Here is a 53,622-nt window from a genome sequence, read left to right on the forward strand (position 1 = left end):
TCTCGCAATCCGAAGATCGACGAGGAATAAATTGGCATTTGACAAGTGCACGCTGTTGAGTTCTCAAGGAACGGACGCACCCACAGAAACAGTCATCTCGACCTACCCGTGAGGCAGTTCACTACCTTCACCGACCCTCGCACCCGGAACCGCAGTGGGACCTCACGAAGAGATCGACATCGGGCACCGGCACGTTGGCCAGAACCAAAACCTTACACCATTCAGTGGGGTTTCGGGGATGCTCACCACTTGAGAGGACGCGGGGCCTTTCGGCCGCTCCGCTCTCCCCTGTGGGGCGAACAAGTAATAAGTTACGCCGGAACGAACGTGCCGTCGAATCGGTAGGGCCACCCGGGCGTGTCGCTCCTCCGTTTTCGCCGATTCATCAGGAGAAACCACGAAACCCGCCTTGCGTGCGGGCGCGACGGTTCTGGAAGCTCCCCGCGGTCAGGCGGCGAGGAGGAATGCGATCGGGGCGGCCGCGGCATCCATCGACCCACCGGTGAACTCGATGCCGCCGAAGAACATCGCGCCGATGACGAGGGCGAACACGAAGAGGATCGCGAGGAAGAGCACGGCGACGCCGGCGAGGGTGATGAGAAGCGGGAGTCGAGAAGCCATGACGCAATCCTGCCGCCCTTCTCCCCATCGCGACCGGGGCTTGCGGTCGGCGCCTGAAGCTCCCTCCGCAACGACCGAAGGCCGGCACCCCGAGGGGTACCGGCCTTCGATGCGGGACGGATCAGCGACCGGAGAGCTTCTCGCGAAGCGCAGCCAGCGACTCGTCGTCGGCGAGGGTGCCCTGGGCGGGCGACTCCGACGAGAAGGATCCACCGAACGAACCGGAGTCCGTCGGGTTGGCCGCCTCGGCCTCGAGAGCCTTGGCGACAGCAGCCTTGTGAGCCTCCCAGCGACCCTGGGCAGCGGCGTACTCCTGCTCCCACTGCTCGCGCTGAGCGTCGAAGCCCTCGAGCCAGGCACCCGACTCGGGGTCGAAGCCCTCGGGGTACTTGTACTCGCCACGCTCGTCGTACTCGGTGGCCATGCCGTACAGCGCCGGGTCGAACTCGGTGCCGTTGGGGTCGACCGACTCGTTGGCCTGCTTGAGCGACAGCGAGATGCGGCGACGCTCGAGGTCGATGTCGATGATCTTGACGAAGACCTCTTCGCCGACCGACACGACCTGCTCGGCGAGCTCGACGTGCTTGCCCGACAGCTCGGAGATGTGCACGAGGCCCTCGATGCCATCCGCCACGCGGACGAACGCACCGAACGGAACGAGCTTGGTGACCTTGCCCGGAGCGATCTGGCCGATCGCGTGGGTACGGGCGAACACCTGCCACGGGTCTTCCTGCGTCGCCTTGAGCGAGAGCGACACGCGCTCACGGTCGAGGTCGACCTCGAGGATCTCGACGGTGACCTCCTGGCCCACCTCGACGACCTCGGAGGCGTGCTCGATGTGCTTCCACGAGAGCTCGGAGACGTGGACGAGACCGTCGACGCCGCCCAGGTCGACGAACGCACCGAAGTTGACGATCGACGAGACCGTGCCCTTGCGGACCTGGCCCTTGTGGAGGTTGTTGAGGAACGTGGTGCGCGACTCGGACTGCGTCTGCTCGAGCAGGGCGCGGCGCGAGAGCACGACGTTGTTGCGGTTCTTGTCGAGCTCGAGGATCTTGGCCTCGATCTCCTGGCCGAGGTACGGCGTCAGGTCGCGGACGCGACGCAGCTCGATGAGCGACGCCGGGAGGAAGCCGCGGAGGCCGATGTCGACGATGAGGCCACCCTTGACGACCTCGATCACGGAACCGGTGACAACACCGTCGTTCTCCTTGATCTTCTCGACGTCGCCCCACGCACGCTCGTACTGCGCGCGCTTCTTGGACAGGATGAGGCGGCCTTCCTTGTCCTCCTTCTGGAGAACGAGGGCCTCGACGTGGTCGCCGACGTTGACGACCTCGTTGGGGTCGACGTCGTGCTTGATCGAGAGCTCGCGGGAGGGGATGACGCCCTCGGTCTTGTAACCGACGTCGAGGAGGACCTCGTCGCGGTCGATCTTGACCACGGTGCCCTCGATGAGGTCGCCGTCGTTGAAGAACTTGAGCGTCTTCTCGACTGCGGCCAGGAAGTCTTCGGCGGAGCCGATGTCGTTGATCGCGACCTGCTTGGTAGCGGGAGCGGTCGTTGCGGTAGTCATGTAGTGGGTTGTCCTAGTTGGGTGGGTGTCGGGCTCCGGCTCCTGCGCCCGTCGGTCCGGCGGACCGGGGCCGTCGGCATCCGGACGCCCGAGGGCGAACGCATGCCACGAGTCGAAGCGAAGCGGATGTGTTCGTGCGATGTCACGGGCCCGACCGAAGAACGGACAGAGCCCCACGAGTGACACTCCAGTCTAGCGCACGCCATCGCCACAGCGCAGACGGCCGGGGCGGCCATCCCTGAACGACGACGCCCCCGGGTCGTCTGCCGACCACGCGAGACGCGCGCCCGAGCGGCCGGGACCGCCGACGATTCGCCTCGGATCGGCGCTTTTCGCGCGAGCCCGGAACGGTCTGCGCCCAGGTCCCGTCCAGATTGGCGTGCCAGGCTCCGGGTTTCGTGCCCGCCGAACGCGGGTCGGACGGTGACACCCGCACCGCCCTCCCTCACGTGAAACCGGTTCTATGCGCTCTGATTCGACGTCCCTGAACAACCGTCGCTCCCGTCGCCAAGCCGCCCGCCGCTCCCGCCGTCGTCCCGTGACGACCGCGAGCGCCCTGGTGCTCGGCGTCGTCGCGGCAGCGGCCCTCACCGGCACGGTGCCGGCCGCCACGGCCTCTCCGGCCGACCTGTCGACCGCGACGTTCTCGCTCGCGTCGGCGACCACCCCGACCGCCCTCTCCGCCGCGCGCGGCCCCGAAGTCCAGGAGGCACGCGCCGCGACCACCGCCGCATCCACCTCGATGCAGGCCGTGGCCTCGGTGCAGAACGACATCGCCTCCTCGGGCCTCGACATCGGCCAGCCCGCCGACGTCGACACCTCGGCGCTGGAGAAGGCCACCGAGCGTCTCGAGGCGGCATCCGCTCTCCCCGACACCTTTCTTCCGAACCTCGCCGATGACGTGACCGCGGCCACCGCTGCGGTCGACCAGCGCGTCGCCGAGCTGCGCGGGGGTCTCGACGCCGCCGTGGCGAAGAAGGCCGAGGAGGAGGCCGCCGAGAAGGCGCGCCAGGAGGCGGAGGCAGCCGCTGCGGCGAAGGCCGCCGCGGAGAAGGCCGCCGCCGAAGAGGCCGCATCCAGCAGCAGCTCCAGCAGTTCCAGCAGCTCCGGCAGCAGCGGCAGCGGCGGCTCCACCTGGACTCCCCCGGCGTCGGGCGGCGGTTCGGGCGACAACAGCCCCGGCGGGGCTCAGGCGACCGCGCGCGGCATGCTCGCCGGCTACGGCTGGGGCGATGACCAGTTCTCGTGCCTCGTCTCGCTCTGGAACAAGGAGTCGGGCTGGAACTACCAGGCCTACAACTCCGGCAGCGGCGCCTTCGGCATCCCCCAGGCCCTCCCCGGAAGCAAGATGTCGTCGGCCGGCGCCGACTGGGCGTCCAACGCCGGCACGCAGATCGCCTGGGGTCTCGGGTACATCTCGGGCCGCTACGGCAGCCCCTGCGGCGCCTGGGGCCACTCGCAGTCGGTCGGCTGGTACTGAGCCGACCGGTGACCGGCTCGCGAGCCGGTCACCGCCAGTGCACCATCGAGCGCGTCGCGCCGGAGAGTCCTCCGGCGCGGCGCGCTTCGCTCATCAGGGCGAGGGACTCCGGCCCCGACACCTCGTGAAGGACGGCCGGGCCGACGTGCGCCTGCCACGCCCCGTGGAACCGGACGGCGTCGTCGCGGCGGCGCCCGATCGCCTCGGGGACCGCGAGGAACTGGCGCGGTCGTCCCCGGCCGGCCCGCTCCAGGACCCGCCGGACCCACCACGGGCCTCCCCCGCCACCGACGTCCAACACGAAGCGCGGCGAGCGGATCGGTCCGCACAGCTGCTCGATCGCGGTGGCGAAGGTCTGCTGGTCGACCGGTGCGGCACGGGGCATCCGGATGTCGATGCGGATGCCGTCGGCGTCCGGCGGAGCAACCTCCACCGTCGGTGACGCGGGGCGCGGGGCGACCCGCCCACTCTCGGACAGGGCGTTCCAGACCACCTTCGCGATGCGCGTGAACGTGGCGGGGGCGTCGCGACGCTGCCGTCTGCTCCGCGACCACGCGGCGGCGAACGACACGGACAGGAGCGTCCCGGCCACGGCGCCGACCAGCCCGAGGGGCGCGCCCACCGCCGTGGGCAGGAAGAACGCCAGCACCACCGCCGCGCCGGGGACCGCGATGGATGCGCCCATCCACCGCCCCAACGCCCGGGAGGCGACGACGGAGGTCGAGAAGACCGGGGCGCGGCGAGGGCGTTCGACACGCGCGGAGACCTCTTCGCTGTCGACGTACGCGGTGCCGATCCGCCAGGCGGCGCGGATGTCGGCGCGCGATGGCATGTCGACGAGCGAGCCGATCGCGGTCACGGACGCGGCGGGGTCCTTCGCGAGCACCGCGTCGAGCGCCGCCCGCTGGTCACGGCCGAGAGCCGCGTCGAGACCGCGCACGATCTGTCCGGAGCCGTCGGCGTCGAGACCCCACAACCGGTCGTGCTTGCGGCGGAGGCGGGCGGCATCCGGTTGCGCCGCAAGAGGAGACGTCGGCGGCAGGAGCGCCGTCACGGTCCAGTTGTGCGCGACTTTCTCGGGCCAGCGCGGATCGAGACGCAGGGTGCGTCCGCGCACCTGCTGCGTGGCCGAGGCGGTTGCGACCGCCGTGAGGTCGACGAGCGTGTTGACGGAGGGGCAGTCCCAGCCCTCGCCGAACAGACCGCGTGTGCCCACGACCACCTCGATCAGGCCCGCGGTGAGCAGGCGCGATACCGCTCCCACGACGCCCGAACCGGCCGCTCCGCGCACCTCGACCGAGAACGGGTCGTCGGGGCAGGGGGCCGTGTCGAGCGGGACGCCGAGCTCGCGCTCGAGGGCGGGCAGGATCTCGGCGGCGTGCCCGGCGGCCAGGCGCACCGTGGAGGAGGTGACGAGGATGGACCGCAGCGCCGAGGTGCCGGCATCCGTCGCGACGATCGAGAACGTGCGAACGGCGCCCGCGGATCCGAGCAGACCCCCGTGGACGTTGCCGTGCGTCACGTAGTCGGTCACCACCAGCGCGCGCAGGCGATCGCCGAGCTGCGCCCGCTCGGCGGCGAGGATGTCGCACGCGCCCCGATCCTTGGCCAGAGAGGAGGCGAGCACCGTGTCGATCGGATCGCGCGTGCGCCGCACGCCGCGGTCGGTGAGGGCGTAGCCGAAATCGGCGAGGAGGCGGCGCAGGCGCCTCCAGTCAGCCGCGCGGTCGGGGTCGGGGAACACCCGGTCGAGGGCGTAACGGCCGAGCAGGCGCATGGTCTCGTCGGTGGTGGGGCTGCGGCGGGCGACCGCCGGGAGCCGCTCGACGAGGGGATCGTCGGGGCCGACGACCGAGAGCATCGCGGCGGCGGCCTCGGCTCGCGCGAAGTCCGCCGAGAACGCCGCGGCGAGACGCCGGTCGATCTCCGGGGAGATCGCGAGCGTGGAGGTCGGCGCGACGGGAGGGACGAGCGGGTCGTCGGGCGCCGCGGACGCCGGGACCGGCGCCGCGAAGGCGTCGGGAGGGACGAGCGGATCGTCGGAGGACGGGATCGGCGCAGGCGGCTGCAGCGCGTCGCGGAGGAACGCGCGTCCCTCGCCGACCGAGAAGGTCGTACGCAGCGCCTCGTCGAGGGCCGCGGCGTGCGACGAGAGGAACGCGCGCTCCTCGTCGGTCGGTTCGACCGCGTGCACGAGCTCGCGGTAGGGCGCCAGATCGCCCTCGCGCACCACCGCGGGGATGGGGACCTCGAGGTCGACCTCGCCGAGCAGCGAGACGTAGTTGTCGTACTCGTCCGCGTCGTCGGGCGAAGGGAGCGTGGCGGTGAGACCGATGACGAGGGGCTCCCGCCCCGCGGCGCGGATCCGGGCGACGAGCGCCGCCACGACGAGGGCCCAGTGATCGAGCAGATGGTGGCACTCGTCGAGCACGATCGTCTCGACGCCGGCCTCGACCAGGCGCTCCATGAGCTCGCGGGCGCGCGGGTGCAGCGCCGCCGTCAGGGCAGCGGCATCCTGACGGGCGAGGGAGCGCCGCACGGACCGCGACCGGGAACGGATGCCACGACGGTACGCCGCGGGATTGCTCTCGCGCAGATCGTCGAGCCACTCGTCCGCCTGCTGGGCCGTGCGGTCGTCGGCGACGAGCTCTTGCGCCCATCGTGCACGGGCCAGAGCCGCGAACGGCTGATCGGTGTCGAGGACGCTGAGCACCTGATACGTCAGCGCCGTGAGGGCGGCCGGCCGCGTCGGGTCGTCGGACACCGCCGTCTCGTCGTGCGCCAGGGCACGTGCGGCGGCGACCCACTGGGCGCGGATGGCCGTGGTGGGGGCGAACACGACCGTCCGACGGCCGCGGCGCGCGGCGAGGAGGAGTCCGAGCAGCGTCTTCCCGGACCCGGGAGGGGCCACGAGGTGCACCGGCCCGCCGGCGTCGACGTCGACGCGGTCGAGGGCATCGGCCTGGTAGGAGCGGAGCGTACCGTCGAAGCGCCACGCCGACAGAGGACGGCGCGGTTCGGTCGACACCGCGCCAGTCTAGGGAGAGGCCCGCCGCCAGGCGGCGCTCCGACACCCCCGGGGAGAGCTGCTCGTGGATCTGCGCCGGCTCGACGCGCCCGCCGCCGAGGTGGCCGCAGCGCTGGCCGCGTCGGGGCAGTCCGAGCGGTACGTCGACGGGCGGGTTGCCGACCAGGGCGCCGTCGAGCGGCTCGCACGCACACGCGACGCGAGGGGACGGCGTCCGCCGCGCCCCGCTCGTCGCCGCGGACGGCCGGCGCCTGGACGCCGCAGACCGGACTCGGTGCCGTGGTGGGTCGCCTCGCGTGGATCGCGTCCGCGGCGGTCTCTCCCTCGTGCCCCTCGTCTTCGCCTTCGCGGGCGTCAGTCGATCATCGACGGGCGGTGACCGCCCGGATCAGAGCCCGTTCCGGCGCGCGATGGCGCCCGCGAGCAGCGCGTGCGAGAGCGGGGCGATCGACGCGATCATCAGCAGCGTGCCGAACACGGCCTGCTCGGCCTGCAGCAGGATGCCGCCGATGAGGAGCCCCGTGAACAGCACCGCCGAGACCACCCGGCGCACCATGCGCTCGAGATCGCGCACGCGGCGCTCGATGCGGGGCGTCTGCACCGACACGGAGCCGTCCTCGAACCGCTCGATGAGGTTGTCGATGCGGCGCGGGAGACGCGCGGTGACTCCGGCGACCGCCCCCACCTCGCGCGCGAACGCCTGCACCGTGTTGCCGCTCTCCTCGCGGATCAGGCGCTGGGCGTAGGGCTCGACGGCATCCCAGATGTTGAAGGCGGGATCGAGGGCGCTGCACATGCCGCTCGTGAGCGACATGGCGCGCACGATCAGCAGGAAGTTCTCGGGCAGCTGGAAGGGCAGCGCGCGCACGACGTCGCCGAACTCGATCGCGAACGCGCGGAACTCGCGAGGGTCGACCTCCTGCAGCTCGGCGAAGCCCATGCCCCCGAAGCGCGAGAACAGCTGCGTCATCGCGCGCTCGAGCTGCATCGTATCGGCGGAGGGGAGCAGCACGCCCACGTCACGGATGCCGTCGACGAGCCCCTTGCCGTCGCGCGAGGCCGCGGCGATGAGCACGCGGCGGAGGCCGCGACGCAGTCCCGGCGGGACCTCGCCCATCATGCCGAAGTCGATGAAGGTGAAGCGCCAGGCCGGGGTGCCGTCCGACGCCGTACCGCCGGTCGGGGTGACGAAGACGTTGCCCGGGTGCGGGTCGGCGTGGAAGAAGCCGTCGTCGAAGAGCTGGTCGAACATCACCGCGGCGAAACGGGCGGCGACCTGGGACGGGTCGATCCCCGCGGCGCGCAGAGCGTCGACGTCGTTGATCTTGATCGCGGTGACGTCCTGCAGGGTGAGCACGCGGCGCGTCGTGCGCTCCCACACGACCTCGGGCACGGCGACCCCGTCTTCGCCACCGAAGTCCGCGGCGAATCGCTCGGAGTTGGCGGCCTCGTGGAGGTAGTCGATCTCCTCGAGGCTCGTCACGGCGAACTCCTCGACCAGCGAGGGCATGTCGACCCGGTCGCGCACGAGGGCGACCCTGCTGAGCCACACGCCGACCTTGCGCAGGGCCCGCAGATCGACGTCGACGATGCGGTCGATGCCCGGGCGCTGGATCTTCAGGACGACGGCGCTCAGCCCCGTCTCCTCAGCGAGCGACTCGGTCAGCACGGCGCGATGAGCTTGACCCAGCGACGCCGCCGCGAGAGGTCGTTCGTCGACGGACGCGAACGCCCGCTCGAGCGGCATCCCGAGCTCGCTCTCGGCGCGCACGCGCATCTGCGCGAACGGGACCGCGGGCACCTCGTCCTGCAGGCCCTCGAGCTCCTTCGTGATCTCGGGGGGAAGGACGTCCAGGCGCGACGACATGAACTGACCGACCTTGATCATGAGGCCGCCGAGGTCGACCGCGAGCACGTGGAAGCGCTGGGCGATGCGCTGCAGCCGACGGGTGCGGCCCCGGGCGGAGATCCACCCGAGGCCGAACCGCGGCAGGAACAGCTCGTACCACCACGCCTGCACGAGGTAGCGCGCGGCGAAGCGCGTGATGCGGCGATAGCGGGCCTTCATGAGGGCCTCGTCGGTCATCGATCCTCCTGGATGCCGACGTGCGCCCCGCACGCGTCGAGCTCGGGCAAGCCTCAGCCCTGGGCGAGGATGGAGTAGAGCTTACGGCGAGCCTCGTCGAGGATCTCGACCGCTTGCGCGACCTGCTCCTTGTCACCCGTGCGTGCGACCTGTGCCGCCGCCTGGGCGAGCTCCACGCCGGCCTTGGGCAGCGCGGTCATGCGTCCGCTGTCGCGGGACGTGGCCGACTCCCAGGGCGCCGTGCGCTCGGTCGTCTCGTCGCCGGCTGCCGCACGACCCTCGGGGGTGAGCGAGTAGGTCTTGCGCCCGTTCGACTCCTCGGACTGCACGAGTCCCTCGTCGGTGAGCAGCTGCAGGGTGGGGTACACCGAGCCGGGGCTCGGCTTCCACGACCCGCCGCTGCGGTCTTCGATCTCGCGGATGATCTGGTAGCCGTGCATCGGCTGCTCGAGCAGCAGCGACAGCACGGCGGAGCGCACGTCGCCCTTGTTCATGCGCGGCGACGAGCTGGTCTTCTGCTCGAACTGCGAGCGCAGCTGCTCGAGACCCTCGAGGATGTTGGACATCGGCCAGCCGGGGGCGTTGTTGCCGCCGCGTCCGCCGAACGCGTCTCCCAGGAATGAACCACTCATGACGACCTCCTTCGCGCGGACCCGATCTGAGTCAGCGATACATAACGATATATCGCTGAGGCGCTGTCGGGGCGGTCGCAGGGAGGATTCTCAGTACCAGTTGACGGCCTGCGAGTGGCTCCACGCGCTGCAGGGCGTGCCGTAGCCACGGGAGATGTAGTCGAGCCCCCAGGCGATCTGCGTCGCCGCGTTGGTCTGCCAGTCGGCGCCGAAGCTCGCCATCTTGCTTCCGGGCAGAGCCTGCGGGATGCCGGTGGCCCCGCCGTCATTGTTGTAGGCCTGGTAGTTCCAGCCTGACTCCTTGGTCCACAGCGACGACAAGCACGAGAACTGGTCACTCCCCCACCCGTACCTCTCCGCGGCGAGCTGCGCCGCGTAGGCCTTGGCGCCGTCGGGGGTGTTCACGCGGGCGAGGGCCTCGGCGGCCTCCTGCTGACGCTGCGCCTCCGCGGCGGCCGCGGCTTCGGCCTGACGCTGCGCCTCGGCAGCGGCCGCGGCCGCCGCATCGGCAGCGGCCTTCTCGGCCTTGGCCTGGTCGAGGCTCGTGCGCACCTCGGCGACCCGCGCGCTGACGCGGTCGGCCTCGGCCTGCGCGTTCTGGCTCAGCGCCGGCACGAGCAGCACGGGCAGGAGGTCGCGGGAGTCGAGCCGGTCGACGGCGTCGCTGAGCGCGGCGGTGTCGACCGTGGCGTCACCGATCGACAGCGGCAGACCGGTCGCGGCGACGTCGGCCTGCACAGCGTCGGCGCCGGCGAGGGCCGCCTGCGCCTCACCGAGAGCCGTGTCGGCGCCCGTGGTGACGGCGTCGAGCGTCGGCGCGGAGGACACCGGGAGCGCCGTGCCGGGCGACGCGAACGACGAGGCCGACGCATCCGGCAGCGACACGGGCGCGGCCGCCGCGAGCCCGGTCGTGGCGACCAGGCCGAGGGCGAGACCGGCGCACGTGGCGGCGGTGACGAGGGTGCGGCGGGCGCGGTTGACATGGACGAGCTTCAGATCGGAACGCAGCAAGGAGAGAACTTTCGTCGGGGGCACGCTCGTCGGGATCGAGCGCGATCTCGTGTCGTCGGGTCGACACAAGTCCCCGAGTGTGGGTGCCTGTTCTGAGCGTTATCTCTTCGTTACCTGAACGGTCCGTGGGAGCGCGGCTTTTCCTGGGCCACCCTGGACCCCTCCGGCACTCCCCCATCGACCGCGCCGCCGCCTGCGCGATCCAGTGAATCTCTTATACCGCCTGATCTGGCTTTTTCTCCTCGCCGCCGAGGCGTCCGGAACCGTGCCGATCGGATCGACGAGCGCGGTCGCCGGATACGCCGAGCGGGCCGCCCCGGAAAGTCGCGAGAAACTTCCTGAAACGGCCCGCTCGGAGGGTCGCCGGCGGTGTCAGCTCCGGTGGGCGCGGTAGTAGTCGAGCAGGGCGCGGGTCGAGGCGTCCTGCCCCGCGAGCGCCTCGTCGTCGCCCTCGATCGCCGGCGCGATCTGCAGCGCGAGCTGCTTGCCGAGCTCGACGCCCCACTGGTCGAAGGAGTTGATGCCCCAGATCGTGCCCTGCGTGAAGACGATGTGCTCGTACAGCGCGATGAGCTGCCCCAGCACCGAGGGAGTCAGCGACGGCGCGAAGATCGACGTCGTGGGCCGGTTGCCCGGGAACGTGCGCGCGGTGACGAGAGCACCCGTGGTGCCCTCGGCCTCGACCTCTTCGGCCGTCTTGCCGAACGCGAGCGCCTTGGTCTGCGCCAGGAAGTTCGCCAGGAACAATCCGTGCACGTCGCGGCCGTCGTCGGCGAGCGGATACGCAGGGTTGACGAAGGCGATGAAGTCGGCGGGGATCAGGCGCGTGCCCTGGTGGATGAGCTGGTAGAACGCGTGCTGACCGTTGGTGCCCGGCTCGCCCCAGAACACCTCGCCCGTGTCGGTCGTGACCGGCGAGCCGTCCCACCGCACCGACTTGCCGTTCGACTCCATCGTGAGCTGCTGCAGGTAGGCCGCGAAGCGGTGCAGCTGCTGGGCGTACGGCAGCACGGCGTGCGACTGCGCACCGAGGAAGTTCGTGTACCAGACGTTGAGCAGGCCCATGAGGACCGGGACGTTCTCGGCGAGAGGCGTGGATGCCACGTGCTCGTCGACGAGGTGGAACCCCGCGAGGAGCTCGCGGAAGGTGTCGGGACCCAGAGCGATCGCGAGGGACAGCCCGATCGCGGAGTCGACGGAGTAGCGTCCGCCCACCCAGTCCCAGAACCCGAAGGCGTTGGCGGGGTCGATCCCGAAGGCGGCGACCTTGTCGAGCGCCGTGGACACCGCGACGAAGTGGTGGGCGACGGCGTCGGTGCGGGCGGCATCCGTGTCGTCGATGGCGCCGGTCGCCGCGAGCTTCTCCCACAGCCAGTCGCGCGCGAGACGCGCGTTGGTGAGCGTCTCGAGGGTGGTGAACGTCTTGCTCGCCACGATGAACAGGGTCGTCTCGGGGTCGAGATCGGCGGTCTTCTGCGCGATGTCGGTGGGGTCGATGTTGGAGACGAACCGCGCGTGGATCCCCGCGTCGGCATAGGGAAGCAGGGCTTCGTAGACCATGACCGGGCCGAGGTCGCTGCCCCCGATACCGATGTTGACCACGTGGGTGACCTTCTTGCCCGTGACCCCGCGCCACTGTCCCGACCGCACGCGGTCGGCGAAGTCGCTGAGGCGGTCGAGCACCTCGTGCACGTCGTGGTCGACCTGCTGCCCGTCGACGACGAGGGCGGGCTCCGCCCCGGCGGGGCGGCGGAGGGCCGTGTGCAGCACGGCGCGGTCTTCGCTGGTGTTCAGGTGGGCCCCGCGCAGCATGTCGGCGAAGCGCTCGCGCACGCCGGTCTCGTCGGCCAGCGACAGCAGAGCGTCGAGCACGTCGGGGGTGACGAGGTTCTTCGACAGGTCGACGTGCAGATCGCCCATCGTGCGCGACAGGGTGCGGGCCCGATCGTCGTCGGCGGCGAACCAGCCGCGCAGATCGGGCTGGAACTCGTCGCGCAGAGCGGAGAGGCGGGACCAGGCGGCGGTGGTGGTGGGGTCGATAGGCGCAGTCACGGATCCCACGCTAGCGACCCGGGCGACGCCGCACACCGCGGATGACGAATGCGGGGGAAGGCGCTACGACGTGGGCGGGTGGGGAGAAGGGGTGGGCAGCGCGATCTCGCGCGCGGCATCCCAGGTCTCGGTCCACCCGAGGCGGTCGAACAGCCCGTCGAGCACCATCGCGGTGAAGCCCCACACGGTCTGCGGACCGCCGTCCGTCTCGAGGGCGAACGCGGGGCCGCGCCACTCCCGCCCGTCGCGACGGATCACGGTCGAGCCGCGGCGCGCCGGGTCGAGCAGATCGGCGACCGGGGCGCGGAACACCGCGGCCGATTCGGCCCGATCCACGGCGCGAACGGAGGTCGGCCTCGCCCACCAGCCCAGCACCGGCGTCACCTCGTGCCGGGAGAACGCCAGGGGCACGGCCGGGAGCGTCCCCAGCACCTCGACGCCCGAGGGATCGAGACCCGTCTCCTCGCGCGCTTCGCGCAGCGCCGCAGCCACGGCATCCTCGTCGCCCGGATCGACGCGGCCACCCGGGAACGCGACCTGGCCCGGGTGGGCGCGCAGGGTGCTCGCGCGGGCGAGCAGGAGCACGTCGAGGTCGCTCGGCACGTGGGCCGCGCGACGCCTGCTCGGGATGCCGTCGAGCACGCCGAACAGGATGAGCACGGCGGCGGCCCGGGCCTCGCCGTCGACGGGCAGCGCCCGCAGGGCCGGCGAGATGTCTCCCGGGCCCCGCGCGAGCAGGGCTTCGAGCTGGGCGCGGGGCGAGGGCATGCGTCGAGGCTATGTCGTGACGGGGACCCGCACGGTCTCGTCGCGCGCGGAAGGGCTCGCGCCGTCGCCCTCGGAGGGGTCGTCGACGGGGACCTCGATCCACCGCGGGTGGGCCGACGTCCCGACCCGGATGCGACGCATCGGCACGCTCGACCGCGCCGGGAGGGAGGGGCTGGCCGCGCCCGCGGCATCCGGTGCCGTCGACGCGATCGGATCGGTCTCGACCTCGGGGTCGTCGACCGGGGCGGATGCCGTGACGGCCGGCGCCGCGAGGGCCTCGGCGATGATGCGGCGCGGGTCGTACCGCCGGGGGTCGAGCGCCCGCCATTCGGTCGCGTCGACGGGGACGCCGAGCTCGATCGCGGCGCGCTCACGGGCGGTGTCGACCGTGCGTCGGAGCCCTCCGAGCAGCGACGCGAAACGCGCGACGACCCCGGGGAGCCGGTGCGGGCCGATGACGACGGCGGCGATGAGCCCGACGAGCAGGAGTTTCTCGAAGGTCAGACCGAACACGATGCCTCCTCGGCGATCGGGGTCGTCGCGGCCCGGGCGAGGGCGCGATCGTGCAGGGCGGCGATGGCGAGCGCGGTGGCGAAGAGAGCGGCCATGGGGACCGCCACCAGGAACATCGACATCACGTCGGCCGAGGGGGTGGCGAGAGCGCTGAAGACCACGATCGCGACGACCGCGTACCGCCAGCTGCGGGCGAGGGTGCGTGCGGGCAGCATCCCTGCCAGATTCAGCACGACGAGGACGACGGGCAGCACGAAGGCGACGCCGGTGGCCACGACGATCTTCAGGATGAAGTCGATGTAGGCGCCGGCGTCGAGGATCGTGGAATCCTCGCTCGAGGCGAACCCCGCGAGCACCGCAACCATGTGGGGGAAGAGCAGCAGGCCGGTCGCGCATCCCGCGGCGAACAGCGGAGCCGCGGCCCCCACCGAGCCCAGCACGTAGCGGCGCTCGCGCCGGGTGAGGCCGGGGAGCACGAAGGCGAACAGCTCATAGAGCCAGACCGGGCTCGACAGCACGAACCCCGCCACCAGGGCGACCCGGAGGTGGAGGTCGAAGGCTCCGGTGACGCTGTCGAAGTTGAGGCTCGCCTGGCGATCGGCCGCGATCTGCGCGATCGGGGCCCGGAGCAGGTCCATCACCGGTTCGTACAGGAACCAGCCGACGACGGCGCAGACGGCGACGGCCGCCGCCGCCCGCACCGCACGCCGGGTCGCCTCGGCGAGGTGCGCGGCGACGGGGGCGACGGCGGTGGTCATGTCGTGCTCGGCGGGGAGGCGACGGGCACGGCCGTCGTCAGCGGAGCACGGTCGTCGGAACGATCGAGCGGGGCCGCCGCCGTCTCGGCCCCGGAATCGCTGACCTCGGTCTTGAGGATGCGCACCGACTGCCCGAGGCTGCGGGCCAGGGCCGGCAGCTTGGCGGCGCCGAAGATGAGGACGATGACGGCGAGCACGATGAGGGCGTGCCAGCCGGTGAGGTTCTGCAGCATGGGAGGGGGGCCTTTCGGTTCGGGTCAGCGCCCGCCGGGGGCGGCGCCCGCGGTCGGGGTGGTGGTGGTGTCGACACGGACGCCGAGCGAGACGGTCCAGCCCGTCGCGTTGTCGCCCGAGGTCGTGGCGAGCTGGAGGGCTCCCCCGTCGTCGCCGAAGACGTTGTCGCTGTCGAGGGAGACGCGCGTGAGGTTCGACGCCGAGGACGGGTACAGGCTCGTGTCGGCGTAGACGACGCCGCACGTCTCCTCGGGGAGGGCGACCTGCGAGGTGGCGATCGCGTTGGAGGCGTCGGTGATGGCATCCACGCTCGGGTACACCTCGAAGTGGATGTGCGGCCACCGGCCGTCGTAGCACCCGGGGAAGATCGAGGTGAACGACACGACGCCGTCCGATCCGACGACCTGCACGCCGCGGAGGTACGTCTCGTTCTCGATGCCCGAGGAGTACATGGAGTAGTTGCCCTCGGTGTCGCAGTGCCAGACGTACACGGCCGCGCCGGTCATGGGCACGTCGCCGTTGGCGGTGTCGAAGACGGTGAGGTTCAGGGTCATCGGCGTCCCCGCCGCCGTCGCGCCACCGTCGAGGCTCGAGCGCAGATCGCTGCGGACGATCCCGGACTGCTCCAGGACGTCGGCGCCGTTGGACCCGTCGCCCGGGTAGGGGCCGGCGGTCTCGTCGGGGATCTCGCCCGAGGGCAGGGCTGCCGCCGCGCTCGACGCGGTCGCCGTGGGGCTGGCCGAGGCGGTCGCCGTGGGGGTTGCCGACGGGGTCGACGACGCGGTCGCGGTCGCCGTCGCGGTACCCGAGGCGGACGGGGCGCACGCGGCGAGCGTGGCGGTTCCCGCGCCGAGCACGACGAGGCCCAGGATGCCGCGGCGCGAGACGAGGGTACGGATGTCGAAGGGTGCACCCTGATCCACGACGGGCTCGTCGGCGCGGTCGAGGAGTCGGCCCTCGTAGGCGGGGCCGTCGGGGGTCATCTCGGTCTCGGGGATTCTGCTCATGGTGTCCTCCATCGGTCGGGGCGGGGGCGATGGATCGAGCATGGGCGGACGACCCTCTCGGGCCCCTCACCGATCCTGTGGACCGGCTATGAACGTGGGCGAGGAGGGCGACGGCGCCCGCCCCGCGGCGTCGGTCGACGTGTGAGGATGAGGGCGGGAGGATCGCGATGCCGGAAAAACTGCACGCCGTGACGCTCGTGGTGAACATGCCGATCACCAAGATCGACGCCCTCGATGCGATCGCCTTCGCCGCCGACGGGGGTGTGGACGGGGCCGGCACGATGAGCCCGCGCGTCTGGCTCGCCCCGCACGCGTGGGCCGAGGTCGAGATCCCCAAGTTCGCCGATCCGCCGCCGTTCGCGATCGACGTGTACTCCGACGTCTCGGGTGCGGTGGCCTGGGCGCAGGCCCGGCGCCTGTTCGACGCCCTCGAGCGCTTCGGGTGGAACGTGAGCCCCCCGCGCGCGGGGGTGCAGTGAGCGGGGCCGCCACGCCACGGCCGCGCCTGCTCTACGTCGAGGACGACGCCGAGATCGCCGCGATGACGATCGAGGTGCTCGGCGAGGTGTACGAGGTGGTGCACGAGAGCGACGGCACCGCGGGCCGCGATCGCGCCCTGCGCGACAGCTTCGCGGTGATCCTGCTCGATCGCCGCCTGCCCGGCCGCGACGGAGCCGAGATCGTGCGGGACCTCCGCACCGCACACATCACCACGCCCGTGCTCATGCTCACCGCCCTCGGCGCCGTCGCCGACCGCGTCGAGGGGCTCGACGCGGGAGCGAACGACTACCTCCTGAAGCCCTTCGACTTCGACGAGCTGCTGGCGCGCCTGCGGGCGCTGCGGCGCGGGTTCCGAGCGGAGGGGCGTCGCCGGGCGGTCGCCGACTGGACCCACCTCCCCGACACGGCCGTGGTCTACGGTCCCTCCGGTGAGCGCGTCGCCCTCACCTCGACTGAGAACGCCGTGCTCGAGCTGCTCACCCGCAGCCCCGACCACGTCTTCTCGCGCGAGGAGATCGCCCGTGCCGTGTTCTCCTCTCCGGATGCCGTGACCACCGTCGACACGTACGTGCATTACCTTCGCCGCAAGACCGCGACCGACCTCGTCGAGACGGTCCGCGGACGCGGTTATCGCGCGGGGGCCGAGCGGTGAGCGCCGACGAGGACCGCCGGATCGTGCGACGGGCGGCCGTGCGGGTCGGCACGCTCGTCGCGAGCGCGTCGGCGGTCGCGATCGCCGTCGGAGTCGGCATCCTGATCGCCGTCCTCGTCACGCAGGCCCGCACCGAGGGCGGGGGGCATCGCGGCGGCCCGGGCGGCGCGGGAACGGGCGGCGCGGGAATCGGCGACCGCTTCGTCGTCGATCTCGACGACGTGCTGCCCTGGGTCGTCGGCCTGGGCGTGCTCGGGGTCGTGGTGCTCGGGCTCGTCGGCTGGGCCGCGGCCCGCTGGTCGGTGCGCCCGCTCGACGAGGCTCTGCGTCGGCAGCGCGCGTTCGTCTCGGACGCGAGCCACGAGTTGCGCACCCCGCTGACGGCCCTGACCAGTCGCATCCAGATCGTGCAGCGTCGGCTGCACCGCGGAGAGCCGGCCGACGAGCCGCTCGACCAGCTGCGGCGCGACGCGCAGATCATGGACGACGTGCTGGCCGACATGCTGCTCACCGCCGAGGGCCAGGTGCACACGGGCACCGCGTGGGTCGACGACAGCGTGCGGACGGCGACCGATGCCCTCGCCTCCCTCGCGAGCGACGCGGGTGTGCGCCTGCGCCCCGGCGAGCTGACGAGCGCGCCCGTCGCGGTACCCGCGGTCACCGTCGTGCGCATGTGCACGGCCCTCATCGACAACGCGATCGGACACGCGCCCGCGGGCTCCGACGTGACGATCACCGCCGACGCCGACGACCATGACGTCGTCATCCGCGTGGCGGACGGCGGCACCGGCATCCGCGACGACGATCTGCCCCGCATCTTCGAACGCTTCGCGCGCGGGGCGGAGTCGGGCCGACGCCGGGGTTTCGGGCTGGGCTTGGCCCTCGTGCGCGAGGCGGCGACCCGCTACGGCGGGAGCATCGAGGTCGAGCGCACCTCACCCGCGGGCACGGTGTTCGCCCTGCGCCTCCCCCGCACCCGCTGACGGGGCTCAGCTCCGCTCGTCGCAGATCGCCGAAGCCCGCCGAAGCGCCCGGGCTCAGCCGATGACCGCGTCGCGGAACGCCGACACCTCGACGCGTCCCGCGAAGCGGCGGGTGCGTCCGTGCTCCCACACGATCCCGGATGCCACGGGGGCCACCGGCATCCATTCGAGGTCCCGGATACCGGCGACGGCCGCCACGGTCGCCCAGGCATCGGCGGTGGTGAGGTCGTCGGCGACGGCCGTCGCGCTCACGGGGCCAGGAAGGTGCGCGCCCGTGCGCGGATCGACGAGGTGCGCGCCGCGCTCCGACGTGCCGGAGGTGGCGACGGCACCGTTGACGACCTCGACGGTGGCCAGCAGCTCGCCCTCGTGGGTCGGATGCGCGATGCCGATGCGCCAGACGTGGTCGCTGGTCGCAGCGGTGCGCAGGCGCATGTCACCGCCCACGTTGACGCCGACCGCCCCGATCGCGCCGTCGGCGAGGAGGCCGTCGAAGGCCCGGGTCGCGGCATCCGTCGACCATCCCTTGACGAAGCCGGTCGGGTCGAACCATCCGCGCCAGTGGGCATCGAAGCGCCCGCCGCTGCGCTCGCGCAGATCGCGGCACCGCGCCGCGACCTCGGCCACTCGCGCGTCGACCTCGCCGAGTTCGAGGCCCTCGTCGCGCAACCGCGACACGTCGGAGTCGTCGCGGTAGGTCGAGAACACCCTCTCGTCGTCGCGCAGGCGCGCCACGCACGCGGCGATCGCCCTCTCGACCCGGTCGGTGCGCTCGCCGACGACGGTGATCGAGGCGACGGTGCCCATCACGGGCTCGACGACCGTGAACGCGCCGGTCATGCCCGCGCCTGATCGAGAGCGGACTGCAGCGACGTGCGGTATCCCGTGCTGGTGTAGGTGGCGCCCGAGACCATGTCGACCTGGGCGCTCTGCGCCTGCACCGTCTCTTTCACGAGGATCGGCAGTGCCCGCGCGTTGATCTGCTGGTCGCGTCCGTTCTCGGAGGGGTACTGCGGCACCTGCACGTCGGTGATCGTCCCGCCCGACACGGTGATCTGCACCTGCACCGGGCCGAAGCGCGTGTTCGCCGCCTGACCGGTGTAGGTGCCGTCGGTGAGGCCGCTCGACGAGGGCTGCGGAGCCGTGGCGGTCGTGCCCGACGACCCGCTCGAGGCGGGTCCGGATGCCGACGGGCTCGGTGTGTTCGTCGTGCTCTGCGGAGCCGCCGTCGCCCCGGAGACGGCGCCCGTCGAGGGGGCCTCCGCGAGCGCATCGGCGGATTCGGGTGCGACCGAGGTGCGGTAGCTGAACAACAGCACGAGCCCGGTCACGGTCGCCATGAAGGCGTAGACGATCTTCTTCATCGCGGGTCTCCTCAGACGGTGAAGGCTTCGAGGTGGACACGCTCGGCGGGGACGCCGGCGCGGCGGAGGTCGGTGCGCACGGCATCCATCCAGGGCTGCGGTCCGCACAGGAACACGTCGGTCTCGGCGGGCAGCGGCGAGACGTAGCGGATGAGGTCGGCCCCCGCCCACTGCGCGTGCGAGGCGGGCAGCCATGGCGAGGTCGTGCGGGCCCGGGGGCCGGGAAGCGGCGCGTGGCGCAGCCCGCGTTCGCGGACGAGGCGGTCGATGGCGCCGACGCGCAGGGCGTCGTCGGCGGTGTGGTCGCGCACGATCAGCGTCGCCTCCCCCGGCGTCCACTCGGCCTCCTCGAGGATGGCGACCAGGGGCGCGACGCCCGCACCGGCGCCGATCATGAGCAGGCGTCCGCCGCGGCGTTCGTCGGCGGTCATCGTGCCGTAGGGCCCCTCGATGAGCACCCGAGTACCGGGGCGCAGCGTCGCGAGGCGGTGAGTGCCGTCGCCGACGAAGCGGGCCGAGATCACGAGCTCGCCGTCGGCGGGATCGGTGGCGAGCGAGAAGGGGTGTCCGCGCGTCCAGCCCGCGCCGTCGAGGAAGCGCCAGACGAAGAACTGTCCGCCGCGGGCCCTCAGCGCGTCGATCCGGCGTCCGGTCATCCGCACCGAGACGCCGCTGCGGCCGTCGCGTTCGACGGCGCCGACGCGGATGCCGTGGCGCAACGACCTCGCCAGCGGAAGCCCGAGCCGGAAGACGACGACCGTCGCCACGGTGACGCCCCACATCGCCCACCAGTACGAGGTCGCGGCGGGCGAGACGGTGAAGTCGGCACCCGTCCACAGCATGTGCGGGATCGCGAGTCCGACGCCGAGGTAGCCGTACAGGTGCAGCAGGTGCCAGGACTCGTACCGCAGGCGCCGGCGGGCTTTGCGCACCGAGGTCACCACGACGAGCAGCAGCAGACCCGTACCCGCGGTCGCCAGCAGCATGCCCGGGTAGTCCCACACGAACTGCCACGCCTGTTCGAGCGGGTCGATGCCCGCCTGCACCGCGTAGCCGAGGATCTGCAGCCCGATGTGGGCCGAGAACAGCGCGAACGACCAGAAGCCGACGATCCGGTGCATGCGGGTGATGCCGTCGCGCCCGAAGCCGCGTTCGAACAGCGGCACGCGCGCCATCAGCAGCACCTGGTAGAAGAGCAGATTGGCGGATGCCAGACCCGCGGCGCGACCGAGGGCGTTGAGCGTGTCCGCTCCCCCGGCCGCCAGCGACTGCACCTCTCCGCCCGCGACCCACACGGCCACGACGACGAGGCTCGTCGCCCAGACGACGACGATCGCGGCGAGGTTCCACGCGGCTCGGCCCTGCGAGCGCTGCCGCTCCGTGCGGCGCGCGGGAACGGCGGCGGGCGGGGCGGCGAGGGCGGGGGCTGCGGTCATGCGCTCAGCGTGCTCGGGCGCTCCCCAGACGGCTCCAAGAATGGGGCACTCGGGGGTGATGCATAGCGAACGCGTAGCTTTCTGCGGCGCATGCCCGGGCGCCGAGCGCCGGGCGTCAGCTCTCCACGGGCGCGCTGAAGAGGTTCACGACGTTCCCGTCGGGGTCGCGCACGAGCGCCGATCGGTTGCCCCACGGCATCGTGGTCGGTTCGAGGACGACGTCCTGCCGGGGTGACTGCAGCGCTGCGAACGCGGCGTCGACGTCGGCGACCGCGAACTCGATGAAGACGGAGCGGTTCGCGGCGGGTTCGAGGGCTCCGTCGAGCATCGCGGTCGTGGCGGTGCTCGCGATCGCGAGGGTGGCGCCGGGGCCGCTGAATTGCGCGAAGACGGGGGCGGGCCGTTCGGCCTGCTGACCGGTGACCCGCTCGTAGAACGCGACGAGGGCGTCGAGGTCATCGGTGACGATACGGATGGAGGCGAACGACATGAGGTTCCTTCGGCGGAGTCGGTGGGATGAGAGCTCCAGCCTCACCGGTGAGCGCGACACCGTCCTGTCGGTGTTTCGCGAAGTCCCTCCCGTTCAGTCCTCGATCGCCGACCGCAACCGTCCGTAGGGGATCGCGAGGTCGGTGGCACGCAGTGCCCGCTGCGGGGGTCGCTCCTCGGTCACCTCGATCGTCAGCATCCGGTCTCCCCGGAAGGCTCGCACCCCGTCACGCAAGCGGCACCAGGCGATGAGGTACCACTGTCCCTCCTTGCCGATGGACCCGAGGGGCTCGACCTCGCGGACGGATTCCGTGCCGCCGGCATCCTGGTAGCGCAGGCGCACGACGCGATCGGCGCGCAGGGCCGCAGCGAACTCGGGCGGGGCGGCGACGTCGTCCTCACCCTCGAGGAAATGCACGCGGGACGCGAGGGCGCTGGCGCGCGCCGCTTCGCCGTCCGGCAGGACCGCCAGCATCTTGCGGGCAGCGGTGCGGGCGGAGTGCCGGAAGGGGCCTCGCCCGAGGGTGCCGAGCCCGATCAGCACCGCCAGCGCCTCGTCGAGCGTGAACCCCGCCGGCCCCAGCGTCGCGGACGCATCGATCACGTACCCACCTGTGCGGCCGGGCTCCGCCCAGATCGGCAGACCCGACTGCTGCAGCGCCACGAGGTCTCGCTCGATGGTGCGCACCGACACCTCGAACCGTTCTGCGAGACGCCGCGCACTCCGCGGACGCGGCGAGACGGCCCGCAGTTCTTCCACCAAGCCATAGAGACGATCCGTGCGGTTCACTCCCCCATCATCGGACGCCCCCTGACCTCGAGCACTCCGCGACGCCTGCACGAGACGGTCGCGCAGATCGGACTCGCGACCGGCTCTTCATGGGTGGAGGGACGCGGTCGCCTCTCCCGGTCGGCGGGGATGAGAGGTTCGGCATCGGCCCGACCAGATCCGCTTACGGCGTAAGCTGACGTCGTGGAACACGAGCGCATCGAGGACTCACCTCCGCGCCGTTCTCGCGTGCAGTTACGGGAGTGGGTGCAGGAATCCATCGGTCTGGGGCACCCGATCGCGAGCCGGGTCCGCGTCGCGGCGCAGGAGGACGCGGACGCACGCGACATCGGCCTCGTCGTCGTGCAGCTCGTTCACGGCGGCGGCTCGGTCTCCCTCGAACCTCGCGGATACGACGATCGCCTGCGGCAGGCGGCCCTCGCCGGTGGCGACGACGACGTCGTGCTGTCGCCGCACGCGCCGGCGGGGCTCGCGGCCGAACTCGTCGCCGCCGGCGATCTCTGCTCTTCTCTGCGGAGGACGTCACGGGAATGGGACCGCGCAAGCGCGCGCCGCACGGCGGGAGAATCCGCCTCGCCGAACTCGTCGAGCGGAAGGACGACAGATGCCTCGGAGTGACGCGCACGAACTCCTGTCGAACATCCTCGACCGCTGCGTCGCGATGGAACGCCCGTTCTGGAAGGTCAGTGCCGAGAAAAGGGCCGAGGTGGCGCGCCACTTCGGGTCTCCCGCGGTGATGCTGCAGGTCGGACACGCGTCCGATGAAGATCTGCGCATCGCCGGCGGGGCCGACCTCTTCCTGGGAACGGCGCTGTTGACCGAGATCGCGATCGAGCTCGCGGAGCAACCGCACTCGGGCCGCAGCCGGACGGAGGCGGTAGCCGTCATCCGCGCGCGTCTGAGCGCTCTTCTCGGGCCTGCCGCCCACCCGGAAGACGCACCTGATCCGCCCCGCGGGTGAGGGGCGGACCCGCCTCTATCGGGACAGCTGACGGTTCCGTCGGCCCGGGAGCGCCTCGAGCGATTCTTCGCACTCGCCCTCGGAGCGATCTCTGCGGAGAAGACCGCGCAGACGCCGCACGCGCTGATCAGTCGTCGAGGCCGACCAGCACTTCGCTGCGCTCCCACAACTGCCGCGCGACCAGGGGGTCATCGGCGATGCGGTTGGTCGCGGCGGGCTTGTTGTTCGAGTAGAAGCCTCCGGGGGTCAAGTCGACGCCGGGTTTGCCGAGCGCGAGCCACGTCAGGCGCGCGCCGCCCACCGAGGTCGAGGTCATCAGACGCTGGGCGATGGGCCCGCTGTACAGGAACTTCCACGGCCCGTTGCTGGAGGCACCGAAGTTCGACGCGATCACCCCCGGGTGGAAGGCCACCGCCGACAGACCCTGATCGCCGAAGCGACGGTTCAGTTCCTTCGTGAAGAGCACGTTCGCGAGCTTGGCGTTGCCGTACGCGCTCGTCGACGAATAGCGGCGAGCGCCCTGCAGGTCGTCGATGTCGAACCGGGGGAACAGCTTCGCCGCGGCGCTCGAGGTCTGGATCACCGAAGCATCGGAGGCGATCAGCCGCTCGAGCAGGAGGTTCGTCAGCAGGAACGGCGCGAGGTGGTTGACCTGGAAGGTCATCTCGTAGCCGTCCGCGGTGAGCGTGCGCTCGCCGAACACGCCCCCGGCGTTGTTGGCGAGCACGTCGATGCGCGGGTATTTCTCGAGGAGGGATGCCGCGAGCTCGCGCACCTGCCCCAGGTCGCTGAAGTCGGCCACGAACGAATCCGCTCCGAGCGTGCGCGCGACGCGAGCGGTCTTGTCGGGGTTGCGTCCCACCACGACCACCTCTTCGCCGAGCTGCGCGAGCTGCTTCGCCGAAGCGGCCCCGATGCCGTCGCTCGCTCCGGTGATGACGATCGTGCGGGTCATGGAAACCTCCTGGGTCGTGATGAAGCCACGCTAACCGCGGCCCCGGGCGCGGCGGCGGGGCTTGCCCTCGGCATCCGAGGTGGTCACGGAACTCACAGGCCGCTCCCAGCCCGGCGGGACCAAATCGGGCCCGGTCGGCGTTCTCTTCACTGACGGCCGGCACCGGTCGTCATGACGAAGGGACACGAACCGTGAGCACGGAGTACCGGAAGACGTCGGAGGCGCTCAGCCGCCTCACCGACCGCCAGTTCGCCGTCACGCAGGACGACGCCACCGAACCGCCGTTCCGCAACGAGTACTGGGACAACCATGAGGACGGCATCTACGTCGACGTCGTGTCGGGGCAGCCCCTGTTCTCCTCGACCGACAAGTTCGAGAGCGGCTCGGGCTGGCCGAGCTTCACCAAGCCGATCGACGACGCCGCCGTCGTGAACAAGACCGACCGCTCGCTCTGGATGACGCGCACCGAGGTGCGCTCCGCGGGAGCCGACAGCCACCTCGGGCACCTCTTCGACGACGGCCCGCGCGAGGCCGGCGGGCTGAGATACTGCATGAACTCGGCCGCGATGCGCTTCGTCCCCGTGAACGAGCTCGAAGAGCAGGGCTACGGGGCCTACCTCCCGCTGTTCCGCGAAAGCCGCGCCTCGTGAACCTCTTCCCCTTCCGCAACCGCAAAAGGAGCACCAGCATGACCAGCGGACCTTCCGACTCCGGCGAGATCACCCGCCGCCCCGGCACCGAGACCGCCGTCCTCGCGGGCGGCTGCTTCTGGGGCGTCGAAGACCTCATCCGCCGCCAGCCCGGCGTCCTCGACACCCGCGTCGGGTACACCGGCGGGCAGAACGACCACGCGACCTACCGCAACCACCCCGGCCACGCCGAGGCGGTCGAGATCGTGTTCGATCCCTCGAAGACGACGTATCGCGACATCCTGGCGTTCTTCTTCCAGATCCACGACCCGTCGACCCTGAACCGTCAGGGCAACGACATCGGCACGAGCTACCGCTCGGCGATCTTCCCGCTCTCCCCCGAGCAGGAGAAGGTCGCGCGCGACACGATCGCCGACGTCGACGCGTCGGGCATCTGGCCCGCGAAGGTCGTCACGACCATCGAGCCCGAGGCGCCCTTCTGGGAGGCCGAGCCCGAGCACCAGGACTACCTGATCCGCATCCCCAACGGGTACACGTGCCACTTCGTGCGCCCCGGTTGGGTGCTGCCCAAGCGCGAGGAAGCCTCCGCGTAGATCGACGACGAGGGCCCGGATCGCCGCACGGCATCCGGGCCCTCTGCCGTTCCCGCACGTCGTGGCCCGCCGCCGGGCGTCCGGAACACACCGCCGGGCGCCGGTCCGATGGGGCGTGTCGCGGACACTCGACGCAGCGGCCCCGCGCCCGCAACCCCGGGGGCCGGGGCCGAGGCCCTTCGTAGGCTCGCAGCATGAGCGAGTACGACGTGATCGTGGTCGGTGCGGGCCTGGCGGGGCTGCGTGCCGCGACCCGGCTCGCCGAGGCCGGGCGCGACGTCGTCGTGCTCGAGGCGGGCGACGCCGTGGGCGGGCGGGAGCGCACCGACGTCGTCGACGGCTTCCGCCTCGACCGCGGGTTCCACGTGCTCAACCCGGCCTACCCCGCGATCCGGCGCTGGGTCGATGTGCCCGCGCTCGCCCTGCGGCGCTTCCCCGTGGCGGTCGGCGTGCGGGTGGACGACCGGGTCGTTCGCCTCGCACATCCGCTGCGGCACCCCTCCTCGGTGCCCGCCACGCTCGCGAGCGGTCTCGTGCGTCCCGCGGATGCCGTCGCCCTCCTGCGATGGGCGGGTCCTGTCGTCGTGTCGGCGCGGGCGGCGAAGCGGGGGCCCGACCGGACGCTCGACGAGGCCTGGGACCGCGCGGGCCTGCGCGGTCCGCTCCGCGACGCCGTGCTGGAGCCCTTCCTCGCGGGGGTGCTCGCCGATGACCGGCAGAAGACGTCCGACGCGTTCGTGCGACTGCTGATCCGCAGCTTCGCCCTGGGCGCGCCCGGGGTTCCGGCCGCCGGCATCGGGGCCCTCCCCGCGCAGCTCGCCGACACCGCCCGACGGGCGGGAGCCGGCATCCGCCTGTCGCACCGGGTGGTCTCGACCCGCCGGCGCGCGCACGGCTGGCACGTGGGCATCGAGGGCCGGGATGCCGTGACCGCGCGCTCCGTGATCGTCGCCACCGGGTTGGACCCCTCGCTCGACGTGCCGCTGCCGCGTCCCCGCGGCCTGCAGACGTGGTGGTTCGCCGCCGATGAGGCCCCGACGACCGACGGGGCCCTGCGCGTCGACGGTCGCCGCCGTGGACCCGTCGTCAACACCGCCGTGATGACGAACACGGCTCCGACCTACGCCCCGCGGGGCCGGCACCTGATCGAGGCGACCTGCCTCCTGGCCGCGGGCGCGACCGAAGCCGCCGTGCGGCAGCAGCTCGCGGAGGTGTGGGAGACCGACACCCGCTCCTGGCGCCTGATCCGGCGCGACGACATCGCCGGGGCCCTTCCGGCGCAGGATCCGCCGCTGCGCCTTCGACGCCCGGCGCGGGTCGGCGACGGCCGTTACGTCGCGGGCGACCATCGCGACACCGCGTCGATCCAGGGCGCGCTCGTCTCCGGGCAGCGCGCCGCGGAGGCGGTGCTGCGAGATCTCTCGCGCTGAGCGGTAGCCGCCGCCGGGCTCGACGCGATGCCGTTCGGGGCGGGTTTCGTCGTTCGGGGCGTGAATCTCCCGCCCCGACGAGCAGATCACGCCCCGAACCCGACCCCCGTCGCCGAAACAACGGGGCGGCGAGAACCCCCGGGCTACCCCCGCTGAGCCAGCGCCTGCAGCGCCTCGCCCGTCACGCGGCGGGTCGTCCACTCCTCCATCGCCTCCGCCCCGAGGGCGCGGTAGAAGCCGATCGCGGGCTCGTTCCAGTCGAGCACCGTCCACTCCAGCCGCGGGTACCCGCGGCGGACGCACTCCTCGGCGAGCGCCGAGAGCAACGCGACCCCGTAGCCGAGCGAGCGGTACTCCTCGTGCACGTACAGGTCTTCGAGCCAGATGCCGTGCTTGCCCGTCCACGTGGAGTAGGTGAGGAACCAGATCGCGATCGCCCGGATGTCGCCGTCGCCCCCGTCGACCACGAACGCGAACGCCTTCGGGTCGTCGCCGAACAACGTCGCCGTGAGCATCTCGACGGTGTTGTCGACGGCATCCGGCTCCTTCTCGTAGTCGGCGAGGGCCTGGATGCAGGCGAGGATGCCGTTCTCGTCACCGGGTCGGGCGCGGCGCAGAACGACGTCGTCGGGGAATTCGGTCATGCGTGAGCCTCCCAGCTCTCGAGCGCGACGCGGCGGAAGTTGCCGCCGAGCACCGCGGCGATGTCTGCGTCGGTCCAGCCTCGGGCCGCGAGGGCGGAGCCGAGACCCACAAACGTCTCCGGCGGCATCCATTCGACCGGTCCCCACGCGGTGTAGCTCGCGTCGTAGAGCTCGGGGCTCGTCGCCAGCACCTCGCGGAAGGTCTCCCAGTCGAACGAGAAGTCCGTGCTGACGCCCACGTGCTCGATGCCCACGACGCCGACGGCGTGGTCGATGTGTCGCACCATCGCGTCGAGCGTCGGGGTGTTCGGCCCCAGGAAGATGCCGACGCCGGTCACGCCCACCACTCCCCCGGTGTCGGCGACCGCGCGGGCCTGGTCGTCGGTGATGTTGCGCGGGTGATCCCACACGGCGCGCAGGTTGGAGTGGCTGAACACGACCGGGCGGGTCGACGCCTTGCACATGTCGAAGGTGGTGCGCACCCCCACGTGCGAACCGTCGGGCACCATGCCGCGCGCGTTCATCTCGGCGACGAGGTCGCGGCCCCACGCGGTGAGGCCGTCGTCGACCGCGTCGAGGCATCCGCCGCCGGCGGCGTTGGCGTGGTTGTAGACGGGCCCGAGCGTCCGTACGCCCAGAGCGGCGAGACGGGCCACCGCGTCGAGGTCGCCGCCGAGAGGGGCGACGTCTTCGAGGTCGAACACGACCGCCGTGTCGCCGGCCGCCGCGATCCGATCGACGTCATCGACGGATGCCGCGAGCGCGAGCCCGTCGATGGCCTCGACCTGGGCGCGGAACGAGCGCAGGACGGATGCCGCGACCTCGGGCCCGTGCGGGGCGAACCCGACGTTGAGCGACACCAGGCCGCCCCCGCCGCCGCGGTAGCGGTGCAGTTCGGTCAGGTCGGCGGTCTCGACGAGCTCGGCGCACGCGTGCTGGTCCCAGAGCACGTCAGGATCCGGCCCGCGCGGCGAGCGCCGGGTCGAGCGCCTCGCGCTCGTCGAAGACGAAGCAGTCGCCGTTCCAGTGCGCTGCGCCCTGCGCATCGAACCATCCGAGGATTCCTCCGTCGAGCTGGTACGCCTCGACGCCCTCGTTCCGCAGGTACAGCGCCGCCTTCTCGCAGCGGATGCCCCCGGTGCAGAAACTCACGACGGTCTTGCCCGCGAGGTCGTCGCGGTGGGCCTTCGCGGCATCCGGGAACCGGGTGAACCGGTCGATGCGCCAGTCGAGAGCGCCGGCGAAGGTGCCGTAGTCGACCTCGAACGCGTTGCGCGTGTCGACGAGCACCACCTCGCGTCCGTCGTCATCGGCGCCGCGGTCGAGCCACCGACGCAGCGTCTCCGGGCTCACGGCCGGCGCTCGCCCGTCCTGCGGACGCACCTCGGGACGATCCATGCGGATGATCTCCCGTTTCACCTTCACCAGCAGCTTGCCGAAGGGCACGGCATCCGACCAGCTCTCCTTCGTGCGCAGGGCGGCGAATCGCACATCGGCCCGGAGGTCGGCGATGAATCCGCGCACCTCGTCGGGCGACCCCGCCAGGAAGAGGTTGATCCCCTCCTCGGCGAGCAGGATCGTGCCGCGCAGCCCCCGCGCCCCGGCCTGCTCGCGCAGCGCGCTGCGCAGTGCCGCCGGGTCGTCGAGGGGCGTGAACAGGTACGCCGACACGTTGAGGGTGGATGCCATGACCTCCACCCTACGAAAGCCCGCACGTGCGCGTGTCCTCCCCGCGTGTCATCGTGCGGCGCAGGCGTCAAGCCGCACAACGCCCCGCGGCGATCGCCTAGCGTGGGAGGACTCGTCCCCGGGAGGAAGCGTGCCCCAAGGCCCCGCTGCGTCGGCCGTCACCGTATCGGTGGTCATCCCCGTCCGCGACGACGCTCCGCACCTCCGGCGATGCCTGCGGGCGCTCGCCGCGCAGAGCGTCGCCCCCGACGAGATCGTCGTCGTCGACAACGACTCCCACGACGACAGCGCCGCCGTCGCGCGCGCCGCGGGAGCCCGTGTGGTGTTCTGCGGCGAGCGCGGCATCCCCGCCGCCGCAGCCACGGGATACGACGTCGCGCGGGGAGATCTGATCCTCCGGCTCGACGCCGACAGCATCCCCGCGCCGACCTGGGTGGCGAGCATGGTCGAGGCGCTGAGCGACCCCGACGTGGATGCCGTCACCGGCGGCGCCGTGTTCCACGACGGTCCCGCCTCCCGGCGCACGTCCATGGCCCGGGCGTTCCTGACCACCTACACGACCTTCGCCTTCCCCGCGCTCGGTCACACGCCCCTGTGGGGGTCGAACATGGCGTTCCGCCGCCGGGCATGGGATGACGTGCGAGCGGAGGTGCACCTCGACCCCGAGCTGCACGACGACCTCGACCTGGCGTACCACCTGGGCGAACGACACCGCATCCGCCACGTCCCCGGGCACCACATGCGGGTGTCGTCGCGCACCGTCGAACCGCGGCGGTTCGCACGGTGCTTCCGCCGCGGTGCGGGCACGGTGTTCGCGCACTGGCCGCGAGACTTCCCGCTCGCGCGATGGGTTCGCGTGGCCCGCCGGCGTTCGGAGCGATCGCTCCGCGAGGAGGTGCGCTGATGGCCGGCATCCTGTTCCCCGGCGTCGAGGCCCCCGACCTGCACGTCATGAGCTTCAACATCCGACGCCGCTTCGATCGCGTCACCTGGCCGCCGGCCGACCGCTGGCAGATGCGCAAGCAGCGTCTGCGCACCTTCCTGGGCGCGAACCGGCCGCACCTGCTCGGCTCGCAGGAGGCGATGCCCGACCAGGCGCGGTGGGTGCAGGACTCGCTGGGCTCGAGCTACGGGCGCCTCGGTCTCGGGCGCGGCAAGGACCGCGGCGGCGAGGGCACGCCCCTGTTCTACGACCGCGACCGCATCGGGGTGGAGGACTGGCGGCAGGTCGCCCTCTCCGACACCCCCGAGGTGCCCGGATCGACCGGGTGGGGCAACACGATCCCGCGGATCGCCGTGATCGCGCAGCTGCGCGACCTCTCCACCGGGGCGGCCTTCACCTTCGTCAACACGCACTTCGACGCCTTCTCGCGGCGCGCGCGCCGCCGCTCGGCGACCTGGCTGCACGATGTCGTCGCGGCCCAGGAGGGACCGCTGCTGTTCACCGCCGACGTCAACGCGCACGTGCGCTCCGGCGAGCTCGCCGGGATGTTCGCCGACGGACTGCTCGTCGACACGTGGTCGTACGCCCCCGTGCGGCACTCGGCCGAGTGGGGCACGTTCAACAATTACGCCGCGCCGAGGGTGGGAGCCCGACGCATCGACGCCCTCCTGGCCACCCCCGACGTGGGGGTGCGGGCCGTGGGCATCGACCCCCGCCCCACCGGAACGCAGTGGCCGAGCGATCACCTGCCCGTGCAGGCCGTGGTGCGCATCCCCGGCGGGAGCGGGACGTGACCGCCGATCCTCGACGAGACGAGGTCGACGGATGCCGCTGATCCGGGCGATGTACGCCAATCTCAAGCGACCGCCGCGCGGCGTCGTCGAGTGGTCGGCGGATGCCGTGCGCGCGGCGGCGATCGTCGGGGTCGTCGTCTCGCTCTTCACCCTGCCGTTCACCGACTTCGCGGTGCTGTCGATGTCGCTGCCCGCGGCGATGCTCTCGCGCATGATCGGGCTGCGCGCGGGACTCGACCTCCTCACGTGCGTCACGGTGATCGTGGCAGCCGGCAGCAACGTCATCGACCTCTACCGCGCCTGGACGGGCTGGGATCTCATCGTGCACGCCGTGTGCACGGGAGTGCTCGCCGCCGTCGCGCTGGTTCTCCTCGACGACGCCCGCGTGATCGAGCCGACCGGTCGGCGCCGGACGCCCATCGTCGTCGCCACATCAGCCGGGCTCGCGCTCAGTGCCGCGTGGGAGATGGTCGAGTGGTTCGGCTACCGCTTCATCACCGACGCGATCTTCGTCACGTACGACGACACCATCGGCGACATGATCGCCGGCGGCGCGGGGGCGCTCGTCGCGGGTGCGCTGGCGTCCCGGTGGCGTCTCACGCGGGCGGACCGCGCACCGCTCTGACCCTCGCGACCGGTCGGAACGTGCCGGCGGCGCCCGGGGAGGAGCGCCGCCGACACGACTCGCGTCAGATCTTGCCCGCGACGTCCGTTCCGACGAGGTCGCCGTCGGGGTTCGGTTCGCTCAACTGCTCGCCCGGAGCGGTGCTGTCATCGAGCGGCGGGAGCCCGGCTTCGACGCGCGATCCGGTCTCGGCATCCACGTTCTTCCAGTACTGCACGGCACGATCGCGGACGTCCTTGCGGGTCACGCCCCCGACGTGCCCGATGATCGTCTCGACGAGACGGTCGCGCTCCTCGGCCGACATGACCTCGCGCACGAGCGCGCCCGCCTGACCCCAGTCGTCGTCCTCGGGGTGCAGGGTCGCCGCCAAGCGCACGAGCTCGCCGTCGCTGTGCCATCCGCCATCGCCGGCCCGACGCGGGTCTGCGGCGGGGCCGCCCACCGAGTTCGGCGCGTAGACGGGAACCTCGGGCGGGTTGTACTCGTAGCGCATGGCGCCTTCTTTCGAGTACGAGTGCACCTCGGTGTGCGGGCGGTTGACCGGCAGCTGCTGGTAGTTGGTGCCGACGCGATAGCGGTGCGCGTCGGCGTAGCTGAAGATGCGCGCCTGCAGCATCTTGTCGGGGCTGCCGTCGATACCCGGCACGAAGTTCGACGGCTCGAACGCCGCCTGCTCGATCTCGGCGAAGTAGTTGCCCGGGTTGCGGTTGAGCTCCATCGTGCCGACCTCGATCTCGGGGTAGTCGCTGTGCGGCCACACCTTGGTCAGGTCGAACGGGTTGAAGCGGTAGGTCTTGGCATCCTCGTAGGGCATGATCTGCACCTTGAGCGTCCACGTCGGGAACTCGCCCCGCTCGATCGCGGCGTAGAGGTCGCGGAGGTGGAAGTCGGCGTCTTGACCGGCGATCTGGTCGGCCTCGTCCTGCGTGAGGGTCTTGTGACCGAGGTCGGTGTGGAAGTGGTACTTCACCCAGAACCGCTCCCCCTCGGCGTTGATCCACTGGTAGGTGTGCGAGCCGTAGCCGTTCATGTGGCGCCAGGATGCCGGGATGCCACGGTCGCCCATGAGCCAGGTGACCTGGTGCGCGCTCTCGGGCGAGAGCGTCCAGAAGTCCCACTGCATCGTGTTGTCGCGCAGGTGGCTGCCGGGGAGGCGCTTCTGCGACCGGATGAAGTCGGGGAACTTGATGCCGTCCTTGACGAAGAAGACGGGGGTGTTGTTGCCGACGAGGTCGTAGTTGCCCTCGGTCGTGTAGAACTTCAGCGAGAACCCGCGGGGATCGCGCCAGGTGTCGGGGCTGCCCTGCTCGCCGGCGACCGACGAGAAACGCGCGAGCATCTCGGTCTCGACGCCCGGCTGGAACAGCGCGGCACGCGTGTACGCCGACACGTCTCCGGTCGTGCGGAACGTGCCGAAGGCCCCGCCGCCCTTGGCGTGCACGACGCGCTCCGGGACCCGCTCGCGATTGAACTGCGCGAGCTTCTCGATGAGGTAGTGATCGGTCAGCGCGATCGAGCCGTCGGCTCCGACGCTCTGCGAATGCTCGTCACTGGCGACGGGCGCGCCGCCGTTCGTGGTGGTCGGCTCGGTCATGGCTCTCCTCACGTCGTGGGCCGCGGACGAATGGCCCGCATCCGACGCTACGCACCCCCTCCGACATCGCGGGGGCGTTGCGCATCGCGCGCGAAGCACCTACTGTCCCGCGGCTGTCAATCCCCCGCGGCCCCCTCCGACGCCTCGCGAGCATGGGCGCAGATCAACGGACCGCTACCACCGGGAGAGGACACGTCATGTCGAAGGATCTGTCGAAGGGCGATCGCGTCAGCTGGGACACCCCGCAGGGCAGGACCCAGGGCGAGGTCGTGGAGAAGAAGACGAAGGACTTCCAGCACGACGGGCAGAAGTTCACCGCGTCGGACGACGACCCGGCCTACGTCGTGAAGTCGGAGAAGTCGGGTTCGACGGCGGCGCACAAGGGCTCGTCCCTCACCAAGCTGAAGAGCTGACCCGCGCGGACCCTCCGACGAGTTCGGCGACCGCGCAGGTCCTCGGGCCCGTCGGAGGGGCCGACACCGCACCCGGTGGCTTCGACAGGCTCAGCCACCTTCCCGAGCTGACCTGTGAGCCCGTCGAAGGGACCGGCACCGTCCCCGGTAGCTTCGACAGGCTCCGCCACCTCCCCGAACGGGTCCCTGAGCCCGGCGAACGGACGGGAGCCTCACACCCCCGCCGGCTAGTGCTTCGCGTCCCGCCGTTTGCGCATCTGCGCCAGCGCCAGCCCCAGCCGGTGATTGCCCGCCAACACGTCCTCGTGGCGTTCGAGGAACTCCCAGTACGCATCGGTGAACACCGAGTCCTTGGCATCCTGAGCCGAAGGCCACCACGAACCCATCTTCTGCAGATACGCCCCGCCCGAGACGTAGGGCTTGGTGGCGACGAACCCGCCGTCGGCGAACTGGCTCATGCCCATGACGTTGGGCACCATCACCCAGTCGTACGCGTCGACGAACAGCGCGAGGAACCACGCGTTCACCTGCCGCGGCGCGTAGCCCTGCAACAGGAACCAGTTGCCCAGCACCATCAGCCGCTCGATGTGGTGGGCGTAACCCCACCGGTGCACCCGCTCCAGCACCGTTCGCACCGGGACCGGGAGGTCCGTCGGCATCCGCTCCCCCGAGTACCAGTACTTCTGGATGCGCTTCTCGAGGTGCAGCGCGTTGACGTGCTCGAGCTCCGGGTGCGCGCGGTACATCCCGCGCATGTACTCGCGCCACCCGATCACCTGCCGGATGAACCCCTCGACGGATGCCAGTGGCGCGTCGGTGCGGGTCGCGGCGGCGACGACCTCCTCGACCGTCAGCAGGCCGATGTTCAGCATCGGCGAGATGATCGCGTGGAAGAGGAACGGCTCGTCGGCCTTCATGGCGTCTTCGTAGCGCCCGAAGTCGTGCAGACGCTCCGCGACGAACACGTCGAGCCAGTCGCGCGAGTCCTCGGGCGTCACCGGGAGCCAGAACTCCTCCGCCGCGCCGGGATGCTCGGGGAACAGCTCGTCGACCTCCGCGATCACCGCCCGCGTGATCTCGTCGTGCTCGAGCGTCGGAAGGGGCGGGATGTCGATGCCCTTCTTCGGCAGGGCCTTGCGGTTGTCGGCGTCGAAGTTCCACCGGCGTCCGGCAGGCTTCCCCCCGTCCATCAGGATGCCGGTGCGCCGACGCTGCCAGTGGTAGAAGTCCTCCATGAGCGGCGTGGGGTGTTCCGCGAACCAGGCGTCCACGTCGTCTTCGGGCGTGAGGAAGAGCCCGTCCGAGAGCACGTCGGTGTCGACGTCGTGGTCCGCGCAGATCCGCGCGATCCGCTCGTCGACGGGACGGTTCGGGTCGCTCATCCAGGTCAGCGCGGTGACGCGGTGCGTCGTCAGCAGGCGCTCCAGGCCGGCCTTGAACGTGAGGTCGTCGTCGAGGGTGATCCGCCGGACGGTCCGGCCCTCGGCCTCGAGTCGCGCCGCCGTGTGCCGCATGGCCGACACCAGCAGCACGATCTTGTGCCGGTGGTAGGGGAGCTTGGCGAACCGCGGCGCCGACTCGATGAAGAAGAACTCCTCGATCTCGTCGTCGTCGTAGGCGGGGTGCTCCGCGAACTGCTGCGTCGCGAGGATCAGCGCGGCCTTCATGCTCCCGCCTCCCCTGCGAGGTCCCTCTCGCTGCGCGTCATGAGGCGCTCCGCCTCTGCGCCGCCGCTTTCGACCGGCATCCCCGCGAGCAGTAGAGCACCTGATCCCATTGATCGCGTCCACTCCAGCGTTTGCGGTCGGTGAACGGGCGGCCGCAATACGCGCAGGGTTTGGAGCGCACCTCGGGTCGTGACATGCCGTCATCGTCGCAAAGCGCACGAACCCTTCTCGGGGGCTTGCGCTCACACGACGATCCGTTCCGCGCAAGGCCCTGTGCGCGGCGATCCGACGAGTGGTCGGGTACGGGGATGGACACCTTCGCAGAACGCACCCCCGACACCGCCGACCACCCCGACGAGCTCGAGACCGCCGACGCGCCGTCGGTCCCCACGACCGACGACGACGACGCCCCCGTCGACAACCCCTCGGGTGGCTGAGACCGCCCTGTCCCGCGTCGCGACGCCACGGCATCCCTCGCTCCCGGCGCGATCGGGCGGTTGACGCGACCATCCCGGCGTCCGCGGGCCACGGGCAGCGCGTGTGCCGGAACGATGACGGGGTCGGGGCGGTGCCGGTGGATCGGCACCGCCCCGCCCGGGTCGTCAGTCGGTCAGGTCGAACGTCTCCTTCTCGCCGCCGCGCGGGCGATCGCCCGTGACCTTCGAGGTCACCAGCGCGATCGCCGTGGCGAAGCGCCCGCCGGCACTCCCCCAGTACTCTCCTGTGAGAGCGGAGACCTTCAACAGCGTCACACCGGGCGACTCGGGGCCGTCCGGGAACCAGGCTTCCACGCTCGTCGACCACAGCTCCTTCAGCTTCGCGAGGTCGTCGACCACCTCGGCCTCGCCCGCGAGCGACAGCCAGGTGCCGTCCGTGCTGAACGACAGACCGACCTTCGCATCCCGGCGCACGTGCTCCACGGCGGACGCGTGGGTCCCGACGATGAACCAGAGGTCCCCGTCGGACTCGGTCTCCTGCACCGTGAGCGGGTGGGCGTGCAGGTCGCCGTTCTCGGCACGCGTGGTGACCATGGTGAAACGGAACTTCTTCAGCAGCTCGTTGAGCTTCTCCAGCTCGGACGCAGTGGATGACATGACTCTCCCTCGATCGTGGAGGTCCCAGCCCACCGCCTCGAACCGCGCCGCGCTACGTGTTGACGGAGGGCTCGCCGTCTGCTCTCGGAGGGGCGAGGCGGTCGAGGTCGGCCAGCGCGTCGCGCGCGCGCGACACCCGCGCCGCGACCTCGTCGTCCCACCACCGCAGCCCCCGCTCCCCCAGGCCGGCCTTGGCCAGCCCCACCCGACGGCGCGCGTCGGCCACCGCCTCCTCGTCCCCGTCGCGTCCGGCGACGCGCACCGCCGCGCGTGCCCTCCCCAGGTGGGAGCGCAGGGCCGCGGCGAGGTCGTCCGGCAGCGCCGGATCCGTGCGGCGCCACCGCCTGCCGTCGATGACGAGCCAGCGCTCGTCGTCGGACGCTGCCGAATCGGTGGATGCCATGCCCCCAGTGCAGCGCACGGCCCGGGTCTGGCAAAGTTCTCCGACGGCGTTCGGGTATCCGTGCTAGCGTGAAGGTATTCGTTCTGGGACTTGCTTCATCGACGCCCGCCTCATCGCTGAGATGCCGGGCGCACGGCGCCGAGCCGTTTCCGACAGCATTCCCTCCCTCAAGCATCGCGTGCCTCGCTCGACGGCTTCGGTCCTCGCGTCGCACTCGCGGAAAGTTCTCGTGTCTCTGCTTCACCCTTCGCCACTGTCGTGGCGCCAGGCCGATCTCGACGTCTACGTCGCGACGGCCGGATCCGACTACGCCGGTTTCGTCGGCGCGGCCACCTCGGGCTACGAAGCCCAAGGTCCGCTCGGCGAGAACCTCGGCGTCCACGCGTCCGTCGACGCGGCTCAGGCCGCGGTCGACGGGCACCGCGTCCGTGTCACCGACTCGGTGCCGCGGCGTCCCCGTCCGCTCCGCACGCGTCGGAGCGGCACCCACGGTCGCATCTGCGGCCCAACATGAATAAAGGAAGAACACGATGGCCACTGGCACCGTGAAATGGTTCAACTCCGAAAAGGGCTACGGCTTCATCGCTCCCGATGACGGCTCGGCCGACCTCTTCGCGCACTTCAGCGCGATCCAGGGCAACGGCTTCAAGGAGCTCACCGAGGCCCAGAAGGTCGAGTTCGACGCTGAGCAGGGCCCCAAGGGCATGCAGGCGGCGAACATCCGCCCCCTCTGAGCTTCGCTCCACCGCGAGAGCCGGGCGCGTCGCCACGCGACGCCCCGGCTTTCGTCGTTTCCGCCGCACGGCGCGGGGCCGCGCCGTCGCTCCGGCGCAGGGGACATCGGTGTCGTCTTTCCCGCGCCGATGTCAGCCGGGCCGTCGCTCGCGCCGACGGCGATCACCCCCCCCTCAGCGCCCGCCCTCGCAGCCCTCGCATGTTTCCGTTTCCCGTGAGGCTCCTGCACATGTGGATGTATTCCAGGGCCTTTATACGGCGACCCGTAATGTGATCCTCGTGCCGGGAAGCCGCCCCGGTCCTGTCATCGCAGAACGCACACCCGAGGAGCAGCTGATCGCTACCCCCGTCGCCGAGTCCCGCCTCGGCCCCGTACGTCAGACCTATTCCGGCACGAAAGAATTCCCCCCGATCACCAAGGCCTACACGGAGCTGTCGCAGGTCGTCCGTGAGAGTGGGCTCCTCGTCCGAACCCCCCGGTTCTACGCCGGTGTCGCCGTGGCGATCGTCCTCGGTTTCGCCGGGTGCATCACCGGCTTCATCCTGCTCGGCGACAGCTGGTTCCAGCTGATCATCGCCGCCGTCCTCGGCATCCTGTTCACGCAGGTCGCGTTCCTCGCGCACGAGGCGGCGCACCGGCAGATCTTCGCCTCCGGCCCCGCCAACGATCGCCTCGGACTTTTCATCGGCAACGGCATCGTCGGCATGAGCCGCTCGTGGTGGGCATCGAAGCACACCCGCCACCACGCCAACCCCAACCGCGTCGGCAAGGACCCCGACATCGAGATCGACACCATCTCGTTCCTCGACGTCGACGCCGCCAAGGCGCGCGGCGTCCAGCGCTGGATCACGCAGCGTCAGGGCTACCTGTTCTTCCCCCTGCTGGCTTTCGAGGGCATCAACCTCTACGTCCTCGCGCTGCGCCACCTGCTCTCGCGCGGCGAGAACAAAGACCGCTGGAAAGAGCTCGCCCTCCTCGCCGTGCGGCACACGATCTTCATCGCCCCGATCTTCGTCTTCCTGCCGCTGGGACTCGCCTTCGCGTTCTTCGGCGTCTCGGTCGCCGTGTTCGGCATCTACATGGGAGCGTCCTTCGCTCCCAACCACAAGGGGATGCCGGTCATCGAGCCGGGCGCGAAGCTCGACTTCTTCAGCAAGCAGGTGCGCACCTCCCGCAACGTGTCGGGCGGGTGGTGGGCCACCTGGCTCATGGGCGGCCTGAACTACCAGATCGAGCACCACCTGTTCCCCAACATGCCGCGCCCGCACCTCAGCCGTGCGCGCGTCATCGTGCGCGAGCACTGCGCGACGCTGAACGTGCCCTACGTCGAGACGACGCTCTTCCAGTCGTACGGCATCGTCATCCAGTACCTGAACCGCGTGGGCCTGGCGGCTCGCGATCCATTCGAGTGCCCGATGACCTCCGCGACGCGTCACCTCACCGTCGAGAAGTAGGCTCCCCCGCCACGACGCCGTCGCACCCCTCGGGTGCGGCGGCGTCGTCATCTCCGAGGGCGGAGCACACGCATGCCGCCGCCCGCGGTGCACGAGCGCGAGTCTCGCAAGCGCGGCTCACTCGCGCGACACCTCGTGCAGCACCACATCGCGGACGGCGCCGTCCGCGAGGGTCGCCGTCATCACGGTGCACGCCGGCTGACGCCGCCGATCGGTCGGGGAACCGGGATTGAGCAGCCGCAGCCCCACGGGCGTCTCCGAATCCCACGGGATATGACTGTGCCCGAAGACCAGCAGATCCGTGTCGGGATAGGCGGCATCCATCCGCTTCTCCCGTCCCGCGGCGGCGCCCGTCTCGTGCACGACGGCCAGGCGCACCCCCTCGATCTCGGCCCGCGCCACCTCGGGGAGGCGCGCACGCAGGTCCTCCCCGTCGTTGTTGCCCCAGACCCCGAGCACCGGTCCGATCGCGAGAAGGTCGTCGAGCACGCTCTCCTCGACCCAGTCGCCCGCGTGCACGATGAGATCGACGTCGGATGCCATCCGCCGCACCGCCGCGGAAAGGGCCCGGGCCCTCTTCGGCACGTGCGTGTCGGCGAGGAGGAGAAGACGCGTCGGCATGCCGCCCACGCTATCCGTCCCGCCCTCCACGGGGGCGCGCATGCGTCTCGACCTCCCCGTGGAACGCGAGAATGGAGGGGTGACCTCGCATCGCCGCTCCCCCGCCATCGCCCTCGTCGTCGACCTCGTGCTCGTGATCGTCTTCGCCGCCATCGGGCGCGCGACCCACGACGGCGACGTGCTCGGTCCGTTCGGTTCGGGCCTGGCGACGACGGCCTGGCCCTTCCTCGCCGCCCTGCTCGTCGGCTGGCTCGTCACACGAGCGTGGCGCGGACCCCTGGCCATCGTGCGGACGGGCCTGCCCGTGTGGGCCGTGACGGTGATCCTCGGTATGGTGCTGCGCGCGCTGAGCGGTCAAGGCGTCGCGGTGGCGTTCGTCATCGTCGCGGCCATCACCCTCGCGCTGTTCCTCCTCGGGTGGCGCGCCCTCGCCCGCCTCGCGACCCGTGGACGACGGGCCGCCGCACGAGCGCGCTGACCGAGATCACGGAGACTCCCCCGGATGCCGGAAACCCCCCGGCTCGAAACGTCAGGCGTCGCCCGCGAGGGTGACGTCGACCTGGATCTCCGTCGCCAGCCGCTCCAGCTGCGCCACCAAGTCGTCGACGGCGACGTCCGCGGCGAGTGTGGCCGTGAGCGAGGCCTCGAACAGGCGTCCGCCGGCCATCGCGGCATCCGTCGTCTGGGTCGACATGCGCTCGATGCTCGCGCCGTGGGCGCTGAGCGCCGACGACAGCTCGCGGACGATCCCCGCGCGATCGTTGCCGACCACGTCGAACGTCACGGTGCGCGCCTCCGACGCGGTGACGGCGGCTCCTCCGGCGTGCACCGTGACGGTGAGCGTGCCGGACAGGCCCTCGAGGGCGGCGCGCAGGGCGTCGGCGCGGTCGGCGGAGACGGAGACCTCGACGATCCCGGCGAACGCGCCCGCCAGCTCGGCGAGTTCGCTGTTCTCCCAGTTGCCGCCGTGGGTGTCGACGATGTCGGCGACGGCGGACACGAGTCCCGCGCGGTCGTCTCCGACGATGGTGAGGACGAGGGTGGTCATGGCGACAGCGTAGCGAGAGGCACGCGTGCCGTGTCAGACGACGTCACGACCGCTGGGCGCCGAGGTCAGGCCTGGCGTGCGACGGCGTCCCATCGCGGCGCCGACGACGCGTTGACCGCGGCCATGGCGAGCACGAGCATCGCCGCCCCCGCGGGGAACAGCATCGCCGTGGCCACCGACACGTTCTCGGCGATCGCCCCGGTCACCGCCGACGACACCGCTTGGGCGAGGGTCAGGGCCGAGGCCAGCAGGGTCATCGTCGAGGCGGTGCGTCCACGCGGGGCCCGGTGCCCGGCGAGACTGAACAGGGTCACGAGGGAGGGGCCGACCCCGATGCCCATCAGGCACAGCACGATCGTCACCGTCACCACGGATCCGCCGACGGTGTAGGCCCCCGCCGAAGCGGTGAGGATCGCCGCGAACAGCACCAGGCGCCAGCGCAGGGCGAAGCGCGCGGGCAGGGCGGCGACGGCCAGGGCGAGCACCGCCGAGCCCACCCCCATCACGCCGTACAGCAGTGCTCCCGCCTCGGGCGCCCCCTGCGCCTCCATGAACGCGGTGAGCGAGGTGAGGGTCGTACCGAAGAACAGTCCGACGCCGAACACGGCGGCGATCAGCACGAGCATGCGCGGGTGCAGGACGTCGCGGAAGGGAGCCATCTCCTCGCGCTCCGACCGCTCGGGCACGGCCCGCCCGGTCGGGTGCAGCGCGAACGCGGTGACGAAGACGAAGCTCAACACGGCGGCGCCGACGATGGGCGCCCAGGGTGCGACGAGGGCGGCGAGCACGCCGACGACGAAGGGGCCGATCACGAACGCGGTCTCGTCGGCGGCCGACTCATAGGCCATGGCGCGCGAGAAGGTGCGCTCGCGCCGCTCGGGACGCACCCGGTCGCCGATCAGCGCCATCACGCGACTGCGCGACATCGCGGCGGTCTGCGGACCGGTGAGGCCGATCGCGGTCGCGACGATCAGCAGCAGCGCCTCGCCCGGAGCCGACGCCACCACGAGCGGGAAGAGCGCGAGCAGGATGCCGTTGGCGAGCCCCACCGGCACGAGCACGCGCCGCTGACCATGCCGGTCGGCGAGATCGCCCAGGACGGGGCCTGCCACCACCACGCCGAGCCCGACGGCCGCCGACGTCAGCCCGCCGAGCGCCACGGAGCCGCGCAGCGCGACCACGATGGCCAGGACGCCCACGGTCATCATCGCGAAGGGCAGGCGAGCCACGAACGCGACCGGGAAGTACCACAAGCCGGTGTGGTGGATCAGCGAACGGTCGACGACGACGGGGGCGGGGTGGTGCATGAGGATCTCCGGGGCGTGGGGCAGTGCCGCCTTGCCGGTCCGGTAGGTAGATGCACGAGGTGCGGCGGGCGAACCCGCACGACCAGTCTACCGAAAGGCCTCGACCGGGGGCGGGTCAGCTCACAATGGCGGCGATCGCGGCGATCACCGAGGCGAGGGCGAGCACGAGGGCGATCGCGATCAGCACGGTGTGCACGATGAGGAACGCCGTCGGCTTGCCCGCGGCATCCCGCGCCCGGGGGTCCTTCGCGATCCGCGGGTAGAAGCGCGGCCAGACCACGGCGTTGAAGACGGCGTTGGCGAACAGCAGCACGATGAGCAGGGGTTCCACGCCTCGAGCCTAGGCGCCCGCGGCCGCCCGTCGCGCAGCGGGACTACCGCGCGCAGTCGATGCACAGGCGCGCGAAGGGCCGGGCCTCGAGGCGGGCGTCGGCGATCGACCGACCGCATCGCTCGCACACCCCGAAGGTCCCGGATGCCACGCGCTCGCGCGCGGCGCGGATCTCGGCGCGCTCGCCCTCGGCGCCACGGCGCAGCGCGTCGACCTGGGCCCACTCGCCCGACAGCGTCGACCCCTCGGGGTCGTGCTCGTCGTCGGCGGTCGCGTCCGCCCGATCATGGCGGAGACTCTCCTCGTCGGCGTGGAGCCGCTCGAGGCGATGGGCGATCTCGCGCTCGCGCTCCTCGAGCACGCGCCGGGCGGTGTCGGCATCCATCCTCCGACGCTAGCCCCCTGCGCGGGCGCCGGGGCTGCGGCAGGATCGCGGCATGAGCGAAATCCGACGCCACTGGACGCCGACGGCCGTCGCGTTCCTCGTCCTGTCCGTCGCCGGCCTGGTCGGCACGTGGACCTTCAACGCCTTCGCCATCGTGCAGATGCGCGACTTCCTCGGCGACCTCGTCACGAGCGGCCCCGCGGTGTCGTCGATCACGGTCGACCTGCTGGTCGTCGCCGTCGCCGGGAGCATCTTCCTCATCGTGGAGGCGCGGCGGCTCGGCATGCGCTTCGCGTGGCTGTACATCGTGCTGTCCGGCGTGACCGCGTTCGCCTTCACCTTCCCGCTGTTCCTGGCGATGCGCCAGCGCCGGCTCACCGCCCTCGCCCACGCGTGAGTCGCCGGGAATCGTCGCCTCCAGAGGGGCGGAAGCGACGATTCCTGGCGACTCACGCGCGGGACGCGAGCCACGCGCGGAACGCGACGCAGGCGCGGGACACGGGGTCAGCGCGCGGCGAGGCCCTCGCGCAGACCGTCCACGAGCGGGGTCGTCGGACGACCGATGAGGCGCGAGAGCGTGCCGTCGGTCTGCGACAGGGCACCACGGGCGATCGCGTCGTCGATCCCGGCGACGAACGCCGCCGTCCCGGCATCCAGTCCCGCCTGCTGCAGGCCGGCCGTCAGCTGCTCCGTTGTGACGGCGACGTAGGTCACCGGGCGGCCCAGCACCTCGGTCGCGGCCTCAGCGAGCTCGTCGTACGTCCACGCCACGTCTCCGCCGACCTCGAGCGTGCGTCCGGCGAGGTCGTCCGTGGTGAGCGCGATCGCGGCGGCCTCGGCGTAGTCGCGGCGGCTCGCGCTGGCCACCCGCGCCTCCCCGGCAGCGGCGACGATCTCTCCCGTGTCCGCGGCGCGGGCCACGGCGTCGAGGTAGTTCTCGGTGTACCAGTTGTGGCGCAGCACCGTCGCCGACAGTCCCGAGGCGGCGATGGCCTCCTCGGTGGCCTTGTGGTCGGCGCCGAGCGCGTAGTCGACCTCGTCGACGCGCGGAGCGCTGGTGTAGACGAGTCGCTCCACGCCGGCCTCCCGCGCCGCGTCGATGACGTTGCGGTGTCCGGAGACGCGGTCGGCATCGGTGCCCGAGATCAGCAGCACGCGGTCGACGCCCCGGAAGGCCGGGGCCAGCGTCTCGGGGCGGGAGTAGTCGAGCTCGACGACGCCGACGCCGCGTGCGGCGAGGTCGTCGACCGTGGCGGGCGTGCGCACGCCGGCCACGATCTCGGATGCCGCGATGCCGCGCTCGAGCAGGGCGTCGACGACGAGGCGGCCGAGGTGACCGGAGGCGGCGGTGACGAGGAGGGTCATGGGAGTGTCCTTTCGGTGGGTACGCGGGGTAAAACCCGCCTCTCGACGATGCATTCCGGAATGTCGGTACCCACTTTCTGGTTAGGTACTGACATGAGCGTCAGTCTTGCCGATCTGCGCGGGCGCAACCCCGAGATCTTCACCGACGGGTGTCCCACTCGCACCGTGCTCGACCACGTCATGGGCAAGTGGGGCGTCCTGGTGCTCCTCGCCCTGTCCGACGGGACGCAGCGCTGGGGAGTGCTGCGCCGCAACGTCGCGGGGATCAGCGAGAAGATGCTCGCCAGTACGCTCAAGACGCTCGAGGGCGACGGCCTGGTGCTCCGCACCGCCTACCCCGAGGTGCCTCCCCGCGTCGAGTACGCCCTGACCGATCGCGGCCGCGACCTCATGACGCGGGTGATCCCCCTCATGGAATGGGTCGCCGACAACGCCGACGACATCGTCGCGCGGAGGGACTGACCGGTGCGCATCCCCGCCCTGCGCACGATGCGCGACAGCTTCACCGTCCGCGCCCCGCGGCGCGTCCCCCTGCTGCAGGTGACGAAGTCGGCCATCGCCATCGTCGCGGCGTGGCTCGTCGCGGGCTGGCTCGTCCAGGGTCCGCCGCCGATCTTCGCCGCGATCGCGGCGCTGCTCGTCGTCCAGCCCAGCATCAACCAGTCCTTCACCCGCGCCGTCGAGAGAAGCGTGGGCGTCATCGTCGGCGTGCTCATCGCCGCTCTTCTGGGCCTGGTGTTCGGGTCGCAGCCGTGGGTCGCGCTGCTCTCGGCCGGCGTGGCGCTGGCGGTCGCGTGGGCCGCCCGCATCTCCCCCGGCGCCACGAATCAGATCGCCATCAGCGCTCTCCTCGTCCTCGCCCTCGGCACCGCGACCCCGAACTACGCCCTCGACCGCGTCCTCGAGACGCTCATCGGCGCCGCGATCGGCATCGTCGTCAATGCCGTCCTCGTTCCGCCCGTGCTGGTCCCCGCCGCGCGCGAGAAGGTCGACGTGCTCGGACGCGAGCTCGCCGCGGCCCTCGAACGCCTCGCCGACGCCCTCGAGACGCCGCAGACCCCGGCATCCCTCGAAGGACTCCTGCTCGAGGCGCGGTTGCTGCGCCCGGTCCGGGATGCCGCCGCCGACGCGATCCGCGACGGCGCCGACTCCCTGGCCCTGAACCCGCGCAGCAATAGGCATCGCGCAGACCTCGCCCAGATGGGCGCGCTGATCGACCGCTTCACCCCCGTGGTGACGCAGACGGTCGGGATGACGCGCGCGGTCTACGACGGCTACGAGAACTCGATCGTCGACGAGCCGGCCGTCCGCGCGATCGCCGAGCAGCTGCACCGGGCCGCCCACGACGTGCGCCTCGCGTTCGCCCTCGACGCGGGCCCCGAGCGAGCGGTCGACACCGAGCCCGCCCTCACCCGCCCCCTGCAGATCCAGACGCCGTCGACGCTGCACTGGGTGCTCGTCGGCTCCCTGCTCATGGATCTGCACCGCGTGCACGAGACGCTGCGCGAGCGCGAGGATTGAGCCGCACGACAGCCTCGCCCTCTCCGCAAGCCCCCTGAGGATCGGGGCTCTTCGGGCCCCACCGGCGTCCCGCGCTGGTTGACTGGGCGCATGGGTACCGCGATGTTCCCCCTCGGAGCCGTCCTCTTCCCGCACACGCCTCTCGCTCTGCGGATCTTCGAGGAGCGCTATCTCGTCATGCTCGGGCGCCTCCTGGATGAGACCGACCCCGCCTTCGGGGTCGTGCTCATCGAGCGCGGGTCCGAGACCGGGGGCGGCGACCAGCGTTTCGCCCTCGGCACCATGGCGCAGCTCAGCCACGTCGTGCCCCAGGCGGGGCAGATGCAGATCGTCGCGCGGGGGACGGAGCGCTTCGAGATCGTCGAGTGGCTCGACGACGCGCCCTACCCGCGCGCCGACGTCCGCGCCATCCCCGACCTCGAATGGAACGACGCGCTGATGCCGCTGCTCGAGGAGGCCGAGCGGATCGTGCGGCGCGTGCTCGGGCGCGCCCAGCAGTACGGCGGCACGCGATGGGACCCCGAGGTCGAGCTGTCGGAGGAACCCCTCCCGCGCGCCTGGCAGGTCGCGGCGATCGCTCCGCTGGGCGAGCTCGATCAGATGGAGCTCCTGCGCTCCGAGACGCTCGGAGGACTGCTGCGCGCGACCATCGACCTCACCCTCGCCGCGGAGCCGCTGCTGAACGACCCGGTGCCCGACGGGGTCATCGTCGTCGACGAGGACGACGACGAGGCCTGAGCCAGCGCGTCCGCATGCCGGAAGCCGTCGGATGCCACGCGTGCAGCCGGACAGGCATCGGGTGCCGCGCGTGCGAACCGTCGGGGATCGGGATGCCGCGCCTCCCGGCCGGGATGACGCGCGAACGGGCCGGCAGCCACCGGATGCCACGCGGGATACGACGGAGCCCGGAACACCGCCGTCGCGGCATCCCGGGCTCCGATATCGCGGTCAGTTCAGTTCGCGGACCGTCGACGGGATGACCCCGTCGCCGTAGAGGTCGATCGCGAGGTCCTGGAGCGCCGTCAGGGCGACGCGCTGGGTCTGCGGGCCGTAGGAGATGCGGGCCACGCCCAACGCCTCGTACTCGGCGGCCGTGAGATTTCCCGGAACGCCGATGACGCTCAGCTTCCGCTCTCCGAGCCCCTCCACCAGACGCCGGGTGGTGTCGGCGTCGAGCTTGCCGGGCACGAACACCGAGGTCGCTCCGGCCGCGAGGAAGGCGCGGCCGCGCTCGACGGCATCCGCGATCTTGTCATCGAGGGGCCGATCGGCGCCCTTCAGGAACACGTCGGTGCGCGCGTTCAGCGCGAAGGGCACGCCCTCGGCCTCACCGGCGGCGATCACCGCCTCGACGGCGGCCACGGCGTCGGCGAGCGGCTTGACCCGGTCCTCGACGTTCGCCCCCACCACGCCCACACCGATCGCCCGACGCGTCGTCTCGCCCGGGTCGCCGAAACCGGCATCGAGATCCGCGCTGACGGGGACGTCGACCGCGGCGACGATGCGCCCGACCATGTCGAGCATGAGCTCGACGGGGATGTTCTCCCCGTCCTCGTAGCCGAAGGTCGCCGCGATCGAGTGACCCGCGGTCGCGAGTGCCGTCGTCTCCGGCAACGCCGCGACGGCCTGGGCCGACACCACGTCCCACACGTTCACGACGCGCAGGATCTCCGGGGCCGTGTGCAACCGGACGAGGGTCTGCGCCCGCTCGGCGACCTCGCTCACTGGTCGCCTCCCGCGTGGTCGGCCACGATCGCCTCGGCGATGAGCGTGTCTCCCGCGCCGAAGCGGATGAAGCGCCCGATCGTCGCGGGCTGCACCAGAACGGCGGCGGCGACGGCAGCCACATCGGCGCGCGAGACCTCGCCCTTGCCCTGCGGTGCGGTGGTGATGCGGCCGGTCGGCGGGTCGAGCGTGAGCGTGCCCGGGCCGAGGATCGTCCAGTCGAGGTCGCTCGCGCGCAGGTGGTCGTCTGCGGCGAGCTTCGCGTCGGCGTAGGCGTAGAAGGAGTCGTCGGGGTCGATCCCGTGGTCGGGCGTCGAGCCGATCCACGACACCATCACGAAGCGACGCACCCCCGCCTTCGAGGCCGCGTCGATCGCGCGCTGCGCGGCGTCGCGATCGACGGCGTACGTGCGCTCGGCGCTGCCGCCGCCGGCACCCGCCGACCACACGACCGCGTCGGCGCCCTCGAAGGCCGCGGCCATCTCGTCGGTGTCGGCGTTCTCGACGTCGAGCACGAGGGGCGTGCCACCCGCCTGCTCGATGTCGCCGGCCTGTTCCGGATTGCGGATGACGGAGGTGGCCTCGTCGCCGCGATCGGCGAGCAGCCGCGCCAGGTGCAGCGCCACCTTCCCGTGTCCTCCGATGATCACGATGCGTTCCATGTCGCTGTCCTTCCACGTCGTCGGTCGACCCGGTTCGCCGTGCAGACACGCGCATCGGGATGCGCCGCGCTCACCGCGTCTCGACCGGGCTCGTGCTCGACCCTACGCAGCACCCCCGACACGCCCACGCGGGGTTGACGCCCCGCCCGCGGCACTCACGTCACGTCGCCGTCGACGTACACCCACCGCCCGCCGCGCCGCGCGAACCGGCTCCGCTCGCTCAGCTCCCCGTCCCGCCCGGCCTGCCACCATCGCGCACGGAACGCCACCTCGGCGGCGTCCCCGTCCTCCACGGCATCCTCGATGAGCAGTCCGGTCCAGACCGTGCCGTCGTCGAGGTCGACGTGCTCGGGCCGGGTCCGCGGATGCCACGACCGCACGAGGTGCGCCTCGTCACCGACCGCGAACGCGGTGTAGCGCGAACGCATCAGCCGCTCGGCGCTCGGCGCGGGGGCGCCGTCGAGGATCGGCGCGCAGCAGTCGGCGAACACGCCGCCCCCGCAGGGACACGGCGCCTGCGCCGCCGGACGAGTGGATGCCGACCCGAAAGACATCCCGCCACTCTAGGTCGCGCCGCCCGCCCTCCACCGCCGCCGCCCGCTCCCGGGCCGATCGCCCCGGCGCGCCTCCCGTGCCAGGATCGAGACCGTGACCGACCGCATCATGCTCCTCGACACCGCGTCGCTGTACTTCCGTGCCTTCTACGGCGTGCCCGACAAGGTGAAGGCGGCCGACGGGTCGTCGGTCAACGCGGTGCGGGGCCTGCTCGACATGATCGCGAAGCTCGTGACCACCTACCGCCCCACCCGTCTCGTCGCCTGCTGGGACGACGACTGGCGCCCGGCCTGGCGCGTCGACCTGCTCCCGAGCTACAAGGCGCACCGCGTCGTCGAGGCCGTCGCTGCGGGACCCGACGTCGAAGAGGTGCCCGATCCGCTCCAGGCCCAGATCCCGCTCATCCGGGAGGCCCTGGCCGTCCTCGGCATCCCCGTCGTGGGCGCGGCCGAGCACGAGGCCGATGACGTCATCGGCACCCTCGCCACGCGCGCCGACGCCCCCGTCGACATCGTGACCGGCGACCGCGACCTCTTTCAGCTCGTCGACGACGCCCGCGGCATCCGGGTCGTCTATACGGCGCGGGGCATGAGCAACCTCGAGATCGTCGACGACGCCGCGGTGGTGGGCAGGTACGGCGTGCACGCCGCGCAGTACGCCGACTTCGCCGTGCTGCGCGGCGACCCCTCCGACGGCCTCCCCGGCGTCGCCGGCATCGGCGAGAAGTCCGCGGCATCCCTCCTCGCTGCGCACGGCTCCCTCGACGCGATCCGTGCCGCCGTCGCCGACGGAACCGCGGGCACCCCCGCGCAGCGAGCAAAGATCGCCGCCGCCGCCGACTACCTCGAGGTCGCCCCGACCGTCGTCCGCGTCGCCCGCGATCTGACGCTGGCACCCGTCGACGACCGGCTCGGCTCCCTCGACGAGGATGCCGCGACCGCCCTGGCCCAGCGCTGGAACCTCGGCTCGTCGATGAGTCGCGCCCTCGCCGCTCTGCCCCGCTGAGCTCAGCGCTCGCGTTCGAGCCATTCCCGCAGGCGCGGAAGCGGCCACGTCGTCACGATCCGCTCGACCGGCACCCCGAGGGCCTCGGCGCGCGCGGCGCCGTGATCGAGCAGCGACAGCTGACCCGGAGCATGCGCGTCGGAATCGATCGAGAACAGGCACCCCGCCGCGACCGCCTGAGCGAGCAGCTCGTCGGGCGGATCCTGCCGCTCGGGTCGTGAGTTGATCTCGACCGCCACCTGCGACTGCGCGCAGGCCGCGAACACGGCCTCGGCGTCGAACTCCGACGGAGGACGCGTCCCCCGCGCCCCCTCGACGAGCCGCCCGGTCACGTGCCCCAGCACGTCGACCCGCGGATCCCGCGCCGCCGCCACGAGCCGCTTCGTCATCGACCCCCGCTCCATTCGCAGTTTGGAATGAGCGGATGCCACGACCACATCGAGCGAATGCAGCAGCTCGTCCTCCTGGTCGAGGCCACCGTCGTCGAGGATGTCGACCTCGATCCCGGTCAGCAGGGTGAACCCGTCGCCGCGGAATCCGCGGACGACCTCCATCTGCGCCCGCAACCGCTCGGGCGAGAGCCCGTTCGCCACCGTCAGCCGCAGAGAATGGTCGGTGAGCGCGAGGTACTCGTGCCCGAGCCCCCGGGCCGCGTCCACCATCGCGTCGATCGGGGTCAGTCCGTCCGACCACTCGCTGTGGCTGTGCAGGTCGCCGCGCAGCAGGGGGCGCACCGTCGCCCCGCCCACCGGCTTCGCCTCCTCGCGCAGCACGGCCAACCGCTCGGGCACCCGGCCGGCGAGGGCCTGCTGGATGACGGCGAAAGTGGAATCGCCGATCCCCGGGCGGCGGCGCAACCCCGGATCGCGCAGCTGCTCGTCGGTCAGTCCCTCGATCGCGGCGGCCGCCGCACGGAACGCCTTCGACTTGTAGCGCGACGATCTCTCCCGCTCGAGCAGGTACGCGATCTCGGTGAGCGCGTCGAGCGGGTCCATGCGCTACTCCGCCAGGTCCTTCGAGGTCTGCACCCAGGCGTCGAGCTTCGCCGACGCCCGTCCGTCGTCGATCGCGGCGGCGGCATCCGCCATCGCCTCCGCGAGGCGCTCCAGGATCGGCCGCTGCACCTGGGCGGCATCCTGGAACAGCCGGAACGACACCAGCCCCGCCGCGGCGTTCAGCAGCACGATGTCGCGGACGGGCCCGGTCTCCCCGCCCAGCACCCGGCGGACCACCTCGGCGTTGTGATCGGGCGACCCGCCGAGCAGGTCGTCGATGTCGGCCAGCGGGATGCCGAGATCCCGCGGATCGAGATCGTGCTCGTGAACGTCACCGCGGCTGATCTCCCACACGCGGCTGTGGCCGGTGGTGGTGAGCTCGTCGAGACCGTCGTCGCCGCGGAAGACCAGTGCGGTCGCACCTCTCGTCCGGAAGACGCCCGTGATCAGCGGCACCCGATCGAGGTGCGCGACGCCCACGGCGTTGGCCTCGGCGCGGGCGGGGTTGCACAGGGGCCCCAGGAAGTTGAAGACGGTGGGCACACCGAGCTCGGAGCGCGTCGCCGCGGCGTGGCGGAACCCCGGGTGGAACGCCGAGGCGAACGCGAACGTGATGCCGGTGCGCTCGAGCGTCTCGGCCACCTTCTCGGGCGTGAGGGTCAAGGCGATGCCGAGCGAAGACAGCACGTCGCTCGATCCCGACGCCGAGCTCGCGGCACGGTTGCCGTGCTTCACGACGGGGACTCCGGATGCCGCCGCCACCACGGCGGCCATCGTCGACACGTTCACCGTGCCGTAGCGGTCTCCCCCGGTGCCGACGATGTCGAGCACCTCGGCACGGACCGGCAGCGGCACGGCGGCCTCGAGGATCGCGTCGCGGAAGCCGACGATCTCCTCGACCGTCTCGCCCTTCGCCCGCAGAGCCATGAGGAAACCGGCGAGCTGCGACGGCGTCGCCTCGCCCGCCATGACCTGTCGCATCGCCCACGTGGACTCCGACACGCTGAGGTCGGTGCCCGCGAGCAGCGAGGAGAGCAGATCGGGCCAGGTGAAGCGTTCCGCCATGCCATGATCCTTTCACACGCGTGTCGCGCTCACGCGCGAGGGCCGGGGCGATCGGAACCGCGTCCGTACCGGGGATTCCTTGCGGATTCTGAGGCTTCCCTAAGTCTCGACGATGGAATATCGCAGGGTCGGGATGGGAATATCAGCCCCCGGGATCGCGCATAATGGAACGGTGACGACCTCAGCGACGTATTCCCAGGCAGTGCGTGCCGTGAAGCGGCCCGACCCGGTCGCCGTGGGCACCATCGTGTGGCTGGGCAGCGAGGTCATGTTCTTCGCCGGCCTGTTCGCGATCTACTTCACCCTGCGCAGCACCTCCGCGCCCCTCTGGGCCGAAGAGACGCAGCTGCTCAACGTCCCCTTCGCGACCGTCAACACGATCATCCTCGTGCTGTCCTCGGTCACGTGCCAGATGGGCGTCTTCGCTGCGGAGCGGTACCAGCCGTACCGCACGGGCTCGCGCACCGGCTTCCTCAAGTGGGGAATGGTGGAGTGGTTCTACCTCACCTTCATCCTCGGCGCGGTCTTCGTGTCGGGTCAGGTGTGGGAGTACGCGACCCTGGTGGCGGAGGGCATGCCCATCAGTGCCAACCCCTATGCCTCGGCCTTCTACCTCACCACCGGCTTCCACGCCCTGCACGTGACGGGTGGCCTGATCGCCTTCCTTCTCGTCATCGGTCGCGCATACGCCGTGAAGAACTTCGGTCGGAAAGAGATGACCACCTCGATCGTCGTGTCCTACTACTGGCACTTCGTCGACGTCGTCTGGATCGCCCTGTTCTTCGTCATCTACTTCCTCAAGTAAGAGAGCTGCACCACATGGCACGCGAGAAGAAGACTCGTCGGGCATCCGGTCGCCGGAGCCCCCTGGCCGCTGCCGCGCTGATCGGCATCGGCCTCCTCCTGACCGGAGGCGTCTACGCCGGCGCATCGGCCGCCATGGCCGCGACGTCGACGGTCCCCGAGAGCGAGGTGAACTCGGCGACCGCGGTCGACGAGGGTCAGAAGCTCTTCCAGGCGAACTGCGCCACCTGTCACGGTCTCGACCTCCAGGGCAGCCAGCAGGGCCCGTCGCTCTTCGGCGTCGGCGAGCTGTCGGTGCACTTCCAGGTGTCGACCGGCCGTATGCCGCTGCAGGCCCAGGGCCCGCAGGCTCCGGTGAAGCCCCCGCAGTTCACCGAGGAGCAGATCAACGCGATCGCCGCCTACGTGCAGTCGGCCGCCCCCGGACCGGAGTACCCCTCGGCCGACCTCGTCGACGGCGAAGGCGACCTGTCGCACGGTGCGGAGCTGTTCCGCATCAACTGCGCCATGTGCCACAACGTCGCCGGCGCCGGTGGCGCACTCACCGAGGGCAAGTGGGCGCCCGACCTGCACACGGTCACGCCCGTCAACATGTACGCCGCGATGGTCACCGGCCCGCAGAACATGCCGGTCTTCAACGACCTCAACCTCACCCCCGAAGACAAGCGCGACGTCATCTCCTACCTGATGTACCTGCAGAAGAACGACTCCCCGGGTGGCTACGCCCTCGGCTCGCTCGGTCCGGTCTCCGAGGGTCTCTTCATCTGGATCTTCGGTATCGGGGCGCTCATCGCCCTGACCGTGTGGATCACGGCGAAGTCCAACTGACCGTCGTCTTCGACATTACGTAAACGCACGAGGAGCACAGCACTATGGCACACGCGGACGACGCACTCGAGCACGAGAGGGCTTCCTGGAAGCCCGGCTCGGGGCTCGCCGTCGCGGTTCCCGACGCCGTACAGAACCCCGGTCTTCCCGGTCACCGTCAGCGCATGACGGACAAAGACCCGGAGACGATGAAGCGCGCGGTCCGTACGGTCTACACGCTGTTCTATTTCTCGGTGGCCGCGAGCATCTGGGCGAGCATCGCCTACATGATCTTCCCGATCGAGTCGGGCGCGCTGATCGACATCCGCTACAACAACCTGTTCATCGGACTGGGCATCGCCTTCGCGCTGCTCGCGATCGGCATCGGCACCATCCACTGGGGCAAGTCGGTCATGTCCGACAAGGAGTACATCGAGGACCGCCACGCGACCCGCGGTCGCGACGAGGTCCGCGAAGGTGCGATCAACGTCTTCGCCGAGGCCGACAAGGACTCCGGCTTCGGCCGACGCGAGATCATCCGCAACTCGATGTTCGCCGCACTGGCCGCCTCGGTCATCCCCGGCATCACGCTGTTCCGCGGTCTCGCTCCGCAGGACGTCGACCCCGTGACCGCTCTGAGCCACACCATGTGGAAAGAGGGCATGCGCCTCTCGCACGACCCCTCGGGCCGTCCGATCCGCGCCGCCGACGTCACGCTCGGTTCCGCCTTCCACGTCATCCCGGAGGAGCTCGCGGGCCTCGGCCACGACGAGGGCTACCTCGAAGAGAAGGCCAAGGCG

At 71.4% G+C, this 53,622-nt stretch carries 63 protein-coding genes (1 of these 63 only partly in view); 26 read left to right on the plus strand and 37 right to left on the minus strand.

Annotated features, from left to right (window positions below; all coding sequences use genetic code 11):
• Positions 1 to 447: 447 nt before the first annotated feature.
• Positions 448 to 621, minus strand: coding sequence for a hypothetical protein (locus RWH44_RS14765; RefSeq protein ID WP_316005173.1), 174 nt, complete (start codon positions 619 to 621; stop codon positions 448 to 450).
• Between the two features lie 121 nt (positions 622 to 742).
• The gene (gene rpsA, locus RWH44_RS14770) at positions 743 to 2,197 is read right to left on the minus strand and encodes a 30S ribosomal protein S1 (RefSeq protein ID WP_076675012.1); all 1,455 of its coding nucleotides are present in this window, start codon (positions 2,195 to 2,197) and stop codon (positions 743 to 745) included.
• Positions 2,198 to 2,735: 538 nt separating this feature from the next.
• Between rpsA and RWH44_RS14775 the strand changes: the two genes are divergently transcribed.
• Complete coding sequence (locus tag RWH44_RS14775; protein WP_316005174.1) at positions 2,736 to 3,677, plus strand: aggregation-promoting factor C-terminal-like domain-containing protein; 942 nt, start codon at positions 2,736 to 2,738, stop codon at positions 3,675 to 3,677.
• A 28-nt stretch (positions 3,678 to 3,705) separates the two neighbouring features.
• Here RWH44_RS14775 and RWH44_RS14780 read toward each other — a convergent pair whose 3' ends face one another.
• The 10 genes from RWH44_RS14780 to RWH44_RS14825 all read right to left on the minus strand — a co-directional run bounded on the left by RWH44_RS14780 (position 3,706) and on the right by RWH44_RS14825 (position 15,766).
• On the minus strand, positions 3,706 to 6,705 hold the full coding sequence (locus RWH44_RS14780; RefSeq protein WP_316005175.1) for a DEAD/DEAH box helicase family protein: 3,000 nt from the start codon (positions 6,703 to 6,705) through the stop codon (positions 3,706 to 3,708).
• Positions 6,706 to 7,093: 388 nt separating this feature from the next.
• Positions 7,094 to 8,791 carry an ABC1 kinase family protein gene (locus RWH44_RS14785; RefSeq protein ID WP_316005176.1) on the minus strand — a complete coding sequence of 566 codons (1,698 nt, stop codon included), beginning with the start codon at positions 8,789 to 8,791 and terminating at the stop codon, positions 7,094 to 7,096.
• Between the two features lie 53 nt (positions 8,792 to 8,844).
• Entirely contained in the window at positions 8,845 to 9,423 is a 579-nt protein-coding gene (locus RWH44_RS14790; RefSeq protein WP_298875717.1) for a PadR family transcriptional regulator, read from the minus strand.
• Between the two features lie 90 nt (positions 9,424 to 9,513).
• A complete protein-coding gene (locus tag RWH44_RS14795; protein ID WP_316005177.1) occupies positions 9,514 to 10,434 on the minus strand; it encodes an aggregation-promoting factor C-terminal-like domain-containing protein in 921 nt (306 codons plus the stop codon).
• Between the two features lie 372 nt (positions 10,435 to 10,806).
• Positions 10,807 to 12,486 (minus strand): glucose-6-phosphate isomerase, encoded by a 1,680-nt coding sequence (gene pgi / locus RWH44_RS14800; RefSeq protein ID WP_316005178.1) that lies wholly within the window; start codon positions 12,484 to 12,486, stop codon positions 10,807 to 10,809.
• Between the two features lie 63 nt (positions 12,487 to 12,549).
• Positions 12,550 to 13,254 (minus strand): NUDIX hydrolase, encoded by a 705-nt coding sequence (locus tag RWH44_RS14805; protein ID WP_316005179.1) that lies wholly within the window; start codon positions 13,252 to 13,254, stop codon positions 12,550 to 12,552.
• Positions 13,255 to 13,263: 9 nt separating this feature from the next.
• Positions 13,264 to 13,767, minus strand: a complete 504-nt coding sequence (locus RWH44_RS14810; protein WP_316005180.1) for a twin-arginine translocase TatA/TatE family subunit — start codon at positions 13,765 to 13,767, stop codon at positions 13,264 to 13,266.
• Positions 13,755 to 14,525 carry a twin-arginine translocase subunit TatC gene (gene tatC, locus RWH44_RS14815; protein ID WP_316005181.1) on the minus strand — a complete coding sequence of 257 codons (771 nt, stop codon included), beginning with the start codon at positions 14,523 to 14,525 and terminating at the stop codon, positions 13,755 to 13,757. The genes RWH44_RS14810 and tatC overlap by 13 nt, the downstream gene beginning before the upstream one ends.
• On the minus strand, positions 14,522 to 14,758 hold the full coding sequence (gene tatA, locus RWH44_RS14820; RefSeq protein ID WP_316005182.1) for a twin-arginine translocase TatA/TatE family subunit: 237 nt from the start codon (positions 14,756 to 14,758) through the stop codon (positions 14,522 to 14,524). The genes tatC and tatA overlap by 4 nt, the downstream gene beginning before the upstream one ends.
• Before the next feature lie 24 nt (positions 14,759 to 14,782).
• Positions 14,783 to 15,766, minus strand: coding sequence for a dioxygenase family protein (locus tag RWH44_RS14825; RefSeq protein WP_316005183.1), 984 nt, complete (start codon positions 15,764 to 15,766; stop codon positions 14,783 to 14,785).
• A 167-nt stretch (positions 15,767 to 15,933) separates the two neighbouring features.
• Between RWH44_RS14825 and RWH44_RS14830 the strand changes: the two genes are divergently transcribed.
• The 3 genes from RWH44_RS14830 to RWH44_RS14840 are packed head-to-tail and all read left to right on the plus strand — an operon-like array spanning position 15,934 to position 17,902.
• On the plus strand, positions 15,934 to 16,245 hold the full coding sequence (locus RWH44_RS14830) for a hypothetical protein (protein WP_316005184.1): 312 nt from the start codon (positions 15,934 to 15,936) through the stop codon (positions 16,243 to 16,245).
• On the plus strand, positions 16,242 to 16,919 hold the full coding sequence (locus RWH44_RS14835) for a response regulator transcription factor (RefSeq protein WP_316005185.1): 678 nt from the start codon (positions 16,242 to 16,244) through the stop codon (positions 16,917 to 16,919). Before RWH44_RS14830 ends, RWH44_RS14835 begins: the two co-directional genes overlap by 4 nt.
• On the plus strand, positions 16,916 to 17,902 hold the full coding sequence (locus tag RWH44_RS14840) for a sensor histidine kinase (RefSeq protein ID WP_316005186.1): 987 nt from the start codon (positions 16,916 to 16,918) through the stop codon (positions 17,900 to 17,902). The genes RWH44_RS14835 and RWH44_RS14840 overlap by 4 nt, the downstream gene beginning before the upstream one ends.
• Positions 17,903 to 17,956: 54 nt before the next feature.
• Here RWH44_RS14840 and RWH44_RS14845 read toward each other — a convergent pair whose 3' ends face one another.
• The 5 genes from RWH44_RS14845 to RWH44_RS14865 all read right to left on the minus strand — a co-directional run bounded on the left by RWH44_RS14845 (position 17,957) and on the right by RWH44_RS14865 (position 21,981).
• On the minus strand, positions 17,957 to 18,742 hold the full coding sequence (locus tag RWH44_RS14845; RefSeq protein WP_316005187.1) for an FAD:protein FMN transferase: 786 nt from the start codon (positions 18,740 to 18,742) through the stop codon (positions 17,957 to 17,959).
• A complete protein-coding gene (locus RWH44_RS14850) occupies positions 18,739 to 19,266 on the minus strand; it encodes an FMN-binding protein (protein ID WP_316005188.1) in 528 nt (175 codons plus the stop codon). The genes RWH44_RS14845 and RWH44_RS14850 overlap by 4 nt, the downstream gene beginning before the upstream one ends.
• 11 nt (positions 19,267 to 19,277) lie before the next feature.
• Positions 19,278 to 20,702: a ferredoxin reductase family protein gene (locus tag RWH44_RS14855; protein WP_316005189.1), complete on the minus strand. Its 1,425-nt coding sequence runs from the start codon at positions 20,700 to 20,702 to the stop codon at positions 19,278 to 19,280.
• 115 nt (positions 20,703 to 20,817) lie between these two features.
• The gene (locus RWH44_RS14860) at positions 20,818 to 21,192 is read right to left on the minus strand and encodes a VOC family protein (RefSeq protein ID WP_298875675.1); all 375 of its coding nucleotides are present in this window, start codon (positions 21,190 to 21,192) and stop codon (positions 20,818 to 20,820) included.
• A 93-nt stretch (positions 21,193 to 21,285) separates the two neighbouring features.
• Entirely contained in the window at positions 21,286 to 21,981 is a 696-nt protein-coding gene (locus RWH44_RS14865; protein WP_316005190.1) for a helix-turn-helix transcriptional regulator, read from the minus strand.
• Positions 21,982 to 22,164: 183 nt separating this feature from the next.
• On the opposite strand from RWH44_RS14865, the gene RWH44_RS14870 reads away from it, so the two are divergent.
• Both RWH44_RS14870 and RWH44_RS14875 read left to right on the plus strand, forming a co-directional pair.
• Positions 22,165 to 22,599, plus strand: coding sequence for a hypothetical protein (locus tag RWH44_RS14870; protein WP_316005191.1), 435 nt, complete (start codon positions 22,165 to 22,167; stop codon positions 22,597 to 22,599).
• Positions 22,586 to 22,942, plus strand: a complete 357-nt coding sequence (locus RWH44_RS14875; protein WP_316005192.1) for a hypothetical protein — start codon at positions 22,586 to 22,588, stop codon at positions 22,940 to 22,942. The genes RWH44_RS14870 and RWH44_RS14875 overlap by 14 nt, the downstream gene beginning before the upstream one ends.
• 127 nt (positions 22,943 to 23,069) lie before the next feature.
• Here the strand turns inward: RWH44_RS14875 and RWH44_RS14880 are convergent, their stop codons facing one another.
• Positions 23,070 to 23,897 carry an SDR family NAD(P)-dependent oxidoreductase gene (locus RWH44_RS14880; protein WP_316005193.1) on the minus strand — a complete coding sequence of 276 codons (828 nt, stop codon included), beginning with the start codon at positions 23,895 to 23,897 and terminating at the stop codon, positions 23,070 to 23,072.
• Positions 23,898 to 24,088: 191 nt separating this feature from the next.
• Here RWH44_RS14880 and msrB point away from each other — a divergent pair, with 191 nt between their 5' ends.
• The 3 genes from msrB (at position 24,089) to RWH44_RS14895 (ending at position 26,570) form a co-directional block, all read left to right on the plus strand.
• Positions 24,089 to 24,547 (plus strand): peptide-methionine (R)-S-oxide reductase MsrB, encoded by a 459-nt coding sequence (gene msrB / locus RWH44_RS14885; RefSeq protein ID WP_298875660.1) that lies wholly within the window; start codon positions 24,089 to 24,091, stop codon positions 24,545 to 24,547.
• A 38-nt stretch (positions 24,548 to 24,585) separates the two neighbouring features.
• Complete coding sequence (gene msrA / locus RWH44_RS14890) at positions 24,586 to 25,140, plus strand: peptide-methionine (S)-S-oxide reductase MsrA (RefSeq protein ID WP_298875657.1); 555 nt, start codon at positions 24,586 to 24,588, stop codon at positions 25,138 to 25,140.
• A 194-nt stretch (positions 25,141 to 25,334) separates the two neighbouring features.
• Positions 25,335 to 26,570, plus strand: coding sequence for an NAD(P)/FAD-dependent oxidoreductase (locus tag RWH44_RS14895; RefSeq protein ID WP_316005194.1), 1,236 nt, complete (start codon positions 25,335 to 25,337; stop codon positions 26,568 to 26,570).
• Between the two features lie 143 nt (positions 26,571 to 26,713).
• Here RWH44_RS14895 and RWH44_RS14900 read toward each other — a convergent pair whose 3' ends face one another.
• From RWH44_RS14900 to RWH44_RS14910, 3 genes are read right to left on the minus strand one after another with little or no spacing between them, the layout of a single operon-like run.
• Positions 26,714 to 27,214, minus strand: a complete 501-nt coding sequence (locus RWH44_RS14900) for a GNAT family N-acetyltransferase (RefSeq protein ID WP_316005195.1) — start codon at positions 27,212 to 27,214, stop codon at positions 26,714 to 26,716.
• Positions 27,211 to 28,164 (minus strand): dipeptidase, encoded by a 954-nt coding sequence (locus tag RWH44_RS14905; RefSeq protein ID WP_316005196.1) that lies wholly within the window; start codon positions 28,162 to 28,164, stop codon positions 27,211 to 27,213. Before RWH44_RS14905 ends, RWH44_RS14900 begins: the two co-directional genes overlap by 4 nt.
• Before the next feature lies 1 nt (position 28,165).
• On the minus strand, positions 28,166 to 28,903 hold the full coding sequence (locus RWH44_RS14910) for a sulfurtransferase (protein WP_298875646.1): 738 nt from the start codon (positions 28,901 to 28,903) through the stop codon (positions 28,166 to 28,168).
• 130 nt (positions 28,904 to 29,033) lie between these two features.
• On the opposite strand from RWH44_RS14910, the gene RWH44_RS14915 reads away from it, so the two are divergent.
• From RWH44_RS14915 to RWH44_RS14925, 3 genes are read left to right on the plus strand one after another with little or no spacing between them, the layout of a single operon-like run.
• Positions 29,034 to 29,807: a glycosyltransferase family 2 protein gene (locus RWH44_RS14915; RefSeq protein ID WP_298875643.1), complete on the plus strand. Its 774-nt coding sequence runs from the start codon at positions 29,034 to 29,036 to the stop codon at positions 29,805 to 29,807.
• Entirely contained in the window at positions 29,807 to 30,640 is an 834-nt protein-coding gene (locus RWH44_RS14920) for an endonuclease/exonuclease/phosphatase family protein (protein WP_316005197.1), read from the plus strand. Before RWH44_RS14915 ends, RWH44_RS14920 begins: the two co-directional genes overlap by 1 nt.
• Positions 30,641 to 30,671: 31 nt before the next feature.
• Positions 30,672 to 31,265, plus strand: coding sequence for a DUF2238 domain-containing protein (locus RWH44_RS14925; RefSeq protein ID WP_316005198.1), 594 nt, complete (start codon positions 30,672 to 30,674; stop codon positions 31,263 to 31,265).
• Between the two features lie 64 nt (positions 31,266 to 31,329).
• On the opposite strand, the gene RWH44_RS14930 is transcribed toward RWH44_RS14925, so the two are convergent.
• Positions 31,330 to 32,859, minus strand: coding sequence for a catalase (locus RWH44_RS14930; RefSeq protein ID WP_316005199.1), 1,530 nt, complete (start codon positions 32,857 to 32,859; stop codon positions 31,330 to 31,332).
• A 197-nt stretch (positions 32,860 to 33,056) separates the two neighbouring features.
• Between RWH44_RS14930 and RWH44_RS14935 the strand changes: the two genes are divergently transcribed.
• Entirely contained in the window at positions 33,057 to 33,272 is a 216-nt protein-coding gene (locus RWH44_RS14935; RefSeq protein WP_298875632.1) for a hypervirulence associated TUDOR domain-containing protein, read from the plus strand.
• Positions 33,273 to 33,499: 227 nt separating this feature from the next.
• Here RWH44_RS14935 and RWH44_RS14940 read toward each other — a convergent pair whose 3' ends face one another.
• Positions 33,500 to 34,939, minus strand: coding sequence for a cryptochrome/photolyase family protein (locus RWH44_RS14940; RefSeq protein ID WP_316005200.1), 1,440 nt, complete (start codon positions 34,937 to 34,939; stop codon positions 33,500 to 33,502).
• A 37-nt stretch (positions 34,940 to 34,976) separates the two neighbouring features.
• Positions 34,977 to 35,135: a DUF2256 domain-containing protein gene (locus tag RWH44_RS16100; protein WP_136587690.1), complete on the minus strand. Its 159-nt coding sequence runs from the start codon at positions 35,133 to 35,135 to the stop codon at positions 34,977 to 34,979.
• 112 nt (positions 35,136 to 35,247) lie between these two features.
• Here RWH44_RS16100 and RWH44_RS14945 point away from each other — a divergent pair, with 112 nt between their 5' ends.
• Complete coding sequence (locus RWH44_RS14945; RefSeq protein ID WP_298875627.1) at positions 35,248 to 35,376, plus strand: hypothetical protein; 129 nt, start codon at positions 35,248 to 35,250, stop codon at positions 35,374 to 35,376.
• A gap of 165 nt (positions 35,377 to 35,541) precedes the next feature.
• Here RWH44_RS14945 and RWH44_RS14950 read toward each other — a convergent pair whose 3' ends face one another.
• Both RWH44_RS14950 and RWH44_RS14955 read right to left on the minus strand, forming a co-directional pair.
• Positions 35,542 to 36,033 carry a pyridoxamine 5'-phosphate oxidase family protein gene (locus RWH44_RS14950; protein ID WP_316005201.1) on the minus strand — a complete coding sequence of 164 codons (492 nt, stop codon included), beginning with the start codon at positions 36,031 to 36,033 and terminating at the stop codon, positions 35,542 to 35,544.
• A gap of 52 nt (positions 36,034 to 36,085) precedes the next feature.
• A complete protein-coding gene (locus RWH44_RS14955) occupies positions 36,086 to 36,436 on the minus strand; it encodes a biopolymer transporter Tol (protein WP_316005202.1) in 351 nt (116 codons plus the stop codon).
• 229 nt (positions 36,437 to 36,665) lie between these two features.
• Here RWH44_RS14955 and RWH44_RS14960 point away from each other — a divergent pair, with 229 nt between their 5' ends.
• The 3 genes from RWH44_RS14960 to RWH44_RS14970 all read left to right on the plus strand — a co-directional run bounded on the left by RWH44_RS14960 (position 36,666) and on the right by RWH44_RS14970 (position 38,626).
• Entirely contained in the window at positions 36,666 to 36,950 is a 285-nt protein-coding gene (locus RWH44_RS14960) for a hypothetical protein (protein WP_076674973.1), read from the plus strand.
• Between the two features lie 16 nt (positions 36,951 to 36,966).
• Complete coding sequence (locus tag RWH44_RS14965; protein ID WP_013583139.1) at positions 36,967 to 37,170, plus strand: cold-shock protein; 204 nt, start codon at positions 36,967 to 36,969, stop codon at positions 37,168 to 37,170.
• A gap of 337 nt (positions 37,171 to 37,507) precedes the next feature.
• Positions 37,508 to 38,626, plus strand: coding sequence for a fatty acid desaturase family protein (locus tag RWH44_RS14970; protein ID WP_437127306.1), 1,119 nt, complete (start codon positions 37,508 to 37,510; stop codon positions 38,624 to 38,626).
• Positions 38,627 to 38,743: 117 nt separating this feature from the next.
• Here the strand turns inward: RWH44_RS14970 and RWH44_RS14975 are convergent, their stop codons facing one another.
• Positions 38,744 to 39,247, minus strand: a complete 504-nt coding sequence (locus RWH44_RS14975; RefSeq protein WP_316005203.1) for a metallophosphoesterase family protein — start codon at positions 39,245 to 39,247, stop codon at positions 38,744 to 38,746.
• 40 nt (positions 39,248 to 39,287) lie between these two features.
• Here RWH44_RS14975 and RWH44_RS14980 point away from each other — a divergent pair, with 40 nt between their 5' ends.
• Positions 39,288 to 39,725: a DUF3054 domain-containing protein gene (locus RWH44_RS14980; protein WP_437127304.1), complete on the plus strand. Its 438-nt coding sequence runs from the start codon at positions 39,288 to 39,290 to the stop codon at positions 39,723 to 39,725.
• A 51-nt stretch (positions 39,726 to 39,776) separates the two neighbouring features.
• Here the strand turns inward: RWH44_RS14980 and RWH44_RS14985 are convergent, their stop codons facing one another.
• From RWH44_RS14985 to RWH44_RS15000, 4 genes are all read right to left on the minus strand, one after another.
• The gene (locus RWH44_RS14985; protein ID WP_316005205.1) at positions 39,777 to 40,295 is read right to left on the minus strand and encodes a glycine cleavage system transcriptional repressor; all 519 of its coding nucleotides are present in this window, start codon (positions 40,293 to 40,295) and stop codon (positions 39,777 to 39,779) included.
• 65 nt (positions 40,296 to 40,360) lie between these two features.
• On the minus strand, positions 40,361 to 41,602 hold the full coding sequence (locus tag RWH44_RS14990; RefSeq protein WP_316005206.1) for an MFS transporter: 1,242 nt from the start codon (positions 41,600 to 41,602) through the stop codon (positions 40,361 to 40,363).
• Positions 41,603 to 41,717: 115 nt separating this feature from the next.
• On the minus strand, positions 41,718 to 41,933 hold the full coding sequence (locus RWH44_RS14995) for an SCO4848 family membrane protein (RefSeq protein WP_316005207.1): 216 nt from the start codon (positions 41,931 to 41,933) through the stop codon (positions 41,718 to 41,720).
• A gap of 43 nt (positions 41,934 to 41,976) precedes the next feature.
• On the minus strand, positions 41,977 to 42,318 hold the full coding sequence (locus tag RWH44_RS15000) for a TraR/DksA family transcriptional regulator (protein WP_316005208.1): 342 nt from the start codon (positions 42,316 to 42,318) through the stop codon (positions 41,977 to 41,979).
• A gap of 52 nt (positions 42,319 to 42,370) precedes the next feature.
• Here RWH44_RS15000 and RWH44_RS15005 point away from each other — a divergent pair, with 52 nt between their 5' ends.
• Positions 42,371 to 42,715, plus strand: coding sequence for a DUF2834 domain-containing protein (locus RWH44_RS15005; RefSeq protein WP_316005209.1), 345 nt, complete (start codon positions 42,371 to 42,373; stop codon positions 42,713 to 42,715).
• A 107-nt stretch (positions 42,716 to 42,822) separates the two neighbouring features.
• Here the strand turns inward: RWH44_RS15005 and RWH44_RS15010 are convergent, their stop codons facing one another.
• The gene (locus RWH44_RS15010; RefSeq protein WP_316005210.1) at positions 42,823 to 43,683 is read right to left on the minus strand and encodes an SDR family oxidoreductase; all 861 of its coding nucleotides are present in this window, start codon (positions 43,681 to 43,683) and stop codon (positions 42,823 to 42,825) included.
• 93 nt (positions 43,684 to 43,776) lie between these two features.
• Here RWH44_RS15010 and RWH44_RS15015 point away from each other — a divergent pair, with 93 nt between their 5' ends.
• From RWH44_RS15015 to RWH44_RS15025, 3 genes are all read left to right on the plus strand, one after another.
• Positions 43,777 to 44,145 (plus strand): winged helix-turn-helix transcriptional regulator, encoded by a 369-nt coding sequence (locus RWH44_RS15015; protein WP_298875594.1) that lies wholly within the window; start codon positions 43,777 to 43,779, stop codon positions 44,143 to 44,145.
• 3 nt (positions 44,146 to 44,148) lie between these two features.
• Positions 44,149 to 45,204: an FUSC family protein gene (locus RWH44_RS15020; RefSeq protein ID WP_316005211.1), complete on the plus strand. Its 1,056-nt coding sequence runs from the start codon at positions 44,149 to 44,151 to the stop codon at positions 45,202 to 45,204.
• 90 nt (positions 45,205 to 45,294) lie between these two features.
• On the plus strand, positions 45,295 to 45,942 hold the full coding sequence (locus tag RWH44_RS15025; protein WP_316005212.1) for an LON peptidase substrate-binding domain-containing protein: 648 nt from the start codon (positions 45,295 to 45,297) through the stop codon (positions 45,940 to 45,942).
• Between the two features lie 210 nt (positions 45,943 to 46,152).
• Here RWH44_RS15025 and RWH44_RS15030 read toward each other — a convergent pair whose 3' ends face one another.
• From RWH44_RS15030 to RWH44_RS15040, 3 genes are all read right to left on the minus strand, one after another.
• Positions 46,153 to 46,929: an isocitrate lyase/PEP mutase family protein gene (locus RWH44_RS15030; protein WP_298875588.1), complete on the minus strand. Its 777-nt coding sequence runs from the start codon at positions 46,927 to 46,929 to the stop codon at positions 46,153 to 46,155.
• Positions 46,926 to 47,591: an SDR family oxidoreductase gene (locus RWH44_RS15035; protein WP_316005213.1), complete on the minus strand. Its 666-nt coding sequence runs from the start codon at positions 47,589 to 47,591 to the stop codon at positions 46,926 to 46,928. Before RWH44_RS15035 ends, RWH44_RS15030 begins: the two co-directional genes overlap by 4 nt.
• A gap of 155 nt (positions 47,592 to 47,746) precedes the next feature.
• Positions 47,747 to 48,145: a YchJ family protein gene (locus RWH44_RS15040; protein ID WP_316005214.1), complete on the minus strand. Its 399-nt coding sequence runs from the start codon at positions 48,143 to 48,145 to the stop codon at positions 47,747 to 47,749.
• 94 nt (positions 48,146 to 48,239) lie between these two features.
• Here RWH44_RS15040 and RWH44_RS15045 point away from each other — a divergent pair, with 94 nt between their 5' ends.
• A complete protein-coding gene (locus tag RWH44_RS15045; protein ID WP_316005215.1) occupies positions 48,240 to 49,151 on the plus strand; it encodes a 5'-3' exonuclease in 912 nt (303 codons plus the stop codon).
• 2 nt (positions 49,152 to 49,153) lie between these two features.
• Here RWH44_RS15045 and RWH44_RS15050 read toward each other — a convergent pair whose 3' ends face one another.
• Together RWH44_RS15050 and trpD are read right to left on the minus strand one after the other, a co-directional pair.
• Complete coding sequence (locus RWH44_RS15050) at positions 49,154 to 50,146, minus strand: PHP domain-containing protein (protein WP_316005216.1); 993 nt, start codon at positions 50,144 to 50,146, stop codon at positions 49,154 to 49,156.
• Between the two features lie 3 nt (positions 50,147 to 50,149).
• Positions 50,150 to 51,211 carry an anthranilate phosphoribosyltransferase gene (trpD, locus tag RWH44_RS15055; protein ID WP_298875574.1) on the minus strand — a complete coding sequence of 354 codons (1,062 nt, stop codon included), beginning with the start codon at positions 51,209 to 51,211 and terminating at the stop codon, positions 50,150 to 50,152.
• 133 nt (positions 51,212 to 51,344) lie between these two features.
• Between trpD and ctaE the strand changes: the two genes are divergently transcribed.
• The 3 genes in view from ctaE to qcrA are tightly spaced (at most 44 nt apart) and all read left to right on the plus strand, a layout consistent with a single transcriptional unit that may run on beyond the window.
• Positions 51,345 to 52,016 carry an aa3-type cytochrome oxidase subunit III gene (gene ctaE / locus RWH44_RS15060; protein ID WP_298875571.1) on the plus strand — a complete coding sequence of 224 codons (672 nt, stop codon included), beginning with the start codon at positions 51,345 to 51,347 and terminating at the stop codon, positions 52,014 to 52,016.
• 14 nt (positions 52,017 to 52,030) lie between these two features.
• Complete coding sequence (qcrC, locus tag RWH44_RS15065; RefSeq protein ID WP_298875568.1) at positions 52,031 to 52,843, plus strand: cytochrome bc1 complex diheme cytochrome c subunit; 813 nt, start codon at positions 52,031 to 52,033, stop codon at positions 52,841 to 52,843.
• 44 nt (positions 52,844 to 52,887) lie between these two features.
• Positions 52,888 to 53,622: the 5' portion of a cytochrome bc1 complex Rieske iron-sulfur subunit gene (qcrA, locus tag RWH44_RS15070; RefSeq protein WP_298875565.1), read on the plus strand. The gene runs 324 nt beyond the window's last position; 735 of the gene's 1,059 nt are visible here — the first part of the coding sequence; it begins with the start codon at positions 52,888 to 52,890; the stop codon falls past the right edge of the window.

The sequence above is a fragment of the Microbacterium phycohabitans genome (assembly GCF_032464935.1).
Classification (GTDB): Bacteria; Actinomycetota; Actinomycetes; order Actinomycetales; family Microbacteriaceae; genus Microbacterium; species Microbacterium phycohabitans.

Bases quoted from the DNA above. Each gene is read 5' to 3' on its own strand.
- RWH44_RS15050 (WP_316005216.1), bottom strand. From the start codon at position 50,146: ATGGACCCGCTCGACGCGCTCACCGAGATCGCGTACCTGCTCGAGCGG.
- trpD (WP_298875574.1), bottom strand. From the start codon at position 51,211: ATGGCGGAACGCTTCACCTGGCCCGATCTGCTCTCCTCGCTGCTCGCG.
- RWH44_RS14940 (WP_316005200.1), bottom strand. From the start codon at position 34,939: ATGAAGGCCGCGCTGATCCTCGCGACGCAGCAGTTCGCGGAGCACCCC.
- RWH44_RS14790 (WP_298875717.1), bottom strand. From the start codon at position 9,423: ATGAGTGGTTCATTCCTGGGAGACGCGTTCGGCGGACGCGGCGGCAAC.
- RWH44_RS15005 (WP_316005209.1), top strand. From the start codon at position 42,371: ATGAGCGAAATCCGACGCCACTGGACGCCGACGGCCGTCGCGTTCCTC.
- msrA (WP_298875657.1), top strand. From the start codon at position 24,586: ATGACCAGCGGACCTTCCGACTCCGGCGAGATCACCCGCCGCCCCGGC.
- RWH44_RS14855 (WP_316005189.1), bottom strand. From the start codon at position 20,702: ATGACCGCAGCCCCCGCCCTCGCCGCCCCGCCCGCCGCCGTTCCCGCG.
- RWH44_RS15015 (WP_298875594.1), top strand. From the start codon at position 43,777: ATGAGCGTCAGTCTTGCCGATCTGCGCGGGCGCAACCCCGAGATCTTC.
- RWH44_RS14805 (WP_316005179.1), bottom strand. From the start codon at position 13,254: ATGCCCTCGCCCCGCGCCCAGCTCGAAGCCCTGCTCGCGCGGGGCCCG.
- RWH44_RS14830 (WP_316005184.1), top strand. From the start codon at position 15,934: ATGCCGGAAAAACTGCACGCCGTGACGCTCGTGGTGAACATGCCGATC.
- RWH44_RS14900 (WP_316005195.1), bottom strand. From the start codon at position 27,214: ATGACCGAATTCCCCGACGACGTCGTTCTGCGCCGCGCCCGACCCGGT.
- RWH44_RS16100 (WP_136587690.1), bottom strand. From the start codon at position 35,135: ATGTCACGACCCGAGGTGCGCTCCAAACCCTGCGCGTATTGCGGCCGC.
- RWH44_RS14785 (WP_316005176.1), bottom strand. From the start codon at position 8,791: ATGACCGACGAGGCCCTCATGAAGGCCCGCTATCGCCGCATCACGCGC.
- tatC (WP_316005181.1), bottom strand. From the start codon at position 14,525: ATGACCACCGCCGTCGCCCCCGTCGCCGCGCACCTCGCCGAGGCGACC.
- RWH44_RS15025 (WP_316005212.1), top strand. From the start codon at position 45,295: ATGGGTACCGCGATGTTCCCCCTCGGAGCCGTCCTCTTCCCGCACACG.
- RWH44_RS15035 (WP_316005213.1), bottom strand. From the start codon at position 47,591: ATGGAACGCATCGTGATCATCGGAGGACACGGGAAGGTGGCGCTGCAC.
- RWH44_RS15040 (WP_316005214.1), bottom strand. From the start codon at position 48,145: ATGTCTTTCGGGTCGGCATCCACTCGTCCGGCGGCGCAGGCGCCGTGT.
- tatA (WP_316005182.1), bottom strand. From the start codon at position 14,758: ATGCTGCAGAACCTCACCGGCTGGCACGCCCTCATCGTGCTCGCCGTC.
- RWH44_RS14895 (WP_316005194.1), top strand. From the start codon at position 25,335: ATGAGCGAGTACGACGTGATCGTGGTCGGTGCGGGCCTGGCGGGGCTG.
- RWH44_RS14825 (WP_316005183.1), bottom strand. From the start codon at position 15,766: ATGAGCAGAATCCCCGAGACCGAGATGACCCCCGACGGCCCCGCCTAC.
- RWH44_RS14990 (WP_316005206.1), bottom strand. From the start codon at position 41,602: ATGCACCACCCCGCCCCCGTCGTCGTCGACCGTTCGCTGATCCACCAC.
- RWH44_RS14955 (WP_316005202.1), bottom strand. From the start codon at position 36,436: ATGGCATCCACCGATTCGGCAGCGTCCGACGACGAGCGCTGGCTCGTC.
- RWH44_RS14980 (WP_437127304.1), top strand. From the start codon at position 39,288: ATGCGTCTCGACCTCCCCGTGGAACGCGAGAATGGAGGGGTGACCTCG.
- RWH44_RS14985 (WP_316005205.1), bottom strand. From the start codon at position 40,295: ATGACCACCCTCGTCCTCACCATCGTCGGAGACGACCGCGCGGGACTC.
- RWH44_RS14910 (WP_298875646.1), bottom strand. From the start codon at position 28,903: ATGGCATCCACCCTCAACGTGTCGGCGTACCTGTTCACGCCCCTCGAC.
- RWH44_RS14930 (WP_316005199.1), bottom strand. From the start codon at position 32,859: ATGACCGAGCCGACCACCACGAACGGCGGCGCGCCCGTCGCCAGTGAC.
- RWH44_RS14845 (WP_316005187.1), bottom strand. From the start codon at position 18,742: ATGACCGGCGCGTTCACGGTCGTCGAGCCCGTGATGGGCACCGTCGCC.
- RWH44_RS14975 (WP_316005203.1), bottom strand. From the start codon at position 39,247: ATGCCGACGCGTCTTCTCCTCCTCGCCGACACGCACGTGCCGAAGAGG.
- qcrC (WP_298875568.1), top strand. From the start codon at position 52,031: ATGGCACGCGAGAAGAAGACTCGTCGGGCATCCGGTCGCCGGAGCCCC.
- RWH44_RS14925 (WP_316005198.1), top strand. From the start codon at position 30,672: ATGCCGCTGATCCGGGCGATGTACGCCAATCTCAAGCGACCGCCGCGC.
- RWH44_RS14875 (WP_316005192.1), top strand. From the start codon at position 22,586: ATGCCTCGGAGTGACGCGCACGAACTCCTGTCGAACATCCTCGACCGC.
- RWH44_RS14965 (WP_013583139.1), top strand. From the start codon at position 36,967: ATGGCCACTGGCACCGTGAAATGGTTCAACTCCGAAAAGGGCTACGGC.
- RWH44_RS14850 (WP_316005188.1), bottom strand. From the start codon at position 19,266: ATGAAGAAGATCGTCTACGCCTTCATGGCGACCGTGACCGGGCTCGTG.
- RWH44_RS14765 (WP_316005173.1), bottom strand. From the start codon at position 621: ATGGCTTCTCGACTCCCGCTTCTCATCACCCTCGCCGGCGTCGCCGTG.
- RWH44_RS15010 (WP_316005210.1), bottom strand. From the start codon at position 43,683: ATGACCCTCCTCGTCACCGCCGCCTCCGGTCACCTCGGCCGCCTCGTC.
- RWH44_RS14860 (WP_298875675.1), bottom strand. From the start codon at position 21,192: ATGTCGTTCGCCTCCATCCGTATCGTCACCGATGACCTCGACGCCCTC.
- ctaE (WP_298875571.1), top strand. From the start codon at position 51,345: ATGGGAATATCAGCCCCCGGGATCGCGCATAATGGAACGGTGACGACC.
- RWH44_RS14920 (WP_316005197.1), top strand. From the start codon at position 29,807: ATGGCCGGCATCCTGTTCCCCGGCGTCGAGGCCCCCGACCTGCACGTC.
- RWH44_RS14950 (WP_316005201.1), bottom strand. From the start codon at position 36,033: ATGTCATCCACTGCGTCCGAGCTGGAGAAGCTCAACGAGCTGCTGAAG.
- RWH44_RS15000 (WP_316005208.1), bottom strand. From the start codon at position 42,318: ATGGATGCCGACACCGCCCGGCGCGTGCTCGAGGAGCGCGAGCGCGAG.
- RWH44_RS14880 (WP_316005193.1), bottom strand. From the start codon at position 23,897: ATGACCCGCACGATCGTCATCACCGGAGCGAGCGACGGCATCGGGGCC.
- rpsA (WP_076675012.1), bottom strand. From the start codon at position 2,197: ATGACTACCGCAACGACCGCTCCCGCTACCAAGCAGGTCGCGATCAAC.
- RWH44_RS14935 (WP_298875632.1), top strand. From the start codon at position 33,057: ATGTCGAAGGATCTGTCGAAGGGCGATCGCGTCAGCTGGGACACCCCG.
- RWH44_RS14945 (WP_298875627.1), top strand. From the start codon at position 35,248: ATGGACACCTTCGCAGAACGCACCCCCGACACCGCCGACCACCCCGAC.